This is a genomic window from Nocardioides sp. (assembly GCF_036374615.1).
Taxonomy (GTDB): domain Bacteria; phylum Actinomycetota; class Actinomycetes; order Propionibacteriales; family Nocardioidaceae; genus Nocardioides.
In genome coordinates this window covers 1-55134 of the sequence record NZ_DASUTK010000170.1, presented here as the reverse complement: position 1 = coordinate 55134, position 55134 = coordinate 1, and the positions used below count along the sequence as shown (strand labels likewise).

Annotated in this window: 57 protein-coding genes and 1 pseudogene (1 of these 58 only partly in view); 29 read left to right on the top strand and 29 right to left on the bottom strand. The window is 71.0% G+C overall.

Annotation, left to right across the window (positions count from 1 at the left end; all coding sequences use genetic code 11):
- Nucleotides 1–772: the 5' portion of a dihydrolipoamide acetyltransferase family protein gene (locus tag VFZ39_RS13350; protein ID WP_330866259.1), read on the bottom strand. The gene continues 440 nt to the left of window position 1, outside the view; the window shows 772 of its 1212 coding nt (coding positions 1–772); its start codon is at nt 770–772; the stop codon falls past the left edge of the window.
- A 2-nt stretch (nt 773–774) separates the two neighbouring features.
- Nucleotides 775–2955, bottom strand: coding sequence for an alpha-ketoacid dehydrogenase subunit alpha/beta (locus VFZ39_RS13345; protein ID WP_330866258.1), 2181 nt, complete (start codon nt 2953–2955; stop codon nt 775–777).
- Nucleotides 2956–3089: 134 nt separating this feature from the next.
- Between VFZ39_RS13345 and VFZ39_RS13340 the strand changes: the two genes are divergently transcribed.
- Genes VFZ39_RS13340 through VFZ39_RS13305 form a run of 8 tightly spaced genes read left to right on the top strand, consistent with a single transcriptional unit; the run spans nt 3090 to nt 9439 of the window.
- On the top strand, nt 3090–3611 hold the full coding sequence (locus VFZ39_RS13340; protein WP_330866257.1) for a VOC family protein: 522 nt from the start codon (nt 3090–3092) through the stop codon (nt 3609–3611).
- Complete coding sequence (locus VFZ39_RS13335) at nt 3608–4264, top strand: GntR family transcriptional regulator (protein WP_330866256.1); 657 nt, start codon at nt 3608–3610, stop codon at nt 4262–4264. The genes VFZ39_RS13340 and VFZ39_RS13335 overlap by 4 nt, the downstream gene beginning before the upstream one ends.
- Nucleotides 4261–4719 (top strand): (2Fe-2S)-binding protein, encoded by a 459-nt coding sequence (locus VFZ39_RS13330; RefSeq protein WP_330866255.1) that lies wholly within the window; start codon nt 4261–4263, stop codon nt 4717–4719. Before VFZ39_RS13335 ends, VFZ39_RS13330 begins: the two co-directional genes overlap by 4 nt.
- Complete coding sequence (locus VFZ39_RS13325) at nt 4716–6740, top strand: molybdopterin cofactor-binding domain-containing protein (protein WP_330866254.1); 2025 nt, start codon at nt 4716–4718, stop codon at nt 6738–6740. The genes VFZ39_RS13330 and VFZ39_RS13325 overlap by 4 nt, the downstream gene beginning before the upstream one ends.
- A gap of 24 nt (nt 6741–6764) precedes the next feature.
- Entirely contained in the window at nt 6765–7409 is a 645-nt protein-coding gene (locus tag VFZ39_RS13320; RefSeq protein WP_330866253.1) for a carboxymuconolactone decarboxylase, read from the top strand.
- 14 nt (nt 7410–7423) lie between these two features.
- Nucleotides 7424–8320 carry an NAD(P)-dependent oxidoreductase gene (locus VFZ39_RS13315; RefSeq protein WP_330866252.1) on the top strand — a complete coding sequence of 299 codons (897 nt, stop codon included), beginning with the start codon at nt 7424–7426 and terminating at the stop codon, nt 8318–8320.
- The gene (locus VFZ39_RS13310) at nt 8317–8748 is read left to right on the top strand and encodes a cupin domain-containing protein (RefSeq protein ID WP_330866251.1); all 432 of its coding nucleotides are present in this window, start codon (nt 8317–8319) and stop codon (nt 8746–8748) included. The genes VFZ39_RS13315 and VFZ39_RS13310 overlap by 4 nt, the downstream gene beginning before the upstream one ends.
- Nucleotides 8749–8755: 7 nt before the next feature.
- Nucleotides 8756–9439, top strand: a complete 684-nt coding sequence (locus tag VFZ39_RS13305) for a fumarylacetoacetate hydrolase family protein (protein ID WP_330866250.1) — start codon at nt 8756–8758, stop codon at nt 9437–9439.
- A gap of 53 nt (nt 9440–9492) precedes the next feature.
- On the opposite strand, the gene VFZ39_RS13300 is transcribed toward VFZ39_RS13305, so the two are convergent.
- Both VFZ39_RS13300 and VFZ39_RS13295 read right to left on the bottom strand, forming a co-directional pair.
- Nucleotides 9493–9957 (bottom strand): hypothetical protein, encoded by a 465-nt coding sequence (locus VFZ39_RS13300; protein ID WP_330866249.1) that lies wholly within the window; start codon nt 9955–9957, stop codon nt 9493–9495.
- 128 nt (nt 9958–10085) lie between these two features.
- Nucleotides 10086–10748 carry a Type 1 glutamine amidotransferase-like domain-containing protein gene (locus VFZ39_RS13295; RefSeq protein ID WP_330866248.1) on the bottom strand — a complete coding sequence of 221 codons (663 nt, stop codon included), beginning with the start codon at nt 10746–10748 and terminating at the stop codon, nt 10086–10088.
- Between the two features lie 268 nt (nt 10749–11016).
- Here VFZ39_RS13295 and VFZ39_RS13290 point away from each other — a divergent pair, with 268 nt between their 5' ends.
- Both VFZ39_RS13290 and VFZ39_RS13285 read left to right on the top strand, forming a co-directional pair.
- Nucleotides 11017–11436 carry a DUF3237 family protein gene (locus VFZ39_RS13290; RefSeq protein WP_330866247.1) on the top strand — a complete coding sequence of 140 codons (420 nt, stop codon included), beginning with the start codon at nt 11017–11019 and terminating at the stop codon, nt 11434–11436.
- Between the two features lie 52 nt (nt 11437–11488).
- Nucleotides 11489–11857 carry a YciI family protein gene (locus tag VFZ39_RS13285; protein ID WP_330866246.1) on the top strand — a complete coding sequence of 123 codons (369 nt, stop codon included), beginning with the start codon at nt 11489–11491 and terminating at the stop codon, nt 11855–11857.
- A 29-nt stretch (nt 11858–11886) separates the two neighbouring features.
- Here the strand turns inward: VFZ39_RS13285 and VFZ39_RS13280 are convergent, their stop codons facing one another.
- The 3 genes from VFZ39_RS13280 to VFZ39_RS13270 form a co-directional block, all read right to left on the bottom strand.
- A complete protein-coding gene (locus tag VFZ39_RS13280; RefSeq protein WP_330866245.1) occupies nt 11887–13068 on the bottom strand; it encodes a hypothetical protein in 1182 nt (393 codons plus the stop codon).
- Nucleotides 13069–13202: 134 nt separating this feature from the next.
- Nucleotides 13203–13682 carry a hypothetical protein gene (locus tag VFZ39_RS13275; RefSeq protein ID WP_330866244.1) on the bottom strand — a complete coding sequence of 160 codons (480 nt, stop codon included), beginning with the start codon at nt 13680–13682 and terminating at the stop codon, nt 13203–13205.
- 123 nt (nt 13683–13805) lie between these two features.
- Nucleotides 13806–15110, bottom strand: a complete 1305-nt coding sequence (locus VFZ39_RS13270; protein WP_330866243.1) for a DUF222 domain-containing protein — start codon at nt 15108–15110, stop codon at nt 13806–13808.
- Nucleotides 15111–15214: 104 nt separating this feature from the next.
- Between VFZ39_RS13270 and VFZ39_RS13265 the strand changes: the two genes are divergently transcribed.
- Nucleotides 15215–15373: a hypothetical protein gene (locus VFZ39_RS13265; protein ID WP_330866242.1), complete on the top strand. Its 159-nt coding sequence runs from the start codon at nt 15215–15217 to the stop codon at nt 15371–15373.
- Here VFZ39_RS13265 and VFZ39_RS13260 read toward each other — a convergent pair.
- Nucleotides 15360–15989, bottom strand: a complete 630-nt coding sequence (locus tag VFZ39_RS13260; RefSeq protein ID WP_330866241.1) for a glyoxalase — start codon at nt 15987–15989, stop codon at nt 15360–15362. The two genes, VFZ39_RS13265 and VFZ39_RS13260, sit on opposite strands and share 14 nt — an antisense overlap.
- 88 nt (nt 15990–16077) lie before the next feature.
- Here VFZ39_RS13260 and VFZ39_RS13255 point away from each other — a divergent pair, with 88 nt between their 5' ends.
- Complete coding sequence (locus tag VFZ39_RS13255; RefSeq protein ID WP_330866240.1) at nt 16078–16623, top strand: GNAT family protein; 546 nt, start codon at nt 16078–16080, stop codon at nt 16621–16623.
- 6 nt (nt 16624–16629) lie between these two features.
- On the opposite strand, the gene VFZ39_RS13250 is transcribed toward VFZ39_RS13255, so the two are convergent.
- Genes VFZ39_RS13250 through VFZ39_RS13235 form a run of 4 tightly spaced genes read right to left on the bottom strand, consistent with a single transcriptional unit; the run spans nt 16630 to nt 21451 of the window.
- Complete coding sequence (locus VFZ39_RS13250; protein WP_330866239.1) at nt 16630–18090, bottom strand: NAD-dependent succinate-semialdehyde dehydrogenase; 1461 nt, start codon at nt 18088–18090, stop codon at nt 16630–16632.
- A 16-nt stretch (nt 18091–18106) separates the two neighbouring features.
- Nucleotides 18107–19360 carry a Xaa-Pro peptidase family protein gene (locus tag VFZ39_RS13245; RefSeq protein ID WP_330866238.1) on the bottom strand — a complete coding sequence of 418 codons (1254 nt, stop codon included), beginning with the start codon at nt 19358–19360 and terminating at the stop codon, nt 18107–18109.
- Nucleotides 19357–20319: an NAD(P)-dependent oxidoreductase gene (locus VFZ39_RS13240; protein WP_330866237.1), complete on the bottom strand. Its 963-nt coding sequence runs from the start codon at nt 20317–20319 to the stop codon at nt 19357–19359. The genes VFZ39_RS13245 and VFZ39_RS13240 overlap by 4 nt, the downstream gene beginning before the upstream one ends.
- Before the next feature lies 1 nt (nt 20320).
- The gene (locus VFZ39_RS13235) at nt 20321–21451 is read right to left on the bottom strand and encodes an alpha/beta hydrolase family protein (RefSeq protein WP_330866236.1); all 1131 of its coding nucleotides are present in this window, start codon (nt 21449–21451) and stop codon (nt 20321–20323) included.
- Nucleotides 21452–21665: 214 nt separating this feature from the next.
- Here VFZ39_RS13235 and VFZ39_RS13230 point away from each other — a divergent pair, with 214 nt between their 5' ends.
- From VFZ39_RS13230 to VFZ39_RS13210, 5 genes are all read left to right on the top strand, one after another.
- A complete protein-coding gene (locus VFZ39_RS13230) occupies nt 21666–22574 on the top strand; it encodes a hypothetical protein (RefSeq protein ID WP_330866235.1) in 909 nt (302 codons plus the stop codon).
- Nucleotides 22571–23734, top strand: a complete 1164-nt coding sequence (locus VFZ39_RS13225; protein ID WP_330866234.1) for an MFS transporter — start codon at nt 22571–22573, stop codon at nt 23732–23734. Before VFZ39_RS13230 ends, VFZ39_RS13225 begins: the two co-directional genes overlap by 4 nt.
- Nucleotides 23735–23763: 29 nt before the next feature.
- Nucleotides 23764–24780: a LacI family DNA-binding transcriptional regulator gene (locus VFZ39_RS13220; RefSeq protein ID WP_330866233.1), complete on the top strand. Its 1017-nt coding sequence runs from the start codon at nt 23764–23766 to the stop codon at nt 24778–24780.
- Between the two features lie 370 nt (nt 24781–25150).
- Entirely contained in the window at nt 25151–26521 is a 1371-nt protein-coding gene (locus tag VFZ39_RS13215) for an ATP-binding protein (RefSeq protein WP_330866232.1), read from the top strand.
- Nucleotides 26511–27203 carry a response regulator transcription factor gene (locus VFZ39_RS13210; protein ID WP_330866231.1) on the top strand — a complete coding sequence of 231 codons (693 nt, stop codon included), beginning with the start codon at nt 26511–26513 and terminating at the stop codon, nt 27201–27203. Before VFZ39_RS13215 ends, VFZ39_RS13210 begins: the two co-directional genes overlap by 11 nt.
- Before the next feature lie 10 nt (nt 27204–27213).
- On the opposite strand, the gene VFZ39_RS13205 is transcribed toward VFZ39_RS13210, so the two are convergent.
- Nucleotides 27214–28272, bottom strand: a complete 1059-nt coding sequence (locus tag VFZ39_RS13205; RefSeq protein ID WP_330866230.1) for a 1-aminocyclopropane-1-carboxylate deaminase — start codon at nt 28270–28272, stop codon at nt 27214–27216.
- 3 nt (nt 28273–28275) lie between these two features.
- Nucleotides 28276–28935 (bottom strand): GntR family transcriptional regulator, encoded by a 660-nt coding sequence (locus VFZ39_RS13200; RefSeq protein WP_330866229.1) that lies wholly within the window; start codon nt 28933–28935, stop codon nt 28276–28278.
- Between the two features lie 78 nt (nt 28936–29013).
- Here VFZ39_RS13200 and VFZ39_RS13195 point away from each other — a divergent pair, with 78 nt between their 5' ends.
- Nucleotides 29014–29490: a GNAT family N-acetyltransferase gene (locus VFZ39_RS13195; protein ID WP_330866228.1), complete on the top strand. Its 477-nt coding sequence runs from the start codon at nt 29014–29016 to the stop codon at nt 29488–29490.
- Nucleotides 29491–29578: 88 nt separating this feature from the next.
- Nucleotides 29579–30052, top strand: a complete 474-nt coding sequence (locus tag VFZ39_RS13190; RefSeq protein ID WP_330866227.1) for a VOC family protein — start codon at nt 29579–29581, stop codon at nt 30050–30052.
- Between the two features lie 8 nt (nt 30053–30060).
- Here the strand turns inward: VFZ39_RS13190 and VFZ39_RS13185 are convergent, their stop codons facing one another.
- The 3 genes from VFZ39_RS13185 to VFZ39_RS13175 all read right to left on the bottom strand — a co-directional run bounded on the left by VFZ39_RS13185 (nt 30061) and on the right by VFZ39_RS13175 (nt 33196).
- The gene (locus tag VFZ39_RS13185; RefSeq protein WP_330866226.1) at nt 30061–31308 is read right to left on the bottom strand and encodes an acyl-CoA desaturase; all 1248 of its coding nucleotides are present in this window, start codon (nt 31306–31308) and stop codon (nt 30061–30063) included.
- Nucleotides 31309–31329: 21 nt separating this feature from the next.
- Nucleotides 31330–32421 carry a ferredoxin reductase gene (locus tag VFZ39_RS13180; protein WP_330866225.1) on the bottom strand — a complete coding sequence of 364 codons (1092 nt, stop codon included), beginning with the start codon at nt 32419–32421 and terminating at the stop codon, nt 31330–31332.
- 88 nt (nt 32422–32509) lie between these two features.
- Nucleotides 32510–33196: a DNA alkylation repair protein gene (locus VFZ39_RS13175; RefSeq protein WP_330866224.1), complete on the bottom strand. Its 687-nt coding sequence runs from the start codon at nt 33194–33196 to the stop codon at nt 32510–32512.
- Between the two features lie 101 nt (nt 33197–33297).
- Between VFZ39_RS13175 and VFZ39_RS13170 the strand changes: the two genes are divergently transcribed.
- A complete protein-coding gene (locus VFZ39_RS13170; RefSeq protein WP_330866223.1) occupies nt 33298–34440 on the top strand; it encodes a helix-turn-helix domain-containing protein in 1143 nt (380 codons plus the stop codon).
- A gap of 54 nt (nt 34441–34494) precedes the next feature.
- A complete protein-coding gene (locus tag VFZ39_RS13165) occupies nt 34495–35115 on the top strand; it encodes a hypothetical protein (protein ID WP_330866222.1) in 621 nt (206 codons plus the stop codon).
- A gap of 28 nt (nt 35116–35143) precedes the next feature.
- On the opposite strand, the gene VFZ39_RS13160 is transcribed toward VFZ39_RS13165, so the two are convergent.
- The 3 genes from VFZ39_RS13160 to paaN form a co-directional block, all read right to left on the bottom strand.
- Nucleotides 35144–35956: a DUF72 domain-containing protein gene (locus VFZ39_RS13160; protein ID WP_330866221.1), complete on the bottom strand. Its 813-nt coding sequence runs from the start codon at nt 35954–35956 to the stop codon at nt 35144–35146.
- A gap of 38 nt (nt 35957–35994) precedes the next feature.
- The gene (locus VFZ39_RS13155; RefSeq protein WP_330866220.1) at nt 35995–37479 is read right to left on the bottom strand and encodes an amidohydrolase; all 1485 of its coding nucleotides are present in this window, start codon (nt 37477–37479) and stop codon (nt 35995–35997) included.
- Nucleotides 37480–37759: 280 nt separating this feature from the next.
- Complete coding sequence (gene paaN / locus VFZ39_RS13150; RefSeq protein WP_330866219.1) at nt 37760–39427, bottom strand: phenylacetic acid degradation protein PaaN; 1668 nt, start codon at nt 39425–39427, stop codon at nt 37760–37762.
- Nucleotides 39428–39463: 36 nt separating this feature from the next.
- On the opposite strand from paaN, the gene VFZ39_RS13145 reads away from it, so the two are divergent.
- Nucleotides 39464–40150 (top strand): hypothetical protein, encoded by a 687-nt coding sequence (locus tag VFZ39_RS13145; RefSeq protein WP_330866218.1) that lies wholly within the window; start codon nt 39464–39466, stop codon nt 40148–40150.
- A gap of 12 nt (nt 40151–40162) precedes the next feature.
- On the opposite strand, the gene VFZ39_RS13140 is transcribed toward VFZ39_RS13145, so the two are convergent.
- Entirely contained in the window at nt 40163–41641 is a 1479-nt protein-coding gene (locus VFZ39_RS13140) for a serine/threonine-protein kinase (protein WP_330866217.1), read from the bottom strand.
- A 50-nt stretch (nt 41642–41691) separates the two neighbouring features.
- On the opposite strand from VFZ39_RS13140, the gene VFZ39_RS13135 reads away from it, so the two are divergent.
- A complete protein-coding gene (locus VFZ39_RS13135) occupies nt 41692–42249 on the top strand; it encodes an RNA polymerase sigma factor (RefSeq protein WP_330866216.1) in 558 nt (185 codons plus the stop codon).
- A gap of 2 nt (nt 42250–42251) precedes the next feature.
- Entirely contained in the window at nt 42252–43697 is a 1446-nt protein-coding gene (locus tag VFZ39_RS13130; RefSeq protein WP_330866215.1) for a M1 family metallopeptidase, read from the top strand.
- A 25-nt stretch (nt 43698–43722) separates the two neighbouring features.
- On the opposite strand, the gene VFZ39_RS13125 is transcribed toward VFZ39_RS13130, so the two are convergent.
- The 5 genes from VFZ39_RS13125 to VFZ39_RS13105 form a co-directional block, all read right to left on the bottom strand.
- Nucleotides 43723–45039: a serine/threonine-protein kinase gene (locus tag VFZ39_RS13125; protein ID WP_330866214.1), complete on the bottom strand. Its 1317-nt coding sequence runs from the start codon at nt 45037–45039 to the stop codon at nt 43723–43725.
- A gap of 290 nt (nt 45040–45329) precedes the next feature.
- Nucleotides 45330–46784: a dihydrolipoamide acetyltransferase family protein gene (locus tag VFZ39_RS13120; RefSeq protein WP_330866213.1), complete on the bottom strand. Its 1455-nt coding sequence runs from the start codon at nt 46782–46784 to the stop codon at nt 45330–45332.
- A 64-nt stretch (nt 46785–46848) separates the two neighbouring features.
- Nucleotides 46849–47832, bottom strand: a complete 984-nt coding sequence (locus tag VFZ39_RS13115; protein WP_330866212.1) for an alpha-ketoacid dehydrogenase subunit beta — start codon at nt 47830–47832, stop codon at nt 46849–46851.
- Nucleotides 47829–48983: a pyruvate dehydrogenase (acetyl-transferring) E1 component subunit alpha gene (gene pdhA / locus VFZ39_RS13110; RefSeq protein ID WP_414690292.1), complete on the bottom strand. Its 1155-nt coding sequence runs from the start codon at nt 48981–48983 to the stop codon at nt 47829–47831. The genes VFZ39_RS13115 and pdhA overlap by 4 nt, the downstream gene beginning before the upstream one ends.
- Before the next feature lie 170 nt (nt 48984–49153).
- Complete coding sequence (locus VFZ39_RS13105; protein ID WP_330866211.1) at nt 49154–49708, bottom strand: AMP-binding protein; 555 nt, start codon at nt 49706–49708, stop codon at nt 49154–49156.
- A 35-nt stretch (nt 49709–49743) separates the two neighbouring features.
- Here VFZ39_RS13105 and VFZ39_RS13100 point away from each other — a divergent pair, with 35 nt between their 5' ends.
- Together VFZ39_RS13100 and VFZ39_RS13095 are read left to right on the top strand one after the other, a co-directional pair.
- Nucleotides 49744–50094 carry a metalloregulator ArsR/SmtB family transcription factor gene (locus VFZ39_RS13100; protein ID WP_330866210.1) on the top strand — a complete coding sequence of 117 codons (351 nt, stop codon included), beginning with the start codon at nt 49744–49746 and terminating at the stop codon, nt 50092–50094.
- A gap of 3 nt (nt 50095–50097) precedes the next feature.
- The gene (locus tag VFZ39_RS13095) at nt 50098–51003 is read left to right on the top strand and encodes a cation diffusion facilitator family transporter (protein ID WP_414690291.1); all 906 of its coding nucleotides are present in this window, start codon (nt 50098–50100) and stop codon (nt 51001–51003) included.
- A 110-nt stretch (nt 51004–51113) separates the two neighbouring features.
- On the opposite strand, the gene hisC is transcribed toward VFZ39_RS13095, so the two are convergent.
- From hisC to VFZ39_RS13080, 3 genes are read right to left on the bottom strand one after another with little or no spacing between them, the layout of a single operon-like run.
- Nucleotides 51114–52190, bottom strand: coding sequence for a histidinol-phosphate transaminase (gene hisC / locus VFZ39_RS13090; protein WP_330866209.1), 1077 nt, complete (start codon nt 52188–52190; stop codon nt 51114–51116).
- 14 nt (nt 52191–52204) lie between these two features.
- Nucleotides 52205–52762, bottom strand: a complete 558-nt coding sequence (locus VFZ39_RS13085) for a VanZ family protein (protein WP_330866208.1) — start codon at nt 52760–52762, stop codon at nt 52205–52207.
- 51 nt (nt 52763–52813) lie between these two features.
- Nucleotides 52814–53719 carry a dimethylarginine dimethylaminohydrolase family protein gene (locus VFZ39_RS13080; RefSeq protein ID WP_330866207.1) on the bottom strand — a complete coding sequence of 302 codons (906 nt, stop codon included), beginning with the start codon at nt 53717–53719 and terminating at the stop codon, nt 52814–52816.
- 115 nt (nt 53720–53834) lie between these two features.
- On the opposite strand from VFZ39_RS13080, the gene VFZ39_RS13075 reads away from it, so the two are divergent.
- The 3 genes and pseudogenes from VFZ39_RS13075 to VFZ39_RS13065 all read left to right on the top strand — a co-directional run.
- Nucleotides 53835–54530 (top strand): GntR family transcriptional regulator, encoded by a 696-nt coding sequence (locus tag VFZ39_RS13075; protein WP_330866206.1) that lies wholly within the window; start codon nt 53835–53837, stop codon nt 54528–54530.
- A gap of 31 nt (nt 54531–54561) precedes the next feature.
- The gene (locus VFZ39_RS13070) at nt 54562–54936 is read left to right on the top strand and encodes a phage holin family protein (protein ID WP_330866205.1); all 375 of its coding nucleotides are present in this window, start codon (nt 54562–54564) and stop codon (nt 54934–54936) included.
- Between the two features lie 11 nt (nt 54937–54947).
- Nucleotides 54948–55134, top strand: a pseudogene (locus VFZ39_RS13065) (low molecular weight phosphotyrosine protein phosphatase); the annotation flags it as partial.

Here is a 55134-nt window from a genome sequence, read left to right as displayed (position 1 = left end):
CGGTCCAGGTGACGTTGAGCTCGGGCACCCGGCGATGAGCGGCGGCGACCGCCATCACGACCAGGTCGTTGACCGAGACCTTGACGCCGTCCTCGCCCAGCGCGTCGTTGAGCTCGGCCCGCAGCGCGACCAGTCGTTCGGCGCGAACGGTCGCCCGCAGGTAGAAGTGGGGTGCCTCGCGCTTGCTCGCCACGAGCCGCTCGGCGGTGAGCCGGCGGACACGGCTGTGCGGGACGTCCTCGTAGGACGGGTGGCCGTCATCGGGGGTCTCGAGGCTCGGCGCTGGGGCTCCTCGCACCTCGACCACCGACGACGTCGAGGCCGCGCTGGCGCGGGCGGCCAGAGCACTCTCGACGTCGCGGCGGAGCACGCGCTGCCGCGGGCCCGTGCCAGGGACCTCCTCGATCGGGATGTTGGCGTCACGGGCCATCCTGCGGGCGAGTGGGCTGGCGAACACCCGGCCGTTGCTCGCCGGCGCAGGCGTCGCGACGCCGAGGTCGCGCAGCAACGCGTCGAGGTCGTCCACGCGCTCGCCGGGGGCGCCCAGCACCGCGATCGGTGCTCCGACCTCCACGCGGGTGCCCGGGACCACGAGCGTCTTCAGGACCACGCCGGAGTCGTCGGCCTCGACGTCGACGAGCGCCTTGTCCGTCTCGATCGTGGCCAGGGCATCGGACGCGCTGAACTCCCCGGCCTCGGCCACCAGCCAGTCCGACAGCACCGCGTCGGTCGCGTTGGCGGAGACGCCGGGCATCCGCAGCAGCCGCGGCACGCTCAGTACCTCGCGATCTCGGTGAGCTCGGCGATGACCTCGTCCTTCTGGGCGATCGCGGCCCGCTCGAGCACCTTGCTGATGCTCGGAGATGCCTCCGATCCGGTGACGCGGCGGACCGGCGCGTCGAGCAGGTCGAAGTACCGCCGGTGGATCTCGTCGGCCAGCCAGCCGCCGTACGACGTGCCGACAGCACCCTGCTCCGCGATCAGCACCTGGTTGGTCTTGGTGAGGCTTGCCTCGATCGTGTCCCAGTCGATGCTGGCGCGGTCGAGCCAGCGCAGGTCGACCACCTCGGCGTCGACCTGCCCGAACTCCTCGACCGCCTCGAGCACGAACCGGACCATCCCGAGGTAGCTGAGGATCGTGACGTCGCTCCCCTCCCGGCGGACGGCCGCCTTGCCGACCGGCAGGCAGTAGTCGAGGTCGTCGGCCGGCCCCGGGCCGACCGCGTTGTAGAGGTCGACGTGCTCGAGGACCACGACGGGGTCGTGGCAGCGCAGGGCGGTGTTCATCAGGCCGACGTAGTCGTACGGCGTGGTGGGCGCGACGATCCGCCAGCCCGCGGAGGTCGCGAAGATGCCGGCCGGGTCCATCGAGTGCTGCGAGCCGTAGCCGGTCCCCATCGCGACCTTGCTGCGGAGCACCAGCGGGACGGCACCGTCGCCGCCGTACATGTGCCGCGCCTTGGCGACCTGGTTGAAGAGCTGGTCGGCCGCGACCCACATGAAGTCGGCGTACATGAACTCGACGACGGGGGTGAACCGGCCGTCGAGCGCGATGCCGCACGCGAGACCGGTGAACGCGTTCTCGCTGATGGGGGTGCCGAGCACCCGGTCGGGAAAGCGTTCGGCGAGGCCGCGCGTCGCGCCGTTGGTGCCGCCGTTCAGGCGGTGGACGTCCTCCCCCAGGACGACGACGCCGGGGTCGGTCTCCATCCGGCGGCCGAGCACGGCCGCGATCGACTCGACCAGCTTGGTCTCCTGCACGGGTACGGCGTGGCCGTCGGCCGCGACGATCGGTGCGTCGTCGAGCTCGCTCAGGTCACCGCGCACGCCGACGTCGACCCACGTGGGGTCCGGCCACTCGGCGGGACGGATCCGGCGCTGGCCGGGCTTGCCGTCCGGCACCGGCTCGAGAAGGCGTCCGCCGATCTCCTCCATCACGCGTCGCGCCCGGGCGAGCGCCTCGTCGGCCTCGCCGGACTCGAGCAGGCCGCGCCGCTCCAGGTGGCGCGCGGTGATGGTGATCGGGTCGCGCTCCCGCCAGGCCTTCTCCTCCTCCTTGTCGCGGTAGCCGAACGCACTGCCGGCGAAGCCGCCGTTCTGGTGGAAGTACCGGTAGGTGTCGACCTCGACGACACACGCGCCGCGGCCGTGGCGCATGTGGTCGACCGCTTCGGTCATCGCGAGGTGCACCGCGAGCGGGTCCTGCCCGTCGACCTTCCAGGAGGCGAGGTTGAAGCCGAGCCCGCGAGCGGAGAGCCGGGGCTCGGCGGTCGCCTCCTCGACCGAGGTCGAGACGGCGTACTGGTTGTTCTCGATGAAGAAGCAGACCGGCAGCGACCACGCGCCGGCGAGGTTCATGGTCTCGAGGGTGGAGCCGATGTTGACCGCTCCGTCGCCGAAGTAGGTGACGGAGACCGCGTCGGTGGCGGAGCGCTGGTGGGCGAACGCGAAGCCCGCGGCCTGCGGCACGCCGCCGCCGACGATGGCGTTGGTGCCCATCGCGCCGGCCTCCTTCCACTGCAGGTGCATCGAGCCCCCGCGGCCGTGGCTCCAGCCGCGGTCGAGGCCGCAGATCTCGGCGAGCGTCCGGAGCAGCACCTCCCGCACCTCGTCGCTGGGGTCGGCCAGCGGGTCCATGCCCTTCGGCTCGACGTGGTGGAGCGCCTTCGCGAGGAACTGGTGGTGTCCGCGGTGGGACCCGTTGACGGTGTCGTCGCTGGTGAGCGCGAGCACCGACCCGACGGCGCCGCCCTCCTGACCGATGCTCGAGTGCGCCGGCCCGTGGATCAGCCCGGCGCCGGCGAGCTCGAGCACGTACTGCTCGAAGGCGCGGATCCGGACCAGCTGGGCCAGGAAGGTGCGCAGCAGCGCAGGGTCCGCGGTGTCCCAGTCGTGGTCGTCGACGACCACCTCGACCCACGGCGAGGCGGGCTCGAGCGGGCGATGCTGGGGCATGGCTCCTCCTTCGAAGACCCTGTCACTCTGACACAGGATTGGATCCAAAATCTAGGTCCGGAGGGATGGACACCGCTCAGGTAGCCGTGCTTTCCTGACATCGAGAGACGTTTCGGATCCAGAAGGGGTGCCGGATGGGACTGCCCGGCCTGCAGCGGGTCGACCACATCGGGTTCACGGTGCCCGACCTCGACGAGGCCCACCGCTTCCTGGTGGACGTGCTCGGGTGCGAGTACCTCTACTCGCTCGGGCCCTTCGCCCACCCTGACGAGGACGACGACTGGATGGCGACCCACCTCCAGGTGCACCCGCGCGCGGTGATCGTCGAGAACCGGTTCTTCCGGTGCGGGGCCACGACCCTGTTCGAGGTCTTCCACTACACCTCTCCCGACCAGGAGAACGCCATCCCGCGCAACAGCGACATCGGCGGTCATCATGTCGCGTTGTACGTCGACGACCTGGACCTGGCGGTCGAGCACCTGCGCGCTGCCGGGATCGAGGTGTTCGACGGGCCGACGGCGAGCCGCGGCCCGGGAGAGGGCAACCGCTGGATCTACTTCCGCAGCCCGTGGGGCATGCAGTGGGAGCTGGTGTCCTACCCGGGCGGCAAGCGTTACGACCGGGAGCGGGCCGCCGCGAAGGGGGTGGCGCCGTGACCGAGTCGGCCGCCTCCGGCGTCAGCAGCAACCGCGTGGCGGCGTACCTGCGCGAGGCGATCCTCGGCGGCGAGCTGCGCCCGGGGATGCGGATCCGGCAGGAGGACATCGCCGATCGGCTCGGCGCCAGCCGGCTCCCCGTCCGCGAGGCGCTGCGGATGCTCGAGGCGGAAGGTCTCACCACCCACGAGCCGCACAAGGGAGCCACCGTGCCGCGGCTCTCGCCCCACGAGGTCGACGTCATCTACCGGATGCGCGAGCAGCTGGAGCCGTTGGCGCTCGTGGAGTCCCTGGAGCGGCTGTCGGAGTCCGACCACGAACGGCTCGAGCAGGTCCAGCGCCAGATCGAGGCGAACGAGGACCTCGAGAAGTTCCTCGACCTCGACCGCGAGTTCCACATGCTCACCTACTCGGGGTGCCACATCGACCCCCTGATGTCGAACGTGACCCGGCTGTGGAACTCCACCCAGCACTACCGGCGCAGCTTCGTCGCGCTCGGCGGTCGGAGCCGGATGTGGATCGTGAACGCCGAGCACCGCCTGATCCTCGACGCCGTGGTGCGCCGCGACGGAGACGACGCCGAGCGGTTCCTGGAGGGGCACATCCGACGTACTCGGATCGAGCTGAGCCACCACCCGGAGGTCTTCGAGTGACCGACTTCCGGGTCAACGGCTCCGCGGTGAGCATCGACGGCGAACCCGACACGCCGCTGCTGACCGCGTTGCGCGACGACCTGGGCCTGGTCGGCACCCGCTTCGGATGCGGTCAGGGACTGTGCGGCGCCTGCTTCGTGCTGGTCGACGGAGCCGCCGTGCCGTCGTGCCAGACGCCGTTGTCGCAGGTCGAGGGACAGTCGGTGACCACCGTGGAGGGGCTGGCCGCGGGCGGCGAGCCGCATCCTGTGCAGCGCGCGATCCTCGAGCGGCAGGCGGCCCAGTGCGGGTTCTGCATCTCGGGCGTCGTGGTCAGGGCCGCCGCCCTGCTCGCCGACGAGCCGGACGCCGACGCCGACCGGGTCGCCGAGTCGCTCGACCGGAACCTGTGCCGGTGTGGCTCGCACCGGAGGATCCTCGACGCGGTGCTCGCCGCACGGGAGCCCGCGTCGTGACCGAGATCGCCACCGACGTCGCGGCCAACCCCGAGCTGGGCCGGTGGATCGGCGTGGCCGGCGGGCGGGTGCAGGTCCGGATGGGCAAGGTCGAGCTCGGGCAGGGGATCTCCACCGCCCAGGCCCAGCTGGCGGCCGACGCGCTCGGCCTCCCGCTCGACCGGATCGTGATGGTCGCGCCCCACACCCGACTCGGACCCGACCAGGGCCTCACGTCCGGGAGCCGCTCGGTCTTCCAGAGCAGCCCGGCCCTCGCCCATGTGGGCGGAGTCGTCCGCGCGCTCGCCGGCCCGACGACGCCGGTTGCCGAGTACGTCGCGCGGATCGCAGATCTCGACCCCGCCCTCGACCTGACCCGGCACGAGCCGCTCCCGGCCGGACCTGCCACCGCCGTCGGCCGGAGCGAGCCGCGTCTCGACCTGCCGGACAAGGTGCTCGGGCGACCGCGATTCCTGGCGGACCTCCGGCCCGAGGGCCTCCTGCACGGTCGCGTGCTGCGCCCGCCGTCCGTGGGCGCCGCCCTCCGGGCCGTCCCGGACGGTTGGAAGGCGCCGGGCGTGACGCTGGTGCGTGACGGCTCGTTCCTCGGCGTCGTCGGCGAGCGCGAGGCCGACGTCGACCGCGGTCTGGAACAGCTGGCCCGCGACGTGGCCTGGTTCGAGCAGGACCTGCTCCCCGACGACGACGACCTCGCGCCCTGGTTGCGGTCGGGGACGCACGACGAGATACCGGTCCTCGACGAGACGGGTGCGCCGTCCGCCCCGGGTGACGGCGTGCTCGAGTCGTCGTACTCGCGCCCGTTCCTGGTGCACGCCTCGATCGCGCCGAGCGCAGGGCTCGCGCTCTGGGACGACGACGGCGTCCACGTCTGGTCGCACAGCCAGGGCATCCACTCGCTGCGCGACGCCATCACCGACGCCCTCGGGCGCCACCCCGCGACGGTCGAGGTCGAGCACGTCGAGAACGCCGGGTGCTACGGCCACAACGCCGCCGACGACGCGGCGTTCGACGCTGTGCTGCTGGCGCGCGCCGTCCCGGGGCGACCGGTGCTGCTGCGGTGGACCCGCGCCGACGAGCTCACGTGGGGGCCGCTCGCCTCGGCCATGACCGCGACCGTTCGAGCGTCGTTGTCGGACGGACGGATCTCCGGCTGGCACTACGAGGTCTGGAGCCAAGGGCACACCGCACGACCGGGGTACTCCGGCAGCCCCGGCCTGCTGGCCGGCGCCCAACTCGCTGAGGCGTCACCCCTGCCGCCCTCGACCGACCCACCGCTGCGCGGCGGGGGCGGCACCACACGCAATGCCGTTCCCGGGTACGACGTCGGCCCACGCTTCGTGGCCGGACACCGCAAGACCGACTCGCCGTTGCGCACCTCGGCGATGCGCGCCCTGGGCGCCTACCTCAACGTGTTCGCCATCGAGAGCTTCCTCGACGAGCTGGCCGAGGCGGCCGACGCAGACCCGGTGCGGTTCCGGCTCGACCACCTCTCCGACCCACGGGCCGCCCACGTCGTGTCCGAGGCCGCCCGCCTGGCCGAGTGGGAGGAGCCGCTGGCGGACGACACCGGACGCGGGCTGGGCTACGCACGCTACAAGGACCGCGGCGCCTACTGCGCCGTCGTGGCGGACGTCGAGGCAGGCAGCGACGTACGCGTCCGGCGGCTGGTCGTGGTGGCTGACCTCGGACTCGTGGTCAACCCCGACGGCGCGCGCAACCAGCTCGAGGGCGGGGCGATCCAGGCGACCAGCTGGACGATCCGGGAGCGGGTGAGATTCGACCGGCGTCGGCTGCTGAGCGGGGACTGGGAGCGCTACCCCGTGCTGCGGTTCTCCGAGGCGCCCGACGTCGTCGTCCACCTCGTCCCGAGCCACGCGCCGTCGGTCGGGGCCGGTGAGGCCGCGCAGGGACCCACCGCTGCCGCGATCGCCAACGCCGTGCACCGCGCACTCGGGGTGCGCGTGAGAGACCTCCCGCTCACGGCCGACGCCGTGGTCCGGGCCATCCAGGAATCCGACTGAGGAACCACCACCGAAGGAGTCACCATGAGCAAGCCGCGCATCTCGTACGTGCCGTACGAGGAGATGGACGAGCGGATGCAGGCCGAGATGGACCGCAGCGCCCGCGAGGGCACGCCGCGCCCGGAGACCAACGCGGTGCGGGCGCACGTCCCGGCGGCGTTCTGGGCGTTCGCCGAACCCTGGGAGAAGATGTTCCGCAACGGCGTGTGCGACCACGCGATCAAGGAGCTGTGCCGGGTCTACATCTCACGCACGGTGACCTGCGAGTTCTGCGGGAACCAACGCTCGGTCAAGGGCAGCAACGAGGGCCTGGTCGAGGGACAGTACGACGACCTGCTCAACTTCGAGACCTCCGACCGGTTCGACGAGCGGCAGAAGGCTGCGCTCGCCTACGCCCAGGCGATCGCCTGGAACGAGGACGACCGCGACGGCCTGTGGTCCCGGCTGTACGCCCACTTCAGCGAGGAGGAGCTGGTCGAGCTCGGCTGCGTCATCGCGCTGACGTTCGGGCAGCAGAGCTGGATCCGGCTGCTCGACGTCGACCACCACCAGTACATGGCCGGCACGTCGGCGTCGTTGGCACCGGGATTCGAGGACGCCGAGACGCTGGCCGCGTCGAAGGCGAAGCCGGACTACTGGGCCGCCGGGACGCCCGGCAGGGCCCGCTGATCGGACCCCGCGAGGTGTTCAGGGCGATCGACACCGTCGGCTTCGTCGGACTCGGAGCCATGGGCAGCGGCATCGCGCGCCGGATCATGGACGCCGGGCACCTGGTCGTCGGCTGGAACCGCACCAAGGCCAGGGCCGAGGACCTGATCGCGGCCGGAATGGGCTGGGCGGCGACTCCTCGGGAGGCAGCCGAGCAGTGCGACGTGGTCTTCACGATGCTCACGAACACCGCGGCGGTGCAGGAGGCGGCCGAGGGTGAGGACGGCCTGCTCGCCGGTCTCTCGGCCGGCAAGGTCTGGGCGGACCTCAGCACGATCGCTCCCGACGCCAGCGTCGCGCTCGCCGAGGAGGTCGCCACGACGGGTGCCCGGTACCTCGACACTCCCGTCTCGGGCAGCCCGGCGACGCTGGCCGCGGGTCAGATGTCGGTCATGGTCGGCGGCGACCGCGCGGCGTACAACCACGTCGAGCAGCTGCTTCACGCGATCGGCCCGAAGGTCACCTACATCGGGCCCAACGGCCACGCCATCCTCACGAAGGTCGCCATCAACCTCACCCTCGTGGTGTCGGTGACGGCCTTCGCCGAAGCGGTGACCCTGGCCGAGAAGGCCGGCGTCGATCGCGCCGCGGTCGTCGACGCCGCGCTCAAGAGCGTGGTCGCGTCGCCGGTGATCGGGTACCGCGCACCGCTGCTGGTCGACGACGACACCGTCTTCGCCGACGTCGAGCTGCAGCAGAAGGACCTGGTGCTGGCCCAGGAGCTCGGACGGCGGCTGGGCGCGATGCTCCCCACGTGCTCGGCGGCCAGCGAGATGCTGAGCGCCGCGCGCAGCAGCGACCTCGCCGGCCGCGACTTCCTGGTCAGCGTCGCCGATGTCTACCGCCGGGCCGCGGGGGTGACGTCGTCGTGACGGACCCGAAACCGCCGTACCGCACCTCCCTCGACGACGTGCCGCTCGAGCAGAACCTGCGAGAGGACGAGGGCTGGGTGGACATGCAGGTGCAGTATCTCATCAACGCCGAGCGGGGCGGCTCCGACCGCCTGACCGTCGGCCGCACCGTGCTGCCGCCCGGCGCGCGCCACGACCGACACCTCCACACCGATGCAGACGAGTTCCTGGTGGTCATGTCCGGGCGCGGGGAGATCCACACCAACTCCGGGCGAGAGCCGTCGCAGGCCGGCGACGTGATCTTCACGCCGCGAGGGAACTGGCACGGCTTCGTCAACACCGGCGACGACGACGTGCTGCTGATCTGGGGCTGGAGCGGGGCCGGTTCGCTGGCCGCGGCCGGTTACGCGCTGCCGGGACCCGCCGACTCGTTCGACGACCCGACGTGACCTTGTCGTGAGCGATCTCGATCCACGGATCGCGCGCGGAACGGCGCGGATGCTCGAGCTGCGGGCACATGTCCTCACGTCGGGTGCCCGCCACCTCGGCTGGAAGGTCGGCTTCGGCTCGCCCTCGTCCCTGGCTGCGCTCGATCTCGCCCGACCGCTCGTGGGGTTCCTGACGCACGACCGGGTGCTCTCTCCTGGGGACGTCGTCGATGTCTCCGGTTGGACACGACCGGTGCTCGAGGCCGAGGTCGCAGCGCACCTGGGCGTTCCCGTCGAGTCGGGCGCCTCGGCCGCGACGGCGCTGGCCGCCGTCAGCGAGTGGTCGGTCGCGCTCGAGCTCGCGGACGTCGACCTGCCTCCGGACGACGTCGAGGCGATCGTGGCCGGCAACATCTTCCACCGGCACGTGCTGTTCGGCCCGGTGGCACCCGCGCGGCCCGGGACCCTCTCGTTCTCGGTGGCTCGCGACGGATCCGCAGTGGCGTCGACGTCGACGCCGGAGGAGCTCACCGGCGAGCTCGGCTTCGTGCTCGCGTCGGTGGCCGACACCCTGGCTCATGGCGGCGCACGGCTGTCGGCCGGGGACGTCGTGATCACCGGCTCGGTCGTCCCGCCGATCGACATCTCCGGAGGTGGGTCGTGGGTCGTGACGGCGTCCGGACTGGGCGAGGTCGGCGTGACGATCAGCTGACCCCGGCCGGCCCGGCGCGTGTCCATCGCGACCACGCGCCGGGCGTACCGGTTTCAGGGATTGACGATCACGAGCCAGCTGACCTTGTAGATCGCGTCCCCTGCCGCGTCGGACAACGTGGTGGTCGCTGAAGCGGCCGCGCAGTTGATCCTCGCGGAGTCGAGGACGTCGTTGCTGCCCGGCCCGTCGTTCTCCACCAGGCGCACCCGCTCCCGGTCGACGAAGACGTCGTCGCCGTCGCCGAGGGTGTTGCGCTTCTGGCCCTCGAAGTAGGTGCGCTGCGTGGTACGGCTGTCGCCCAGCCGCAGGAACACCTCGTCCTGACCCTGTCCGTCCTCCTGGAGGTCCAGGGCCTTGACCGAGACGATCTTGATCGTGCACGACTGCACAGCCCGTGCGTTCTCCGCGGGCTGCGCGGCCTGCGCGGGCCCGGCCGCCAGGCCCAGCGCGGGCACCAGTGCAGCAGCGGCGAGCCCGGCTCCGATGGCTGGGCGGGTGATCTTGGTCGTGTTCTTCATGATGAGTCTCCTGTGCTTTCGCGGCGTTCGCCGCTCGGTGGTCGGTCGCGGATCTGCGAGCCGGGGCCACCGTGCGCGGTCGACATCATCACCACGTCAGAACGGCGTCCGCCGTAGCGGCGCTGCGGCTATGGCTGGAACGCCATCCACTGGCCCTCGGAGATCACCTCGACCGAGCCGTTGACGACCTTGATGGCCGTCTGCTCGTCGATGGCGTACGCCGGGAGGCCGATATCCGCGGCCCACCGCTCTGCGTCAGCGAGGGAGTTCCCGGGGAAGGCGTCCAGGTGCGGGAAGATCGAGAACTCGACGACTCCGAGCGTGCGGTCGTCCGGCGCGGACGCCCACTCGACGAAGTCCGTTCCGATCCGGGGCGTCATCACCATGCTTCCGGCGCTGACTCCCACCCAGACCGTGTCGGGCAGCGAAGGCAGCAGCTCGGCCAGCCCTGACTCCCGCATCCAGTGGCACAGGTACGTCGCGTCGCCGCCGTCGACCAGGAGGACGTCGGCCTCCCGGACCCAGGGCACCCAGCGCTCCGCACCGATGGTCGGCAGTGCGGTGAGCTCGAGGACACCGAGCGAGGCCCAGCCCAAGCCCGACAGGTGCCGAAATGTGGGCTCAGCGGCGACGAAGCCCCGCACGGATGTCGGACCGCACATCGGGTGACCCCACTGTGCGGTCGGGACGCAGAGAGCGTGGCACTCGGCGATCGGCTTGCCGAGAAGCTGCAGGAGCGCCGCGTGGATGCTCGGGTTCGTGACGCCGCCCGAGGTGAGCAAGAGCTTCAAGGCGTCTCCATGATCGTGCGCAGGGTGGTTGTTCCAGGCAGACCCGGGACCGCGCTGGTTCTCATCGCCGTCCGGCCAGCTCAGCGGGCTGGGCGAGGCGCGCATCGATCATGTGCGACCCCCGTGGACATGCCCGTGGTCGGGCGCGTGCTGCACTGGAGCCCATGCTCCGACATTAGGCCGGATCCACGCCAGCGTCAGTCGCGCCGTCGGGCGCGGTAGCGGGCGCGACATTGCCGTCGGTCACTTCCGGTGACAGCCTGACGAGATGAAGCTGAGCCCCCTGTGCTCGCTGGACCTGCGCTACGAGGGTGACTTCCACCTGGTACGCCCGTATGGCGACGACTCCGGTACGGGGTGGGGTCGCGGAGGCGGGACGGTCACGGGTGAGAGAGTCTCGGGGAGCTACGAATGGTCCAACCATCCCTCCCGCCGAGGCGACGGCATGATGCTGCCGAAGGTCCGCGGCGTCGTCACCACGGCTGACAGTGCAGAACTGATGCTCGAGCTCGCCGGCCGCACCCGCTTCGACGACGACGGCATCGGGCATCAGATGTTGTTCGTGCTGTTCGAGACCGAGCACCCGACCTACGCGTGGCTCAACGATGTGGTCAGCATCGGCCAAGGCCGGATCGGCGAGGGGCTGACCGCTCACATCGACGTCTTCATCTGTGAGCCCGGCGGATGACGTCGAGGTGCTCCACCGATGATTTCCCGCTTCCAGGAAGGTCGTACCCGGCATGAGCCAATACCTACTGTCCGTTCCGCACGACTCCGACGAGGAGCCGACCATGGAGACCATGGACCCGGCCGAGCTCGAGGCGGCCATGGCTGCCACGGGTGCCATCATCGAGGAGCTGACGTCGACCGGCGCCTTCGTGTTCGCGGGCGGGTTGATGCCGCCCTCGAGCGCGATCACCGTCGACAACACCGGCGACTCGTTGAGAACCGTCAACGGCCCCTTCGTCGAGGCTCCCGAGTACCTCGGAGGCTTCTGGGTGATCGACGTCGCTGACGAGGAGGCCGCCCTTGGCTGGGCCGCCCGCGCGTCGAAGGCGCTCGGTGGCCGGATCGAGGTCCGCGCCTTCCAGGAGCCGCCGGGCGAGTGAGCTCGCGTCGGGTCGACCTCGGTCCCGAATCAGCGGCGCAGCCATAGGGAGATGTGTCGGGGCTGCACGCTCCCGGTGACAACGGAGCGGAGCTCGGATCCGATCTCGTCGATGTCGACCACATGGCTCAGCTGGTTCGAGAACGCATTCAGCGTCTGTGTGGCGTCGTACTTGCGGCGGTAGAACCGTCGATCGACGACGGCCTGGATGCGCGCGCGAGCCGGTCGGAACAGGGCAGCCACCGCGAGGGTGGACCCCGCGACGGCGAGGTCGTTGTCGCCGGTGAGCGGGCTCAGCAGCACCCGCAGGACCAGGATCGACCCGACGTAGACCACGAGGAGTGCGGCAGTCAACGCGCCGTAGACGAGCGTGCGGTTGATGACGACGTCGATGTCGTAGAGCCGGTACCGCAGGATGGCGATCCCGGTGGCGATCGGGATGCCGAGCGCCGAGGCGACCACGAAAACTATCCAGCCGACGTCGTTCACGATCTGGCCGGTCCCCTCCGGCAGCAGCAACTCGCCGACACCGGACAGCGCGAGACCCGTGAACGGCAGCAGAGCCGCGTAGGTGAACCACTTCAGCTGCTGGCGCTCCACTCCCCGCGACCGGCGGAACCGCAGCACCAGCGAGGCGATGGAGAGGATCAGGGCCGCCGTGACGGCGTAGGGGACGATGCCGGTCATCACCTCCCAGAGGCGTTGGGCCGTCCCGCGCACTGCCAGCGGGTTGTCGATGGGGGCGTTCACAGCGAGGTGCCCGGGAGCGAGGGCCAGCGGGAGGATCCCGACGACCGTCGTCACGAGAGCGAACCACCAGACGGCTCGCCAGCGCGGCGAGAGCAACCGCCCGGTCGGGAAGCACAGGGGCAGGAAGATCGCCACGATCGCCCACCCCACGTAGACCAGCCAGCTGGTGAGCCATGCGACCGCGACGTACCCCGGGTTCGACATCGTGATGACGTAGGTGTCGCCAACAATCGAGACCGAGAGGGCCAGCGCGGCGACGAGCAGCAGCCACCCCACCGCGTTGCCTGGCTGCCGCGCGGCGGCCAGCGCGCCGACGGTCGCGTAGCCCACGAGCGCGAGGACCAACGGGTAGTCGCCATGGTGGGGCAGGTCGCCACCGAAACCGATGGTCACGATCGTGAGGACGAGCCAGCACGACCACAGACTCCAGGCCAGGACGGAGGAGGCAGGCGATCGGGACATGACGGCGCCACCTCCCTTCTGCGGCCTCCACAGTAGGACCACCTGCGTTCGTGAACCGTTACGAACGAGCGGCCACGAAAGATCCGCGCACCGATCGACCGGGTCTTCGCGGGGAAGACGGACGGCGCGGGCGGTCAGGGCTTGAAGTCGAACTTGATGACCGCGGTGCCCAAGGCCGGCCCCAAGCCCGCGAGATCAGCCGCTGTTGGAACGTGACCCGGGGCAGTCTTGATCCCCAGCCGTTGCGCCGAACCCCCTGTGTCCAAGGACTTGCGAACCGCCTCACCCATCTGTCCAGGAGTCATTGAAACCAGTGTCCCGCGGGTGGCGTGCCTCCTGCCGCGGTGAATCACCGTGACGGGGGCGCCGCCGGTGAAGTTGTGACGCCAAGGCGCGTCCGTGAACGCCATCGGGACTCCGGCGACCAGATGAAAGTTCACCGGAACCTTGATCGTGCGACCACTGCGCCGACCAGTGAACTGCAGCAGCATGACGCCTTTGATGCGACGACCCAACGGGGACGACAGCAGGGGACGCATCACGATGTTCATGCCCTTGAGGACCGCAGGGGGAGGCGGTGGAGCAAGCCAGACGTTGCCCTTCATCACCGCCATGTAGACACGTTCCGTCCGCGTCGTCGTCTCATTGAAGGTACTGCCTGTCGCTGTGCCGCGCCAGCGTGTGATCCGGTCCCGGCCGATCCGTACGAGTCGGCGTGCGCTCGTGACTGCCGAGTGTCAGGCAGCGGTCCGGAGTCGCCGGGTGCCTGTGTGGTCGACCAGGTAGTACACGCCGTAGGGATCGCGCCAGATGTAGATGCCCGGGTAGGGCTGCCGGACCTGCCAGCTGCCGTGCGTCTTGACCCTGTGGTGGAAGAAGGTCATCGGACCGTAGTTCCCGATCCGTGACTGACCGGCACCGGGTGGTGAGTGCTGGTAGGGCACCGTGTGATCGATCTGCTTGTCGCGACTGGTGTTGGGAGCGAACGGGAAGACATCGGCCGGGCACATGACGTGCACGGCCCACCGATGGACATCAGGGATCTCGTAGCTGTCGACCGGTGCCTGACCGGCGAGGTCGAGCACCGGCTGGACGGTGACCGTGGCGGCTCGCGCGAGGTGGCGAGCGACGAAGGCATCGGTCACAGGGCCGACGCCTTCGACCCGGGCGACTCCCTCAGACGGCGCCTCGGCAGTGCCGAGGTACATGTGCACCAGGATCGTGACGGCCGGCAGGAGCTTCGACCAGTCCACGTCCTGGCTGCTGTCCTGCCGATGGTTGGCCAGCAGCTCCACGGCGGCGACCGGGTTGGACAGGATCACGATCGCCTTGACCCGACGGTGGTCGTTGTCGTCTGTGTCGCCCTGGGCGGCGAGGACGTCGGCGATGTGTTGCACGGTGGCGTCGAACCGCGCGATCACGGCGAACGGAGCGCGGATGAAGAAGCCGCGCATCCCGTTCTCGGTCGACCGCGTCGGCTTGGCGAACTGCCGCTTGGCCGCCTCGTCCTCACGCCGCATCGCCGACCACCGGTCGGCGGCCACGATCGCGCCCGCGACCAGCTCCTCGAACCGTGACCATGGGATCCGACCGTCCGCGGACTCCACCACCCGCTCATCGACCTGGCCGGCCTGCTCGATGGCGAGGTCCCGGGTACGGCGAGCCACGTAGCGCGCGTACGACGCCTCCACCTCCAGCGCCTCCACCCGCGCCCATAACAGCGGCAGCCGGATCACCAGGTCGAATGCGTCGGCCATGAGCGAATGCGCACTCCACGAGGACACGCCGAGACGGGCACCCAGCTCCGCCGAAGCGAACTCCGCCACCGCCTCGGTGCCAACGCCCCCGAACCGCCTGGCCCGTTCCCGGCCCGGCAGCTGTGCCAGCTGCGGGTCGAGCGTGTCGGGATTGTTGATCACGGCGTGCTGTACGGCTGCTCTGAGGATCTGCAGCTCGCACCGACGCTGCGCCGTGGCCAGGTCATCGACGTGGTCGAGCAGCTCGCTGCCCGACATCTCCTCGATCGACCTGGCCGCTTCCATGCCTCAACCCAACCACCACGGTCTGACACTCACGGCCCCGGAAACGCCTTGATCAACAAGGGGAAAGTCACGGTTCGCCAACAGTGCTCGACCTAGGATCAACCATGGCCCAAGCACGTCCGGTCACGCGCGAACCGGTCCTGGTGCGCACGGCCTACGCATCGGCTGTCACGGCCTTGGTGGCGGAGACCGACGACAGTGTCGTCGTGCTCCGTGCCCTCACGGGCCGCGGCGACCTGCCCGAGGGCTTCACCGCTCTGTAGCCGGGTCCGTCACCTTCGCCCACGCGAACCCGTCCGGGTCCGTGAACGGCTCGACGTCACTGCCGATGACCAGCCGGTGCGATCCGGAGCCCTCGGGCGAGACGCCGGCCACCTTGGCCAGGCCGCGCCGCTTGTACAGCGCCAGCTTGACCGGGGTGGAGGCGCCGTCGAACTCGACGTACTTGCTGCCGAAGCCCTTCGCCACGGTGAGGCCGTGGTCGACGTAGAACTTCTTGCTCGCACTGACGTCCTCGACGCCGAGCAGGAGCACGACCTCGTCGACCTGCCGACTGGGTGGTCCGCTGTCCTTCTTCGACGAGCTCGCGATCTGCCAGATGGTCCCGTCGGGAGCCTGGACCACGCCGCCGTAGCCCCACAGCGACTTGGAGGCCGGCTTGAGCTCGGTGGCACCCGCCTCGACGGCGGCGTCGAACAGGGCGTTGACGTTCGCCGGCTGGGAGACGATCAGCGACAGCGTGAAACCGCGGAAGCCGGAGGTGGCGGCCTCCGAGGATTGCAGCCGGACGGGGATGTCGGGTCCGAACGCGGTCTCGTAGAACGTGTGCGCGGCGTCGGTGTCTGCCACCTCGAGGGTGACGTGGTCGATGTAGGTCATGCCCCGCACGGTAAGTGCAGCACCGCGACGCGTGCTTCTCGAATCCTGACCGATCAGCGGCCGGCCGAGACGGCCCTATGCTCGGTGCGTGTTGTCGGGTCAGACCGTCACCCTGCGCCCGGTCCGCGAGGCCGACCTGGACGCGCTGTACGACGCGCACACCGACATCCGCAATCGTGGCCGCTTCTTCCCGCTCGGCGTCATGTCGGAGACCGCGTTCCGTCGCGAGCACGCCGAGCACGGCTTCTGGCAGAAGACCGAGGGGATGCTCATCATCGAGTCCCCGGAGGGGGAGATCGCCGGGCACATCGAGTTCTTCCGTCCGGTCTCCTACTGGGACGCCTTCGAGCTGTCCTACCAGCTGTACGACGACACGTACGCCGGCCGCGGCCTCGTCACCGAGTCCGTCCAGCTGATGGTCGATTATCTCTTCGGCGCGAAGAGGGAGCACCGGATCCACCTGGTGATCGTGCCGGAGAACACCGCCTCGCGACGCATCGCCGAGAAGTGCGGGTTCGTGCTCGAGGGCACGGTGCGGGGCGCGTTCTTCAACGACGGCCGCAACCAGGACGTCGTGCTCTACTCGCTGCTGCGCACAGACCCGCGGCCGTGGCACGCAGCCGACGGCCAGTAGCGAGCCTCACCAGGACACGGCGACGTACTTGCTCTCCAGGTAGTCGAGCATGCCCTCGTGCCCGCCCTCGCGGCCGATGCCGGACTGCTTGGTCCCGCCGAACGGCGCTGCGGGGTCGGAGACCAGGCCGCGGTTGAGCCCGACCATGCCGGAGTCGAGCCGCTCGCTGACGCGCAGGCCGCGGGCCAGGTCGCCGGTGTAGACGTAGGAGACCAGTCCGTACTCGGTGTCGTTGGCCATCCTGATGGCGTCATCCTCGTCGGTGAACGTGATGACCGGGGCGACCGGGCCGAAGATCTCCTCGCCCAGGATCTCCGCCTGCGCCGGTACGTCGAGCAGCACGGTCGGCTCGTAGTAGAACCCGTCCCGGTCCGGACGACGGCCGCCGGTGACGATCCGCGCGCCCGCGCCGACGGCACCCTGCACGAGCTGGTCGACCTTGACCGCGGCATCCTCGTTGACCAGCGGGCCCACCTGCGTGTCGTCGTCCGTGCCCGGGCCGACCCGCATCGCCGCCATCCGCTCTGCGAGCCGACGGCCGAACTCGTCGGCCACGTCGGCGTGGACGTAGAAGCGGTTCGCGGCCGTGCACGCCTCGCCGGCGTTGCGCATCTTGGCGACCATCGCGCCCTCGATCGCGGCGTCGAGGTCGGCGTCGTCGAACACCAGGAAGGGCGCGTTGCCGCCGAGCTCCATGGAGCAGTTGACGACCTGGTCAGCCGCCTCGCGCAGCAGCACTCGGCCCACCTCGGTGGAGCCGGTGAACGAGAGCTTGCGGACCCGCGGGTCGTGCAGCATCGCGGAGACCACGGCACCGGAGCGCCGCGACGGCAGCACGCTGACCACACCGTCGGGCACGCCGGCGTCGGCCAGGATCCGCGCCATCAGCAGCGCCGTCAGCGGGGTGTCGGAGGCCGGCTTCAGGATTACCGGGCAGCCGGCGGCCAGGGCCGGCCCGATCTTGCGGGTCGCCATCGCCGCCGGGAAGTTCCACGGCGTCACGAGGACCGCGATGCCGACCGGCTGCTGCAGGACCACGATCCGGTTCGTCCCGGACGGCGCCGTCATGACCGTCCCGGCGGCTCGGACCGCCTCCTCGGCGTACCAGCGGAAGAACTCGGCGGCGTACGCCGTCTCGCCGCGGGCGTCCGGCAGCGCTTTGCCGTTCTCCAGCGAGATCAGGTGGGCGATCTCGTCGGCGCGAGCCGTCATCAGCTCGAACGCGCGACGCAGGATCTCGGCCCGCTCGCGCGGTGCCGTGGCCGCCCAGGAGGGGGCCGCCGCCTCGGCCGCGTCGACACACGCCCTGGCGTCGTCGACGGTCCCGTCGGCGACCGACGTGAGCACCTGGCCTGTTGCGGGATCGAGCACGTCGAACCGACCTCCGTCCGAGGCCGGGCGTGGCGTTCCGCCGACCCAGAGGTCGAGCGGCAGGTCGGACAAGGAGGAGAGCGCGAAGTCACCCACGGCGGGTCCTTTCTGGTCAGTACGGGTTGGTGACGAACAGCTCCTGCGCCGGGAACAGGGTCATCACCTTCGGCCCGTCCTCGGTGATGACGATCTCCTCCTCGATCCGAGCGGCGGAGACGCCGTCACTGGCGGGGCAGTAGGTCTCGAGCGCGAAGACCATGCCGACCTGGAGCTCGATCGGTTCCTTCATGGAGTTGAGCCGGGAGATGATCGGCCGCTCGTGGAGGCCGAGGCCGAGGCCGTGCGCGAACTGCAGGCCGAAGGCCTCCATCTCGCTGCCGAAGCCGAACTCCTCGGCCTTCGGCAGCAACGCGGCGACCTCGTCGGTGCCTACACCCGCCTTGATGCCCTCGATCCCGCGGTCCATCCACTCGCGGGCGCGGGTGTAGGCGTCGCGCTGGGCAGAGGTGGCAGAGCCGACGGTGAACGTCCGGTAGTAGCAGGTCCGGTAGCCGTTGAACGAGTGGATGATGTCGAAGAATGCCTGGTCCCCCGGGCGGATCAGACGATCCGTGAAGTTGTGCGGGTGCGGGTTGCAGCGCTCCCCGGAGATCGCGTTGATCGCCTCGACCTGGTCCGAGCCCATCTCGTAGAGCCGTTGGTTGGCGAGCGCCACGATCTGGTTCTCACGCACGCCGGGCTTCAACGCCTCGACGATGTCCTGGTAGACCCCGTCGACCATCGCCGCGGCCTGGTTGAGCAGCATGATCTCGTCGGAGCTCTTGATGCAGCGGGCGTCCAGCATCAGCTGTTGGGCGTCGACGACGCGCAGTCCCTGCCGCTCCATCTCGAAGAGGAACGGCGGCTCGACGATGTCCATGCCGACCGGCAGGTCGGCGACGCCGGCCTCGGTGAGGAGCGACTTGATCTCTGCGACCGCGTCGGCCATCAGCCCCACGCTCGGTGCGACCGCACCGCGGAAGCCGAGGAACCCGGCCCGGTAGTTCTCCTCCGGTACCCATTGCGAGTAGATCTGGTGGTGCTTGACGGCGGAGCCGAAGTCCCAGAGCACCGGGTCCTTGTCCCTCGCGAGCAGCGTGTAGCGGATCATCTTGTCGCCGAGGGCGCCGCCGATCCAGGTCTGCGTGACGTAGCGGATGTTGTAGAAGTCGAAGAGCAGGAACGCGCCGCACTCGCTCGACTCGAGTGCCGCGTGCGCGCGACTCAACCGGTAGCGTCGCAGCCGTTCGAAGTCCACGCGCTCCTCGTAGTCAACCCCCATGTGTCCGGGGGCCGAGAGCCGCCCCGAGGGGCCCGTCGTGCTCATGCCTGGTCCGCCGCCGACAGCCCGTCGTCCACGGGGACGTTCGCGGGCTTGAGGTTGATCCCCGAGCTCTTCGCCTGGAGGTCCAGCAGGATCGCGAAGTCCTCGTCGACCCGCCCGCTGCTCACCGCCGCCTGGACCGCGGCTGCCGTGGCCGCCGCGACCGGCATCGGGACGTCGAGCTCGTGGGCGGCTGCGAAACCGAGGTCGAAGTCCTTGCGCAAGAGGATCGGCGTGAACGTCGGTGTGAAGTCCAGGTTCACGAACGCCGGCGACTTGTACCGGGTGAAGACCGAGCCCATGACCGACTTGTTCAGGAACTCGAGGAACGGCGCCCGTTGCATGCCGCCCTTCTCGGCGAGGACGGTGATCTCCGCGAGGCACTGGGTGACCACTCCCAGCATCAGGTTGTGGCAGATCTTCGCCAGTCGGGCCGTTTCGCCCTCACCGACGTACGTCGCCCCCTTGCCCAGGTGCTCCAGCAGCGCTGAGACCCGGTCGTAGGTCTCCTCCGGGCCGGAGACCACGAGCGTCAGCGCACCGGCGGCGACGACCTTGCCGTTGCCGCTCACCGGCGAGGCGAGGAAGTCCACGCCGCGCTCGGAGCACGCGGCGCGCATCGCGGCCGAGGACTCGGGTGAGACGGTCGAGCAGTCCACGACCACCGAGGGCGCCTGCTCCGGGTCGGCGAGCAGCCCACCCTCACCGACGAGCACCTCCTCGAGGTCCGACGGCGTCGACACCATGGTGAACACCACGTCGTGGTCGCGCAGGTCGGCGATCGTGTCGGCTACCGCGCAGCCGCGCTCGACCAGCGCTTCGGCCTTCGACCTGGTCCGGTTCCAGACCGTCACGTCCTCGCCCGCCGCTGCGAGCCGGGTGGCCATCGCAGCCCCCATCCGGCCGGCGCCGATCCATCCGACCCGCAAGGTGCCGGGGGTGTGCACGTCGGTGGTCTTCATCTCAGCCTGCCTTCTGCATGGTGGAGTGCGTCGCGGGGTGGGCGAACACGGGTTCGGGGCCGTCGGCCAGTCGAGCCGCCAGCCAATCGGCGGTCAGCGGGCGGTGCTGCGGGGCGACGTCGGCACAACCGTGGTTGCCCTCCTCGAGCATCAGCAGCTCGACCGGTCCGGCGACCGCGTCCCGCAGCAGCTCGGCCTGTTGCCAGGGGATCAGCCGATCCCGGCGACCGAAGACGATCAGCAGCGGAGCCACCAAGTCCCCCGCCGTCTCGGACATGTCGAGCGAGAGGGCGATCCGCCGCGCCTCCTCGTCGTCCGCTGCTCCGGAGCGCACCCGGAACGTGTCGCGTGTCAGCTTCGGCAGTCCCGGCCAGCAGTCTCCGAAGTTGAACGGTCCGGCGAGGGCGACGCATGCTGTGGCGCGTTCTCCCAGGGCGGCCGCGACCCGTGGCGCGTAGTAGCCGCCGAGGCTGACCCCCCACACGCCGAGCCGCGACCGGTCGAGCTCCTCGAGCTGGCCGAGCACGGTCCAGACTGCCTCGGCGACCGGGGACCAGTCGCCGCGGATCCGCAGGTCGTACTCCGCCTCTCCCTGACCGGGACCGTCGAGGGTGAACGTCGCGAGGCCACGGTCCAAGAAGGTCTGCTCGGTCGAGCCCAGCTCCTCCTTCGTGGAGTCCAGGCCGGGGAGCAGCAGGACGACCGGGTGACGACCGTCCCCGTGCAGGTGAGCCTGCGGCACCCGCAGTACGGCGACCAGCCGACTGCCCTCGAACGGGATCTCGACCCGCCGACCCGGTGGGTCGAGGTGAGGCAGCGCATCGGAGAGGCAGGCGACTGCCCGGCTGTGCGCGGCCCGCATCTGTGCGGGGTCGACGACGAACACGAACTTCGCGAAGTGGTGGTAGACCGCGGCCTGGGCCAGGTGCGTGCCCGCCGACCGGTAGCGCTCCTGCTCGAGCGCCGCTCGCCCCAGCTCCTCGTGGACCGTGCCGGCCCCCGTCCACGCGGTGCACCAGTCGTCCCAGCGCTCGATCGCAGAGGTGATCCGCGTGAAGTCGGCGACGGTCACCCCGTTGGTCGTGAACCGCGGGCCCCAGTGCGCGATCGCGGACGCCACGAGCTCGTCCATGGCTCACCTCCGGTCACGTTCAGGCGCTGCTGCCGCGTTCTGCAAACGAGTGCAGCGTGACGCCGCCGGACCCCGATTGTCAAGCCGCGTGTGACAGATCCTCCCCCGCCTGCCACGGGCAGTCTCGCGCGAAGGCAGCGTTGCTGCAATCGAGTGCACATTCCGGTACCGTGCTGGTCGCCGGTGCGGTGCCGGCGGGACCCAGGAGGCGGCGATGGCGGCGACCCGGTCGGTGGCGCTGGGCTCGTTCACGCCGTCGGTCGTGCTCGAGGTCGCCCGGGCCTCGGGGGCCCTGCGCGACGCCCGGCTCGAGGTGGCCGAGCGCCTCGTACCCTCCTCTCCCGCGCAGTTCCGCTCGCTCATCGACGGCGAGCTGCACCTCGCGCTCACCAGCCCGGACAACGTGCTCGCCTACCGGTTCGACCCGCAGAACCCGCTGGGCCGCCTCGTCGACGTGCGGATCCTCGCGGCCGTCGACCGTGGTCTCGGTCTCGGGGTCTGGGCCCGTCCGGGGGCCACGTTCGATGATGTGCGCGGCGCGGCGGTCGGTGTCGACGTACCAGGGTCCGGCTTCGCCCTTGCCCTGTTCACACTGCTCGAGCGGCACGGCATCGGCCGCGACGAGTACGACGTGGTGCAGCTGGGGTCGACCCCCAAGCGCCTGCAGGCCCTGCTGGACGGGGATTGCGCCGCCACCATGCTCGGCGCCGGCAACGAGCTGCTCGCCGATGCCGCCGGGTGCGTGCCGCTGGCGCGCGTCAGGGACGAGCTCACGCCCTACCTCGGCACCGTCCTGGCCGTGGTGCGCGACGAGCACCTCGAGGTGGGGCGCGACCTGGCCGCGGCGCTGACGGCGACCGGCCGAAGGATCGTCACCGGCGAGCTGGCCACCGAGGCGGTCGCAGCAGCCCGCAGCCGGCTCGACCTCGGCCCGGAGCTGGCGGAGCGGTACGTCGCCGGGCTGGCCGACGAGCGGGAGGGACTCGTGCCCGACGGCGTGGTGGACCCCGACGCCCTCCGCACACTGGTCGACCTGCGGCGCCACTGGGTGCCCCGGGTCGTCGACGGACGCGACGTCCTGGAGGACGGCTGGCGCGACCCCGGCCTCGTGGTCACGCGGTGAGCAGCCGCCCGGAGCCGCTCCGACTGCTCCAGGTCACGACGCTGGTCAGCACGCTCGACCGGTTCGCCATGCCGCCGATGCTGCTGGCGATCGCCGCCGACCTCGGCGCACCACTGTCGTCGGTCGTCGCGGCCGCCGGTGCCTACTTCCTCGTCTACGGGCTGGGGCAGCCCTTGTGGGGCTTCGCCTCCGACCGTTTCGGACGAGTCCGTGTGCTGCGGGTCAGTCTGCTGGTCGCGGGCGTCCTGAGCCTGGTGTCGGCGGCGAGCCCGACGGTCCTGGCGCTCGCGGTCACCCGCGGGCTTGCCGGTGGATTCTTCGGTGCGGCCTACCCCTCGGCCCTGATCTACCTCGGCGACACGGTGGCCCCAGCTCGCCGGCAACAGGCGATCACCGGGCTGATGGTCGGCACCGCGCTCGGCACCGCCGCGGCCTCCGCCGGCGCCGGACTGCTCGCCGACGTCGCGTCCTGGCGAATGGCTTTCCTCTTCACCGGTACGGCCTCGCTGGTGCTGGTGTTCGCTCTCGCGCGACTGCCCGAACCGATCACCGAGGGCCGACCGGCGACGCCGCGATCGTCCCTAGTCGCGGTACGGCGTTCGCCGATCACGCTCCTGGTGCTGCTCTTCGCGTTCGTCGAGGGTGTCGTGCTGCTGGGTGCGCTCACGCTCCTACCTCCTGCGGTCGAGAGTGCCGGCGCCTCGGCATCGGTGGCGGGTGCCGTGACCGGGGTCTACGGACTCTCGGTGCTGGTCAGCTCCATGACCGTCGGACGGCTGTCGCTCGCGTGGCACCCGGCACGCCTGATCCTGCTCGGCGCCGGCAGTGCGGCTGCGGGCACCTGCCTGCTCGCGCTCTCCCAGCGCCCGGCCGTGGCTGTGCTGGTCGCACTCCTGGTCGGACTGGCCTGGACGGCGATGCACTCCTCGCTCCAGACCTGGGCCACCGAGGTGTTGCCGGGGTCGCGTGCGGTCGTCGTGTCGCTGTTCGCGGGCGCGCTCTTCGTGGGGAGTGCCCTCGGTGCGGTGGCGGTCGCGGGGCTCGCGGACGCGGGCCGGTTCGGGGTCGTGTACGCCGGCTACGCGGCGCTGGCGGTCCCGCTCGGGCTCGCGGCGTGGGGCGCACGGCGGCGCTGGCACCGTCCCGGGGAGGAACCGTGACCGGCGGCCGGAGCCCTAGGATGCCTGCTGTGCAGACGCCCACGCTCCGGGACGTGGCTGACGCCGCGGGCGTCCATCCCGCCACCGCCTCCCGCGCGCTGAACCCGGCGACCCGTGGGCTGGTGAACGCCGAGACCGCCCGTCGGGTGATCAAGGTGGCAGAGGGTCTCGGCTACCGCCCGAACCCGATCGCCCGCGGCCTCAAGACCGCCAAGTCGAGCACGGTGGGACTGGTCATCCCGGACCTGACGAACCCGCTCTTCCCACCGATCGTGCGCGGCATCGAGGACGTGCTCGAGCCGGCCGGCTACAGCGGACTGATCGTCAACACCGACAACGACCTGCAGCGCGAGCAGGCTCAGATCGAGCTGTTGCGATCACGCCAGGTCGAGGGACTGATCGTCGCCACCGCGATGATCGAGCACCCGCTGATGGAGCGGCTGCATCGCGAGGGCGTCCCGATGGTGATGGTGAACCGTCGTCCCGAAGGACTCGACGTTCCGTCCATCACGCCCGACGACGCCTCGGGCATCGAGATGGCGGTCGCCCACCTGGCCGCCCTCGGCCACCGCCGGATCGCCCATCTCGCGGGCCCGAGCACCACGTCCACCGGTCTCGCCCGGCTGCGGGCGTTCCGCAACGCCGTCCGCGACCGTGACCTGGACGCCGATCCGGCCCTGGTCGTCACCTGCGAGCGATGGAGCGAGGCCGCTGGCGCGGCCGCGCTGCGGGGTCTCCTCGACTCCGGTACCGAGCTGACGGCCGTGGTCGCGGGGAATGACCTGATCGCCCTCGGCTGCTACGACGTGTTCGCCGAGCGCGCCATCGAGTGCCCGCGTGAAGTCAGCGTGGTCGGCTTCAATGACATGCCGTTCCTCGACAAGCTCGCACCGCCGCTGACGACGCTCGCCATCCCGCACCAGCAGATCGGTGCCGAGGCGGCCCGGCTGCTTCTGGACGCCATCGCGGAGCCGGATCGTCCCGCTCGCTCGGTGATGCTGCCGCTGTCGCTGATCGTGCGTGGGTCGACCGCAGCACTGGCTTGAGGGGCTCGGCGTCACGCGCCACACCCGTCGTACCTCATCTGGATGATGCCCGTCCTCCCCCCTGACGGCCACGATGTGATCGGGACGGTTCACTCCCGAACGGCCCCCTCCTGGTCCCCGCAACCGGGAGGGGGTCCCGTCCCGTGTCATTGCCGCGCCCGCGCGACGGGCTTAGTATGGGTGCGGGTCCGTCCCCCCGTCTGCGTCGTCGGCGCCGGCCCGGACCTGATGGGCTGACTCGGGCCAGCCGCATCGACGCAGTGCGAGGGTGCGCGGGAGGGGGCTCGTCTTGCCGGTGGGCCGATGGTTGTCGAGACGCCAGGCAACGCTGGTCGTTGCTGGCCTGGTCGCGTCGTGGACTTTCGTGCCAATGGTCACGGTGTACTGGACCGTGCCCGCGGCACGCGTCCTCCCCGTCACGGCCGGCGTCGCCGAAGCCATCAGCTACCCCGCGCTGCTGATGGCCGCGCTCCTCCTCTACGTCCACACCCGGGTCTCTGCCGATGCCGGCTCCGCGGGCGTGACCACGGCGATGGTCTTCCTGACCAGCCAGGGCATCGCGTACGCCGTGCTGCGGCTCGCACTCCCGGACGGGACGCAGCAGCGGCCGGGCTGGTTGATGCTGCTCGACCTCGTCGTCGCGCTGCTGTTGGTGGGACTGCTCGCGGTCCCTGACCGCCGGCGACTGCCGGGCGACCCGTTGGTGGTCGGCCTGGGGCTCGGCGTCGCGATCTCGGCTGTCCGTCTGCTGCTGGTCACCATGTTCGACCCGCTTCCACTCCTCCAGAACCAGATCCCGTGGCTCAACGTCGTCGTCCTGGCGCTCTACGTCGTGGCGGCGGTGCTGCTCGTGCGCGGCGGGAGCCTGCCACGGCGGGCGTCACGGCGGCTCGGCGTGGTCCTGGTGCTGCTCGGGGTCGGCCATACGCTCGCCTCCCCGCTCCTTGCGGGCGGCGAGCGCAGCGTGGTCGCCGTCGGGGCCGACCTCGCCGGCACCATCCTGTTCTGCGTCACCGCATGGGCGCTGCTGCAGCGGACGCTGCGGCAGTCCGTTCGGTCCGAGCAGCTCGAGGAGCTGCTCGAGCTGGCCGAGGCAGAGGCCCGCCAGGACCGCACGGTGCTGCACCAGGTCGCGAGCGCCGCGGCCGGGATCAGCTCGGCGTCCCAGCTGCTCGCATCCGGCGCCCTCGGCGACCCGAACGACCGCGATCGCATGGTGCAGATGCTCGCGGCCGAGTCCGCGCGGCTCCAGCGGCTGTCCGGACGAGCACCGAGCGAGCGGCCTCGCGAGATCGACGTCGACCACACGCTCGCGCCACTGGTCGCGGCCCAGGTTGCGCGTGGCCGCACCCTCGTGTGGCAGCCGAGCGGTCGGCGCGCCGTCGGTTCGCCCGACGAGGTGGCGGAGATCGTCGACATCCTGCTCGAGAACTGCGCAGACCACTCCGGGACGTCCACCGCCCGGCTCGAGGTGGCGGACCGGCCGGACGGAGCCGTAGACATCACCGTGTCCGACCACGGTCGTGGGATAGAGCGCGACGTGCTCGCCCGCGGCTTCGCGTGGGGTTCCCGCGGTGATGAGTCCACCGGTCAGGGGATCGGGCTTCACCACGCGCACGAGCTGGCGGCCCGCCTCGGCGGCTCGTTGGCCGTGACGGGGTACCCCGGCCGCGGCACGTCGGTCACGCTGACCCTTCCCGGAACCGCAGCGGTCCTGAGTCGTGAGTCCCGTGGCGCCTGACTCGACGGTCCTGGTCGTCGACGACCACGCCCTGTTCTCGGACGCCGTGGCACTGGCCCTCGCCACGGGGGGCCGCACGGTCCACCGCGTCCGCCTCGAGACCGCGGGGCGCAGCCCGTCGCGGTTGCTCGCGTCGGCGCTCCGGATCCAGCCGGACATCGCGCTGCTCGACCTCGACCTCGGCCGGTACGGCGACGGGCGCGACCTGATCCGGCCGCTCTCCCGGTCCGGGGTGGACGTCGTGGTGGTCACCGGTCACATTGACGAGGCGGACTGGGGTGGCTGCCTGCGCAACGGTGCCCGGGCCGTCGTCCCCAAGCACCGGCCGCTCGCTGAGCTGATCAGCGTCGTCCACCGGCTCGAGGCGGGGGAGCCGGTGCTCGACCCCGGTGAGTACCACCGACTCACCTCCCTGTGGCAGGCCCGGCTCGCCGAGGACGACGACCACCGGCGCCGGCTGGCTCGGCTGACCCCCCGCGAACGTGAGGTGCTGGGTGAGCTGATGGCCGGCCGCACCATCCGCGAGATCGCGGATAGCGACGTGGTGTCGGAGGCCACGGTGCGGACCCAGGTGCGCACGATCCTGCACAAGCTCGGGGTCTCCACCCAGATCGCCGCGGTCGGGATGGCGCACCGGGTCTCGTGGAACGCGCCGGAGCCGGATCGCCCGGTGCGAACCTGACGCCGCCCGGTCAGGACTCCACGCCGATCAGCCGTCCCGCTGTTCGGGTCCCGGTGAACAGCGCGGAGTAGGCGTTGAGGGCGGGCTGACCTCCGAGGTGGGCGTAGAGCACGGTCGAGTCCTTCCCGATCTCCCCGCTGGTGACGAGGTCGATCAGGCCGGCCATCGACTTCCCTTCGTAGACCGGGTCGATGATCACGCCCTCGAGCTGCCCGGTGAGCCGGATCGCCTCCAGCGTGGAGTCGACCGGGATGCCGTACCGGTCACCGGCCCAGCCCTCGAGCACGGTGATCTCGTCGTCATCGAGCTCGCGGTCGAGACCGATCAGCTCGGCCGTGCTTCGGGCGATCCGCGCCACCTGGTCGCGGGTCTGCTCCACCGTGGCGGAGGCATCGATGCCGATCACGCGACGGGGCTGCCCGCCGGCCCGTTCGAGGTCCGCGAACCCGGCGATCATGCCCGCGTGCGTGGACCCGGTGACGGTGCAGACCACGATCGTGTCGAAGAAGACCCCGAGCTCCTCCTCCTGCTGAGCGACCTCGTGGGCCCAGCTCGCGAAGCCCAACCCGCCGAGCCGGTGGTCGCTGGCGCCGGCCGGGATGGCGTACGGCGTACCGCCCCGCTCCTCGACGTCGGCGATGGCCTGTCGCCACGAGTCGCGGAAGCCGATGTCGAAGCCGGACTCGTCGAGACGGACCTCGGCGCCCATGATCCGGCTCAACAGGATGTTGCCGACCCGGTCGTTGACGCTGTCGGGCCAATCGACCCACTGCTCCTGGACCAGCACGGCCTTCATGCCGATCCGGGCGGCGACCGCCGCGACCTGCCGGGTGTGGTTGGACTGGTAGCCGCCGATGCTGACCAGCGTGTCGGCGCCGGACTCGATCGCTTCAGGGACGAAGTACTCGAGCTTGCGGGTCTTGTTGCCGCCGTACGCGAGGCCGGCGTTGCAGTCCTCACGCTTCGCCCACACCTGCGCGCCACCGAGATGCTGCGTCAGGCGCTCGAGCGGGTGGACCGGGCTCGGCCCGAACATCAGTGGGTAGCGGGGGAAGTCGGCCAGTGCCATGGATCAGCCCTCCTGGGCGTCGGGTGTGGGAAGTGAGTGCCAGGTGTCGAACGCGAGCGCAGCGGCGGCTTCCACGTCACCCGCCCCGCACAGCCGGATCAGCTCCGCGTGCCGCGTGACCGAGCCGCGGCCGGTGAGGCTGGAGAAGCGCAGCCGTTCCGCACGGCGTACGACGGGCGTGTACTGGTCCAGCACCGCCTGCACCGCCCGGTTGCCGGCCACCTCGACCGGTACCTGGTGGAGCGTGTCGTCCGCGTCCAACGCCGCTTCGGCATCGCCGGCCCGGATCGCGGCCGCGAACAGCTTGTTGGCGGTCCGCATCGTCGCGAGATCCTCCCGGGTGAGCTGACCGACCGCCTCGCGGACCGCCACCTCGTGCATGGCCGCGACCACGTCGCGCGCATCGCGGACGGCCCTGACCTCGAGCGGGCTCACGACCGTGGACGACCCGGGCCGGCTCACGACCAGCCCGACGTCGGCGAGCCGCAGCAACGCTTCGCGGACCGGCGTCCGGCTCACGCCCAGCCAGGCCGCGAGCTCCTGGTCACGCAGCGTCTCACCCGGCGCGAGCGTCCCGTCGACGATCAGCTCCCGCAGCCGGGCGAAGACCTCGTCACGCAGCAGCGACCGTGGAACCGCAGGTGCTGACGGCGGAATGGGCATGCGATATATTGCATCCAGCACTACCTTGGTGTCAACCCCTTCCCGACATCCGAGCGGGTCGCGCACAATGACCTCGCCATGGACGAGCCGGACGCGATCCTCCACGAGCGCTACTCCCTGCGACCGGCGACTGCGGCCGATGCGCCGGCGGTCGCCACTCTCGTCGACTCCGCCTACTCCCCCTACGTGCCGCGGATCGGAGGCCTGCCGGGTCCGATGACCCTGGACTACCACCAGGTCATCGCGCACGAGCCGACCACCGTTGCCGTGACCGAGGCCGACATCGTCGGGCTGCTCGTCCTCGGCGTCGACGAGGAGGGCTTCTGTGTGCGCAATGTCGCGGTCCACCCTGACCACCAGGGACACGGCATCGGGCGCCGGTTGCTCGAGGTCGCCGAGGACGAGGCCCGGAGGGCGGGGTTCGCCTCGACGTACCTGTTCACGCACGAGCTCATGACCCAGAACCTCGCCCTGTACACCCGGCTCGGGTACGTCGAGTACGCCCGGCGGGACCGGCATGGCGCCGCCCTCGTGTTCCTCCGCAAGGTCCTGTGACCGGGTGCGCACCGATGAGTTCACGGTGCTGGCTGGGTCCTTCCTGACGAGCGACCCGTCCCGAGGGTCGCGGACACGAGGAGTTGCCATGCCAACCGTGCGCACGCATCTGTGGTTCGGGAACGACAAGGCCGTCGAAGCGGCGACGTTCTACGCCGAACACATCCCGAACTCCGCCGTCGGAAGAGTGATCACCGCCCGCACCGATCCCGACACTTCGGTGGCCGAGGTGGTGGAGTTCACCGTCGCCGGACACGAGGTGGTCGGGCTCAACGCAGGCCCCGACCTCCACCTCGATGACTCGTTCTCCTTCTATCTCCGCGTCGACGGGCAGGAGGAGGTCGACCACTACTGGGAGATCCTCACCGCCGACGGGGGCGAGCCGGGGCCGTGTGGCTGGTGCAGGGACAAGTTCGGCGTCTCGTGGCAGGTGATCCCTCGCGAGCTCGAGGAGCTGTCCGGTGACTACACCACCGCGGCCAACTATCGCGTCTGCCAGGCGATGTTGACGATGGGCAAGATCGACGTCGCCGCACTCCAGGCGGCGTACGACGACGTCTGATCACACCCTCAGGCGGCGAGCACCTCGTCCGACCGGGCCCGGCGGGCGCGGGCGGCACGGGTCAGGCTCACCTGGATCGCCCGACGCTCGCGCGGAGTCCCGGTGACCATCTTGTAGAGCTTGACCAGCTGCTCGGGCAGGTTCTCCCGCGTGGTGCTGTCGAGCCAGTCGTTGGGCAGGCTCAGCCGCACTACCCGGTGCCATGCGGAGTACACCTGAGGCACCAGCGGCCGGGCGCAGTAGTTGAGGCCGTACTTCTCGAACAACGCCTGCACCTTCGGCGCGATCTCGCCGTACCGGTTCGACGGCAGGTCGGGGAACAGGTGGTGCTCGACCTGGTGGGACAGGTTGCCGGTCATGATGTGCATCAGCTTGGACCCGGAGATGTTGGCGCTGCCGAGCATCTGCCGGACGTACCAGTCTCCCTTGGTCTCACCGTCGATCGAGCGCTTCTCGAACGTCTCGACACCCTCGGGGAAGTGGCCGCACATGATCACCGAGTGCGCCCAGAGGTTGCGCACCACATTGGCGGTGGCGTTGGCCAGCAGCGTGGACACGAACGAACCGGTCGGGATCGAGAGCAGGGGGTGGACGACGTAGTCCTTGGTCGCCTGCTTGCGGATCTTGCCCAGCACCTTCTTCAGGTTGGCGCGGAAGACGGGGTTCTTGGTGTCCTTCTTGCGCAGCACCACACCCAGCTCGAGGTCGTAGGCGGCGATGCCGTACTCGAAGACGCAGGCGTTGATGAAGTTCCACACCGGCTGGATCAGGTAGCGCGGCACCCACGGCTGGTCCTCGTCGACCCGCATGATGCCGTAGCCGAGGTCGTTGTCCTTGCCGATCACGTTCGTGTAGGTGTGGTGCAGCTCGTTGTGGCTGCGCTTCCACTGCTCGGCCGGGGTCGCGTGGTCCCAGTCCCAGGTCGTGGAGTGGATCTTCGGGTCACGCATCCAGTCCCACTGGCCGTGGAGGATGTTGTGGCCGATCTCCATGTTGTCGAGGATCTTGGACAGGCTGAGGCCGGCGGTTCCCAGCACCCAGGCCGGCGGGAACGCGCTGAAGAGCAGCACGGCGCGGCTGCCCAGCTCGACGCTCCGCTGGGTCTTGATGACCCGGCGGATGTACGCCGCGTCCTTCGCGCCGCGACTGTCGACGACCTCCTGGCGGATGGCGTCGAGCTCGACGCCGATCTGCTCGATGTCCTCGCGGCTGAGGTGGGCGATCGGGTTGTCGGCCTTCTTCTGGATGACGGTCATGGTTCTCCTCGGGGAGTCGGGTCAGGAATGGTCGAGCTGGCACGCGCCGGCGGCAGCGTGGATGCAGGTCTGGATCTTGATGGCGCCGCTCTCCCCCGGTACGGCGGTGGTGATCTCGCCGTTGCGGAGGTCGCGGACGCTGCCCTCGGTCATCGGCAGCACGCAGCCGTAGCAGATGCCCATCCGGCACCCGCTCGGCATGAGGACGCCGGCGTCCTCGGCCGCGTCGAGGATGGGGGTCGAGCCGTCGGCGGTGACACTCCGGCCGTCGGCGAACGAGACGGTGCCCCCCTCGCCGGGCTCGACCCGGGCGGTCCGGAACTGCTCGGTGAGCAGCTCCAGGCCCTTGCCGTCGAGGAACCCCTGGAGCGCGTCGAGCAGGCCGGCCGGACCGCAGGCGAGCGTGCGCCGCTCGACCAGGTCGGGAACCAGCGCTGGGAGCTCGTCGATGTCGAGGACACCGTGCACGTCGTCGTACCGGGACACGAGCCGGATCGCACCGGCGCGGTCGAGCGCCTCCAGGTCGCGGATGAAGATCGAGTCGGGCCGGCTAGGGGCGACGTGGACGACGACGACGTCGTGCCGCGCGCTCCGGGTCGGCCGGAGAACGCCCTCGTCGGTGGAGGGGAACAGGTTGCGCAACATGCCGATCACCGGCGTGATCCCGGAACCGGCGGTGACGAAGAGGAACCGGCCACCGGAGGGCGGCAGCACGAAGTCACCGGCCGCCTGCTCGAGGTGGACCAGCGTGCCGGGGTGGGTGCGGTGCACCAGGTGATGGCTCACCAGCCCGTCGGGGACCGCCTTCACCGTGATCGAGATCCGGCCGTCGGCCAGCGGGCCGTGCGTGAGCGAGTACGCACGCCACTGACGGACTCCGTCGACGTCGATCCCGATCCGCACGTACTGTCCCGGCACGTGGCCCGCCCAGTCCGCGCCGGGGCGGATCACCAGCGTCGCCGCGTCCTTGGTCTCTGCTCGTACCTGCTCGATCCGGCCGCGGAGCTCGGCTCCCCGGCGCAGCGGGGCGAACAGGTCGAAGAAGTCTGCGGGCACCAGCGGCGTGGTGGCCGCCTCCGCGAGCCGGCGCACGCGAGTCCGCAACAATGTCATGTCCCCAGTGTGTCTGAGCTTGAGGATGAATACATGGTCGTCAGACGTGAATCGAGCCGCTGATTTTGTTCGTGCATGACAGAACCTTTCACCGGAGGTGCTTGAGTGCCTCCCGTTGCGAGAGAGGTGAGAGCAGCTCCTCGCGGGCGGACACGAACTCCCGTACCCAACCGGGCGCGGTGCGTGCGTGCTGGCGCAGCGCCCAGCCGATCGCCTTGCGCAGCCAGAAGGACCCGTCGGTCAGGTTCTGGTCGATCGCGAACGTCAGCAGCCCGAGGTCCGTCTCCTCGCCGTGGCGGAGCTGGCTGAGCACAGCGGTGCGACGCAGCCAGAGGTCGTTGTCGACCGCCCACCGCCGCAGGACGGGAGTGACCTGCACGCGGTGCGAGGCCAGCACGCCGCCGACCAGATGGCTTGCGATCTCGTCGACCACGTCCCACCAGGCGCCGGTGACGATCAGGTGCCGGTAGAGGTCGAGCGCTGCCGGGTCCTGCCAGGACCGGGCTGCCCGGTGTCGGGCGATCGCGATCGCGGCGTACCACTCCTCGCGGTGGGTCACCTCGTCCCACAGGGTGCGCACGTCGTGCTCCCACTCCTCGCGCGAGCCTGGGGCGTAGGCCCCGAGGTGCGCTCGGAGCAGCAGCCTCAGCTCGGGTGCGGTGAGTCCGTAGTACGGGAGCGCTGACTTCATGTAGCGCTGCTGGCCGGCAGCCCGATCGGCATCACCCGCCGCGGCGAGCTCTCGCCGCAGGGCGGGCAGGTCGAGGCCGGGCACCGGACGAGGCTACCGCCGAAGATTGGGCAGTACCATCAAGGTGGCGCCTCGAGGAGGCGCGTCCGAACGCTGAATTTATCCACCGGTGACAAGGAATGTCGATGCCGACCTCCTCCCTGGACAGGGACCTCATCGAGCTGCTGCGCGGCACCCTCCCGGACGTGGCCGAGCACACGGTGGCCGCGGTCCGCAACGAGGTCCCGGCGTACGGCGAGGGCCTCGGCGACCAGCTCGCTGCGACGATCGAGCAGGCCGTCCAGATGGCGCTCGGCGGCTTCCTGCGCGTCGCCGGCCGCACCGGTGACCCCGGGACGCCGCTCTCCCCCACGTTGGAGGGCGCCTACGCCCTCGGCCGTGGCGAGGCGAGGGCCGGGAGGTCGGCCGACGCCCTGCTGGCGGCGTACCGGGTCGGAGCGAGGGTCGCGTGGCGCGAGCTGTCCGCCTCGGCCGTCGCAGCGGGGGTGCCGGCCGTCACCATCGCGTCGTTCGCCGAGCTGGTCTTCGCCTACATCGACGAGCTGTCGGCAGCGTCGGTGGCCGGCCATACCGACGAGCTGCAGACCACCGGACGGGTCCGCGAGCGCTACCTCGACCTGCTGGCCGGCGCGCTGCTGCGCGGCGACGCGCCCGACGCGCTCACCGCGGCGGCCGAGCGGGCGGACTGGAGCCCACCGCGGACGCTGACCGCGGTGCTGCTGCCCGAGGCACAGGTGCGGCCGGTGCTCGGCCTGGTGTCGGGGCGGGCGTTGACCGCCAGCGAGCACAGCCTCCCCGAGGGACTGGCCGTGGTGCTGGTCCCCGACATGGGAGGTCGGTCCCGGGCGCGCCTGCTGAAGCTGCTCGCGGACCGGCACGCCGTGGTCGGGCCGGCACGTCAGTGGCGCGAGGCTCGCGGGTCGTACGCCCGGGCGGTGCGGGGGCTCGCGCTGCGGGGGACTCCAGCGCCGGTCGACACCGAGCGTCACCTCGCGTCGCTCGTGGTCAGCGCCGACCCCGAGGCGCTGGCAGACCTGCGCGCCGACGCGCTCGCTCCACTCAAGAAGCTGCGCCCGGCCACCGCCGAGAAGCTGGAGGCGACGCTGCGGTCGTGGCTGCTCCACCAGGGCCGGCGTGAGGACGTCGCGGCCGAGCTGTTCATCCACCCGCAGACCGTGCGCTACCGGATGGGACAGCTGCGCGACCTGTACGGCGACCGGCTCGACGACCCGGACACGGTGCTCGCGCTCACGCTCGCCCTGGCGTGACGCAGCCTTCCGCCGAGGCCCTCCTCAAACGCCCGAGGCTGGCAGAATGTCCGCGTGGAGGGCTCTGAGCTGGTCGGCGGCGTCCTCGTCGCCGGGCTCGGGATCTTCCTGGTGGGCGCGGCCGCGTGGCGGTTGGACTACCAGCGCCCGCTGCAAGAGTCGCTGCCAGTCATCCACAAGGACCGCCGACGCTGGGCCTGGATCCACGTCTGGATGGTCGCCGCCATGCTCGTGACCCCTGCAGGGTTGGCAGGTCTGACGGTGATCCTGGAGGATCCCACGGCCACCTCTCTCGCAGCCATGGCGGCAGCGGTGTACGTGGCCGGCGGCGTCTGCTGGATAGCGTCGCTGGCCTTCCGCCTCACGGTGGTTCCGTGGGCGGCAGAGCAGACCGTCGCCGTCGGGGGCGTACCTGACGGATTCGCCGCTCACGATCGCTGGGCCGGAGCGCTGTACTGCGTCCACATGCTCGCTGCGTACGTCGCGTCCGCCGTGCTCGGGATCGCCGTACTCGTCTCGGGTGCCTTGCCGACGTGGCTCGGCTGGACCGGCGTCGGGTGGGGAGTCGCCTTCGCCACAGGTCTGGTGGCGACCAGGTTTGCGGGGCCGTTCAACCCGCCCTTCTGGGCTCATCTCTACACGGGAGTCGTCGGCGTGGTCCTCCTCCTCCGCTGACACTGCTCGACCTCACAGTGAGGTTGCCTCAGAGCCGGTCGAGCAGGGCGACGGCGTCATGGGGTGCGCGACCGCGGGCGTCGTTGTCGAAGTAGACGAAGCAGTCCTGACCGGCCCCTGCCCACTGCCGCAGACGTCGCGCCCAGCGGTCGAGGCTCGCCGGCGCGTAGCCACTGGCGTAGAGCTCGGTGTGACCGTGCAGCCGGACGTACCGCAGGTCGGTCGTGTCCTCGTCGAAGCAGGGCCAGTCGCCCGGGCTGTCGGAGGCGACCAGGGCGACGTCGTGCTCACGCAGCAGCGCGAGGGCCTCGGGTGACCCGAAGGACGGGTGGCGCGGTTCGAGCACGTGCCGGATCGCGCCGTTCGTGTTCGCCGTCGTCACCGCCCGGTCGGCGGCCAGCTTGTCGTCGTGGCGGGCAGCGAGCGCCGCCGCCGCCTGGTGGTCCCGCGGAAGGAGGTCCAGGAAGGATGCCAGCACCGCTTCGTCGAAGGGCAGGTTCGCCGGCAGCTGCCACAGCACGGGGCCGAGCCGGTCGCCGAGCAGCAGCACGCCTGACGCGAAGAAGTTGGCGAGCGGCACGTCGACGTCGCGCAACCGCTTCATGTGCGTCACGAAGCGCCCACCCTTGACAGCCACCGGGAACCGGTCGGGCGTCTGGTCGACGATCGTCTGGTACGTCGAGGGCCGCTGCAACGAGTAGAACGAGCCGTTCAGCTCGACCGACGACATCCGCTCCGCGACGTAGGACAACCACCGACGTCGCGGCAGGTCGGCGGGATAGAAGTCCCCGCGCCAGCCGTCATAGCTCCACCCGGAGACGCCCACCCGGATGCTCCCCATGTGCCGGCGTACCCCGGGCCGCGGGTCGGCATGTCCCTTCACAGGTCGCCGTGGACCAGTCGGCCGCCGACCCAGGTGGCGGCGACAGCCGGGGCGGGGAGCCGACCGGCCCAGCTGCCGAGCGGGTCGTCGTCGAGCAGCACCAGGTCCGCGGGGTGACCGGTGCCGACCGTGCCGCGGCCGTCGGTCGAGGCGGACAGCGCCTCTCGCAGCGTGATCGCCTGCTCGACGTACCACGGCTCGCGGCCGTCGACCGTGCGGTGGACCGCGGCCGCGACCGCCAGCCACGGGTCGAGCGCCGCCACGGGGGCGTCGGAACCGAGCGCCAGGGTGACGCCGTCGTCGAGCATCCAGCGGAACGCGAAGCAACGCTCGCCCCGCCCGGGCCACAGCCGGTCGGTGGCGTCGCGGTCGTCGACGAGGTGGGCCGGCTGCACGCTGGCGGTCACCCCGAGCTCGGCCATCCGGCGGACGTCGTCACGCCGGACCAGCTGTGCGTGCTCGATACTTCCGCGGGCACCGGTGTCAGCGATCGCGTCGAGCGCCTCACTCACCGCCCGGTCGCCGATCGCGTGGACGGCGACGTCGAGCCCGTGATCGGCGGCTCGGCGCAGCAGGTGCCGCAGCTCCTCGGGAGTCTGGTTGGGCTGACCCTGCGGGAAGCCGAGGGGGGCAGGGCCCGCGTAGGGGTCGCAGCACCAGGCGGTGCGGGTGTTCAACGAGCCGTCGCTGATGATCTTGAGCGGGCCCATCCGTGCCCGGTCGTCGCAGCCGGGCAACGGGTCCCCTGTGCGGAGGCCTCGCTCGATCACGGCATCGAGGCCGTCGGCGTACGTCGCGGCGCGGACCCGGAGCAGGCCGGCGCCCGCGCCCCACCGGTCGATCCAGGCGTCGGGACCGCCCGAGAACTCGAGGTCGGTGACGCCGACGACCCCCAGCGCGGCCGCCTGCTCCTGGGTGCGCAGGATCGCATCGGGTCCGGTCCCGGCGTCGCCGGGCAACGTGGCCAGCCGCGCGTACGCCGCGAACCATTCCCGCTCGGACACCACTCCCTCCCGGCTCGGCAGCGCGAAGGTCATCAACGCGACCGAGTTGAGCCATCCGTGGTGACCATCGCCCGCGATCAGCACGATCGGCTGATCGGTGTCGATCGCGTCGAGCATCGAGACCAACGGCTCCTCCGGCCAGTCCGTCGGCCGGTGCCCCCAGCCGATCACCGGCAGGTCCGGCCAGGCTGCCAGCCGCTCCCTGACCGCGGTCACCGCCTGCTCCGCAGACCGAGCCCGGGCGAGGTCGAGCCGCGCCGCGGTCAGGCTCCACTGGGTGAGGTGGACGTGCTGGTCCCACAGGCCAGGCATCAGCCAGCGGCCGTCGGCGGCCACCTCCGGGAGTCCCTCCGCCGGCAACCGCGGAGCCACCTCCGCCACGATGCCCTCGACGATCCGCACGTCGACCGGCCGGTCCGCCGTACCACCGCCGTCGAGGTCGACCAGGCGGGCGTCCCGGAGCAGGAAGTCCGACATGGCGACACCGTATGAGCCCCTCGAGGAGAGCGCAGCGGTGGGGGCGAGCCGCACGACCGCCGACCCGTCAGTTGTGCAGGTTCCAGCAGCGCCGAGCCGTCACTTGTGCAGGTTCCCACAGCGCCGAGCCGTCAGTTGTGCAGGTTCCCACAGCGCCGAGCCGTCAGTTGTGCAGGTTCGGATCCGCCCACGACCCGCAGAAGTGACGGCTCACGCCGTTTCAAACCTGCAGAAGTGACGGCTCACGGCGTTTCAAGCCTGCAGAAGTGACGGGTCGCGGTTAGACATGACGCCGCGACTGCACCACCCGGAACCGGGGGGACACGTAGGCGCCGTCGGTGAAGGACGCGTTGGCGGCCGGGTTCGCGCCGGTGCCGTGGAAGTCGGAGTAGGCCGCCGACTGGTTCACGAAGACCCCGCCGAGCAGGTTCTCGGACAGCGCTACACCGGCGTCGAGCGCGGCCTCGCGCATCGCGGCCACCACGTCGGTGGAGGTCGAGTAGACCGAGGCCGTCATCGCACCGTGCCGCTGCACAGTGTCGCGGAACAGGTCGATCGACTCCTCGGACCCGGAGGTCTGGATCAGGTAGGCCACCGGCCCGAAGCACTCGGCCTCGTAGACGTCACGGTCGGCGGCCGTGAGGCCGATCAGGGTGGGGGTGCGCACGGTCGCGTCGGGGTACGCCGGGTGGGCGACCGGCCGCGAGGCGACGAGCACGTCGCCGTGCGACCCGGCGGCGTCGAGCCGCTCGAGGACGCCCTGGTTGACGACCCCGCCGAGCAGCTCGACCGCTCGGGCGTCGTCGCCGAGCAGCCTCTCCAGGGACGCACCGATCCCCTCGGCGACCTCCGCCGGCGACTTCACGCCGCCCTCGGTCGGGACCCCCGCACCCGGCAGGTAGACGTTCTGCGGGGCCGTGCACATCTGGCCGGTGTACAGGGCAAACGAGAAGGCCAGGTTCTGGCACATCGCCTTGAAGTCGTCGGTCGAGTCGATGACGACGGTGTTGACGCCGGCCTTCTCGGCGAAGACGACCGCCTGTCGTGCGTTCTCCTCCAGCCAGTCACCGAACGCGTTGCCGCCGGTGAAGTCGATCAGCCGCACCTCCGGCCGGACGGCGAGCACCGCGGCGAGCCGGTCCGCGGGGTCCTCGGCCGCGAGCGTCACGAGGTTCGGGTCGAAGCCGGCCTCGGCGAGAACCTCCTGGCACGCCTGCACCGTGATCGCGAGCGGCAGCACCGCTGCAGGGTGCGGCTTCACGACGACCGGGTTGCCCGTGACGAGCGAGGCGAAGAGGCCGGGCCAAGAGTTCCAGGTCGGGAAGGTGTTGCAGCCGATCACGAGCGCCACCCCGCGTGGGACGACGGTGAACGTCTTCTCCATCGTCAGTGGCACCTTGCCCGGCTTCTCCCAGCGGGCCGTGCGCGGCGTGCGCGTCATCTCGGTCCAGGCGTAGGCGATCGCCTCCAGCGCCCGGTCGAGAGCGTGGGCGCCACCGGCCTGGAACGCCATCACGAACGCCTGGCCGCTGGTGTGCTGCACCGCGTTGGCGAGCTCGAACACCCGGCCGTGCAACCGGTCCAGGATCTCCAGGCACACACCCGTCCGACCTTCCGGCCCGGCGTCACGCCACGCCTTCATCCCGGCCCGGGCCGCGGACATCAGCGCGTCGACGCCGTCGGGCCGCACCTGCGGGTAACGGACGCCGAGATCGATGCCGAACGGTGAGCGTTCGGTCGCCACGGTGCCGTCGGAACCGGGCGTCTCCAGCGGGAAGCTGCGGTCCAGCAAGGCCTCGTACGCCGCCTTGCCCTCGGCCGCTGCCTGCTCGCCGTACACGCGCGGAGAAGGGGACTCGTCGAAGGCCGAGAAGAACTCGCGGGAAGCGCAGGCGGCCACCGCGGCATCGAGCCGGTCGCGGTGCCGGGACAGCAGATCGGTGCTCATGGGGTCAGCCAATCACAGCGACTACCGTGTCCTCCCGTGGGTGCACGTGGTCTCGGGTTGCTGCTGTTGCTCGCCCTGCTGGGCGGCACGGCCGGCTGGGCGTGGGCCGAGGTGAGCGGCGAGCCCACGGCCTCCCAGGCGGTCCCCGAGCAACCGGCCGCGCAGGATCCCGCGGTCCCGTACACGCCGCCGGAGGTCACCAGCCCGGACTCCGACCTGCCGCCGCTCTCGCAGCAGCTGACCGCCCACGACGAGAAGCTCGGCGTGCCCGGCCAGGGTGGTGTGGTCGTGCCGGTCCCCAACGGGTGGGAGCGAACCGACCTGCGAGAGGGCGAGGCACGGTGGACGCCGCCGGGCGACCCGCCCGGGAGCTACTCGGTGAGGGCGCAGGTGGTCGACATGCAGCGTTCCCTGGCCCAGGCCGTCGCCGAGCGTGCGGCCTCCCTCCCCGGCGACCCGCGGATCTCCGACCTCAGGATCCTCGACCAGGGGGTCGACACGCTGCGCGCGGAGTTCATCCTCAACGGCTACCGCCGTTTCCAGGTCACTCGCTGGGTCAGCTTCGACGGCAACGGCATCGACGTGGAGATCTCCGCCACCGGACGTCTGATCGACGAGCTCGGCCTCGACGCGCTCGTGGCGAAGCTGGCGACCGAGGTGTTCCGGCAGCAGCCGCACGACAGGCGACCCGGCAGCCTGGCCACTCCTCCGGTTTCAGGCTGAGCCGGCTGCGCGTCAGAACCCGAACACGTCGACCCGGTCGAGCACGTTGGTGGCGGTGGGTCGGTCGGCCGCGCGGACCTGGATCCAGATGTAGAGGTTGTCCGCGACCTTCCGCACCCGCTCCACGACCACCCCAGGACACTCCGTGGCGACCCGCGTGAGCGTCGGGTCACCGTCCTCGCGGTCCGGGTAGGGCTCCAGGACGTTCTGGCACGCAGGGTGGCCCGGCAGCTCCTCGGGCAGGTCCTCTCCTGCGACGACACCCACGAAGACACCCTCGCCGCGACCCTCGCCGCTGCTCCAGCCCGCCTCGGTGCCCGCGGAGAGCGAGGGTTGCGACTGCTCCTGGTCGGGCGGGGTCCACTGGCCGGTGCGGATGGCCGACGTCCAGGACGACGGCACCCGCACCGAGAGCTGGCCGGTCGCATCCGAGACCTCGACCATCCCATCGGTCTGCCGGTTCACGAGGTAGCCGGCGACCGCGCCGCCCGCGAGCACCAGCACGGCCGCGGCGGCGGCCAGCATCCGCCGCTGACGGCTGCGGCGAGGAGGCCTCGGGTCCGGCAACGGGTCGCCGGACGGCAGCGCCGTCGGCCGCGGACCCGGCTGGGTCAGGTTCGGGTCGAGCGGCAGCCACGGCTCCGGCATCGAGCCGTCGCCTCCGGGACCGAGCGAGTCGTCGAGCGCATCGACGTAGGTCCTGATGTCGGGCCAGCGCCCCTCGCGGTCGGGGTCGAGCGCACGGCGTACGACGGCGTCGGCCGCGTCCGGGAACTCGCGGCCGGGGCTCGACAACGCCGGCGGTGGGCCGGGTGCCGCGGCCGCCGCCAGCGAGGCGTGCTGGAACGGCGGCTTGCCGGTCAGCATCAGGTGGGTCAGGGCGGCCAGCGCGTACTGGTCGGCGCGGGCGTCGAGCGGCTCGCCCTGTGCCTGCTCGGGCGCCACGAACGACGGCGTGCCGGCGATCATCGTCAGCCGTGAGGAGACGTCGAGCGCCTTGCCGAGGCCGAGGTCGGCGAGCATCGCGCGCACCGGGGACCCTCCGTCGGGGCGGGAGTCCACGGTCCGGAAGAGCACGTTGGCAGGCTTGACGTCGCGGTGCAGCACGCCTCGCTCGTGCAGGGCGGTCAGCCCGAGCCCGATCTGCCGGACGACCTCCAGAGCCTGGGCGGGCGTCAGTCCCTCGATCTCCAGCCGGTCGGCAAGCGTGCCCTGGTCGTCGTACGACATCACGAGGTAGGGGCGACCGTCGTCGAGCTCGCCGGCGTCGTAGACGGTCACCACGTGCGGCGACTCGACCTTGCGGAGGAACCGCCCCTCCTCCAGGAACCGCTGCCGGACGTGGTGCTCCTCGGTCCAGTTCTCGGCCAGCACCTTCACCGCGACCGGCGAGTCCAGCTGTTCGTCGTAGGCGAGCCACACGGTGGCGAAGCCACCGGAGCCGATCCGCCGCCGCACGACGTACCGACCGATCCGAGAGGGTATGGACACGTAGGCATTATCGTCATGGGCGTCAGTCGGACGGGGGAAGGATGCATCGCATGGGCTGGGACGCCACCACCCCGGACGAGATCGACGACCTCGCCCGCCGAGCGCAGACCGGCGACCGGGACGCGCTCGAGGCGCTGCTGGGCGCGGTGAGACCGCGTGCCCTCAACGTCTGCCGGGGTGTGCTGCCGTACTCCTCGGACGCCGAGGACGCCTGCCAGGAAGCCCTGATCAACATCGCCAACAAGCTGGGTTCATGGCACGGACGCGGCCGGTTCACCACCTGGATGCACGCCGTGGCGGTGAACTCCTCGCGCTCGACCTACCGACGGCTGAAGAACCAGGCGATCGCGAGCGACGCCGCGCCGACGGAGAAGCCGGACCCGCGCACCACCAGCGTGATCGCCGGAACCCGGCTCGACCTGCTGGAGGCGATGGAGACGTTGGAGCGCGACCACCCCCAGTTCGTCGAGCCGCTGCTGCTGCGCGACGTCTACGGCTTGCCGTACGACGAGATCGCGCGACTGGTCGACGCACCGCTCGGCACGGTGAAGGCGCAGATCCACCACGGCCGCAAGCTCGTGCGGCCGCTGCTCCGCGCGAGCGACTGACCGTGGCCACGGTCCTGCCGATGCAGCGCGCGGTCGCGGGGCCGCTGGTCGTCGCGACGCTCGCGTTCCTGACCGGATGCGAGGCCGCGGCCGACCGGCCGGGCGGCACCGCGCCGGCACCCCAGGGCTCGATGAAGGCCGCCCTCAGCGATCCGGTCGAGGACGCCCTCTACCCCGACGTCGGCGACCCGGGTGTCGACGCGCTCCACTACGGCCTCGACCTGACATGGGACCCCGACGCCCGGCTGCTCACCGGGCGGGAACGGCTCACCTTCCGCTCCACCGAGGACGACGACGAGTTCCAGCTCGACCTCGAGCCGTCGTTGTCGGTCTCCGAGGTGCGGGTCGACGGCGAGGTCGCCGAGCACGAGCAGGACGGCAAGGACCTGGTCGTCACGGTGGACGTCGAGCGGGACGCGCGGTACGAGGTGCAGGTCGACTACTCCGGTTCGCCGGTGCCCGTCCCCGCGCCGACCACCCGGCAGGACCTCGCCGAGGTCGGCTGGACCACGATGGCCGACGGCGAGACCTGGACGATGCAGGAGCCCTTCGGCGCCTACACGTGGTACGCCGTCAACGACCACCCCTCCGACAAGGCGCTCTACGACTTCACGCTTCGGGTTCCCGGTCCGATGGTCGGCGTCGCCAACGGCGAGCTGACGTCGCGCACGAACCGGGGCGAGCAGGAGGTCACGCGGTGGCACCTCGCCGAGCCGGCGTCGTCGTACCTCGTCACGGTGGCGTTCGGGATCTTCCGCACCCAGGAGGCCACCGCGGCGAGCGGCGTCCCGATCACGGTGTGGGTGCCGCCGGAGGAGATCGGGGGGCTCGAGAAGCTGACCGACGACGCGGTGCGCGCGGTGGACTGGGTGGAGGAGCGGCTGGGCCCGTACCCGTTCGACACGCTCGGGTTCCTGTTCGTCGACGCCACCAGCGGCATGGAGACCCAGACCATGATCACGCTCGGCATCCACCCCTACGCGATGTCGGCACCGGTGCTGGTGCACGAGGTGGTGCACCACTGGTGGGGCGACCAGGTGACGCCGCGCGACTGGCGCGACCTGTGGATGAGCGAGGGCATGGCGATGTACCTCCAGGCGGTCTACGAGTCCGAGAACGGCGGCCAAGCCCTCGCAGCTCGGATCTCCGAGTGGTCCGCCGGTGGCTCAGCGATGCGCGCCGAGGTCGGCCCGCCGCGCGACTACGACCCGGACGCGTTCGCCGAGCGCAACGTGTACTTCCTGCCCGGCGTGATGTGGCACGACGTCAGGCAGCGGCTCGGCGACGCCGAGTTCTTCCGGCTGGCACGCTGGTGGCCGGCCTCCCACGACAACGACAACGCCGGCTACGACGACATCACGGCCTGGTGGTCGAGGCACTCAGGCGTCGACCTCGGCCCAGTGTTCCGTCGGCACCTGCTGGGAGAGAAGCAGCCGCGGACACCCTGACAACGTGGCATCGAGTGCGCCGGCCTCAGCTCGTGGCGCACGTCAGGGTCGCGGAGGCCGCTGCCGAACGCGTGTCGGCCGACATCCGCTCGGCGGGGACGTCGACGAACTGCAGCTGCTCGTCGAACAGCCCGTCTTGCACCATCTGCTCGAGGCCGGCCTCCTCGATCCACTGCTCGGCCGTGCACGTTGCCTGCTCCTCGGTGAGGAGCCCCTGGCCACGCAGCGCCTCGGTCAGACTGCGCGCCGCGGTACGGGCGTCCGCTGCGCTGAGCGGACCGCTCGGCCCAACCGGGGCCGGACCGGTGTCGCTGGCGTCAGGGAGGGAGGGCGTCGGCGACCCGGTCGGGCGATCGACCGCGCGGGCGGGCGGGTCCTCGTCGAGGGTGACGCCCAGGACGACGGCACCCACGACCAGCACCGCGGCGGCGACGGCGACCGCGATCGGGAGCGGGGACCGGCGTACGCGCGGCGTGGTCGGCAGCGGGGTCGGCGAGAGCGTGCGAGCACGCAGGAGGTCGTCTCGCAGCGCCGCCGCGGACCTGTACCGGTCGGCCGGGTCCTTGGCCATCGCGGTGCGCAGGATCCGGTTCACCTCGGTCGCGAGCGGCGAGCCCCCCGGCAGCTGCGGGACCGGCTGCTCGGTGTGGGCGCTGATGACGTCGTCGGGGGTCCCGCCCCGGTACGGCGCGTGGCCGCTCAGGGTCGCCCACAGCAGACAGCCCAGCGAGTAGATGTCGGTGGCGACGCCGGCCTCACCCCCGGTGTGCAGCTCCGGCGCCATGTACGACGGGGTGCCGACCGTGCCGGTCCGCGGGTCCTCGATGTCGTCGGCCCGGAGCTGCCGGGCGATCCCGAAGTCGGCGAGGTAGGCCGCCATGCTGCTGTCGCGGCGGCGCAGCAGGATGTTGGCCGGCTTGAGGTCGCGGTGGACCATCCCCGCGGCGTGGGCGTCGGCCAGTCCCGAGGCGACCTGCGTCATCAGGTCGAGCGCGACCGGCGGAGGGGGCGCACCGAACCGTCGGAGCATCGCTCCGAGGTCTCCGTCGGGGACCAGCTGGGTCGCGAGGTAGAGCCGGCCGTCGACCTCGCCGTGCGCGTAGACGTGCACGACGTGCGGGGAGTCGAGTGCCGCCTGGGCCCGAGCCTCGTGGACGAACCGCGCCCGGAAGTCGGGATCCGCCGCGAGATCGGGCGAGATGATCTTGAGGGCGACCGTCCGGTCGAGCGCGTCGTCAGCAGCCTCGTAGACGACCCCCATGCCGCCTCTGCCGATCTCACGCAGGACGCGGTAGGGCCCGATCACGGCGCCCTCCGAGGGGCGCTCGTCCGCAGCGCTCACGGCCGGAGTCCTACCCCCGGCGCCGGGGTTTCACACCCCCGGCAGCGGCCATCCCCGGGCCGGCAGGGGGTCCGGCATCGGGGCCTGGCGCTCAGGAGGGCCCCCCGGCCCGGCCACCAGGGCCTCGCAGGTGCTTGCTGCCAGCCACTCTGCTCGTCCCCGGATCCCCCTATGAGGCCGTGCCGACGATTCCTCCCGCACGTGAAAGTAGTCGCGGCGCTGCGGCCCCCACCAGACACAGCCGGGCACCGGCGCATAGCCCGTTCGGACTATGCGCACTCGGGGAACGGTCAGAAGAGCAGCGCGGACGCGGGGTCCTCGATGATCCCGGCTACGTCGGCCAGGAAGCGCGAGCCCTTCTCGCCGTCGATGTGCCGGTGGTCGAAGGACAGCGCGAGGGTCGTGATCTGCCGGGGCACGATCCGCTCCTCGCCGTTCTCGGTCACCACCCAGGGCTGCTTGCGGACCGTACCGAAGCACAAGATCGCAGACTCGCCGGGGTTGATGATCGGCGTACCCGCGTCGACGCCGAAGACGCCGACGTTGGTGATCGTGAACGTGCCGCCACTCATCTCCGCGGGCTGCGTCTTGCCCTCGCGCGCGGTTGCCGTGAGGGAGTTGAGGGCGGTGGCCAGCTCGAGCAGCGAGTGGTCCTGCGCCTCCTTGACGTTCGGGACGACCAGGCCGCGCGGTGTCGCCGCCGCGATCCCCAGGTTGACGTAGGACTTGTAGACGACCTCCTGGGCGGCCTCGTCCCAGTAGGAGTTGATCTCCGGGGTCCGCCTCATCGCGAGGATCACCGCCCGGGAGAGGACGAGCAGCGGGCTGACCTTCACGTCGCGGAACTCGCGGCGGGCCTTGAGCCGCTCCACGAACTCCATGGTCCGGGTCGCGTCGACGGTGATCCACTCGGTGACGTGGGGACTGGTGAACGCGGACTCGCTCATGGCCTGCGCCATCATCTTGCGGACACCCTTGATCGGCTCGCGGGTCTCCCGCGCCTCACCGCCGGTGGTTGAGGTGCGAGCGGAGCGAGCCTCGAAACCCCCGGCGCTGCCGGGCGCAGCGGCCTCGACGTCACCGCGAGTGATCACCCCGTCGCGGCCCGAGCCGGTGAGCGTGGCCAGGTCGACCCCGAGGTCCTTGGCGAGCTTGCGGACCGGTGGCTTGGCCAGCGCCCGGGCCTCCGCCGGGTCGAGCGGCGCGTCGTGCGGCCGGGCGGGCGCGGCCGGAACGGCCGGCTCGTCGGCCTCGTGGACCGGGGCGGACTGAGCACCACCGGGGGCGAAGGCTCCCTGCACCTGCAGCTGCGTGCTGGCGCCAGCCTCGGTCGTCGGCGACGCCGATCCCTTGCGGGCACGTCGGACCGGGCCGCGGTCTGCCTTGTTGCGGCCGACCAGGCTCTCCCCCTCGCCGCCGCCGCTGGCGGCCGGGTTGGACAGGTCGATCTCGAGATCGGCCTCGGCGGGCGCCGGAGCCGCGACGGGAGCCGCCGGCTGCTCGGGGGCCGCGCCGTCGCCGATCGCGATGATCGGCGTACCGACCGCCACCGTCTCGCCCTCGGGCACCATCAGCTTCTGGACGGTGCCCGCGAACGGCGAGGGCAGCTCGACGATCGACTTCGCGGTCTCGATCTCGCAGATGATCTCGTTGATCTTGACTGTGTCTCCCTCCTTGACCTTCCAGGAGACGATCTCCGCTTCGGTGAGGCCTTCACCGACGTCGGGCAGCAAGAACTCAGCCATGGTTTCCTCTCAGGGTCGCCGGGGGTTTCGAGGCTCGCTTCGCTCGCACCTCAACCACCGGCGCTCAGTAGTCGAGGGTGCGGTCGACGGCGTCGAGGACGCGATCGAGGTCGGGAAGGTAGTCCTCCTCGATCCGTGACGCGGGGTAGGGCGTGTCGAACCCGCCGACCCGCAGCACCGGCGCCTCCAGCGAATAGAAGCACTTCTCGGTGATCCGGGCGGCGACCTCGGCGCCCATGCCGAGGTTCACGTGCGCCTCGTGCGTGATCACCGCGCGGCCGGTGCGACGTACCGACTCGAACACCGGGCCCATGTCGAGCGGTGAGAGCGTGCGGAGGTCGATCACCTCGAGGCTCCTCCCCTCGCCTGCAGCCGCCTCGGCGGCGGAGAGCGCAGTCTTCACCGTCGGGCCGTAGGCCAGCACCGTGACGTCCGTGCCCTGCCGCACGACCCGGCTCTCGAACAGCGGATCGGGCGTGGCAGTCTCGTCGAGCTCGGCCTTGTCGGCGTGGTACTGCCGCTTCGGCTCGAGGAAGATCACCGGGTCGTCGCAGGCGATCGCCTGCTGGATCATCCAGTAGCCGTCGATCGGGTTGGAGCAGGCGACCACCTTGAGGCCGGGCGTGTGCGCGAACTGCGCCTCCGGGCTCTCGGAGTGGTGCTCGACGGCACCGATGCCGCCGCCGAACGGGATCCGGATGACCATCGGCATCTTGTAGTGGCCCTTGGAGCGGTACTGCATCTTCGCGACCTGGCAGACGATCTGGTCGTACGCCGGGTAGACGAACCCGTCGAACTGGATCTCGACCACGGGTCGGTAGCCGCGCATGGCCATGCCCACCGCGGTGCCGACGATGCCGGACTCGGCCAGCGGGCTGTCGATCACCCGGTCCTCACCGAAGTCCTTCTGCAGGCCGTCGGTGATCCGGAAGACGCCGCCGAGCTTGCCGACGTCCTCACCCATGATCAGGACCTTGGGGTCGTCCTCCATCGCCTTGCGCAGTCCCATGTTGAGACCCTTGGCGAGCGTCACCTTCTGCGTCGTCATGAGTGAGCCCCCTCGAACGACTCGAGGTAGGCCGCGAAGCCCTCGCGCTGGGCGCGAATCTCCTCGGTCTCCTCGGAGTAGACGTGGTCGAACATGTCGAGCGGCTGCGGGTCCGGCAGCGCCTTGCAGCCCTCGCGCAGGTGGTGGCCGAGGTCGTCGGCCTCGTTCTTGACCTCGTCGATGAACACGTCGTCCACCAGCCCGTTGCGGCGCAAGTACACCTCGAGCCGGGCGATCGGGTCCTTGAGCTTCCAGTTCTCGACGTCGTCGTTGAGCCGGTAGCGCGTCGGGTCGTCGGTCGTCGTGTGCGCTCCCATCCGGTACGTGTAGGCCTCGACGAACGTCGGGCCCTGGCCGTCGCGGGCCCGCTGCAGCGCGGCCTGCGTCACGGCGTACGTCGCGAGCACGTCGTTGCCGTCCACCCGGACGCCCGGGAACCCGAAGCCCAGCGCGCGCTGGTAGAGCGGGATCCGGGACTGGCGCTCGATCGGCTCGGAGATCGCCCACTGGTTGTTCTGGCAGAAGAACACGACCGGGGCGTTGTAGGAGGCGGCGAAGATGAACGCCTCGTTGACGTCGCCCTGGCTCGAGGCGCCGTCGCCGAAGTGGGCGATCACGGCGGTGTCGCGCTCGGGGTCGCCGGTGCCGACGGCTCCGTCGCGCTGGACGCCCATCGCGTAGCCGGTGGCGTGGAGCGCCTGGGCGCCGATCACGATCGTGTAGAGGCCGAAGTTGAACTCGGCGGGGTCCCACGAGCCGTGGTCGATGCCGCGGAAGAGGCCGAGGAGCTTCAGCGGGTCGATGCCCTTGCAGTAGGCGACGCCGTGCTCGCGGTAGGTGGGGAAGACGAAGTCCTGCGGCTTGAGGGCGCGGCCGGCGCCGATCTGTGCGGCTTCCTGGCCGAGCAGCTGGGCCCAGATGCCGAGCTCGCCGTGGCGCTGCAGGGCGGTGGCCTCGGTGTCGATCCGCCGGGTGAGCACCATGTCGCGGTAGAAGCCGCGCAGCTCGTCGGCGGTGAAGTCCCGGTCGAACTCCGGATGGTGCACGCGCTCGCCCTCGGGCGTCAGCAGCTGCACGAGCTCGGGGCCGCCGTCGCTCTGGGACGGTCCGAAGACCTCTGCCAGGTCGGGGCCGAATCCAGGGTTGGTCAACCTGCACTCCTTTTCAGTCACCGGCGCTCACGGGGTCTCCGCGGTGGCCGCACTGGGTCGTCGTGGCGTCCGCTTGTGACGGGGACCACAACGTGGTGCGGTCAAACGTACCGGCGCGCCCCGATGGCTCGCCAATCGAACGGTCCAACCGGTGCCGGCCGACGCCCGATTCAGCCGAGGTCCAGCGTTGCCCCGGCCACGAGCGGCTGCACCCACGCTGCGGTCGGCTCGTCGTACGGCGTGACGGTCGCGCCCTCCAGACAGGGGGCCGGGTCGGTGCGACCGGCCCGCATCACGACGTCCCAGTCGTAGTCGCGACCCTCGACCAGCGGCCACGGCGTGTCGGCACGCTGTTTCACCAGAACCACGTCCGGCACCCGATCGGCCGTCTCCAGCCGCTCGGCGACGTAGGTCTCGGAGCTCGCCGTGACCAGCACCTTCACCGGTTCGTCCGGCACGAGCGTCGCTGGGTCGACGAGCGCGTGGGTCGCGCCGATCCGGGCGCAGGCCAGCACGGTCACGACCGCCTCCGGAACCGCGGGCAGCGCGACCAGCACCCGGTCCCCCGCCGTCACGCCGCAGTGGCGCAGCACGCCTCCGAACGCCGCCACCTCCTCGAGCAGCCGCGCATAGGTCCAGGTCTGGCCGGCTCCGGTGAGCGCGACCCGATCGGCCGCTCCGCCGATCACGTGCGTGTCGAGGGCCTCGAAACACGTGGGAACCATGGGCGCCAGCCTGCCAGGCGGCGTATCATCGGCATATGGCGATGACAGCGGCGACCGCCGACGAGTCGGCGGCGACCAGCCCGGTCGGGACCGCGGCGCTCTTCCACGCGCTCTCGGAACCCTCGCGTCTTGCCATCCTCGAGCACCTCTTCCTGGGCGAGCACCGCGTCGTGGACCTGGTGACGCACCTCGGGCTCGCCCAGTCGACGGTCTCCCAGCACCTCGCCTGTCTGCGCGACTGCGGCCTGGTCACGAGCCGGGCGCAGGGTCGCTCGTCGCACTACTCGCTGACCGATCCGGACCGGGTCGAGGCGCTCCTCGCCGAGGCCGCGCGGCTGCTCGCCGCGACCGGCGGCGCGGCCGCGGCCCACGACGGGAGGCACTGAATCGTGGGCGCCGACCACGGTCACGGCCACGCCGGCGGGCGACACCGCTGGCGGCTGGCGCTCGCCTTCGGGCTGGTCGGGTCGTTCTTCGTCGTCGAGCTGGTCGTCGGCCTCCTGGCCGGGTCGCTCGCGCTGCTGTCGGACGCCGGCCACATGGCGGCCGACGTGGTCGCGCTGGGCGCGGCCCTCGCCGCGACCCGGATCGCCACCCGTGCGGACACCACCGGTCGCCGGACGTTCGGCTCCTACCGTGCCGAGGTCTTCGCCTCCGGTCTGACGGTACTGCTGATGCTCGGCGCGGCGGTGTACGTCGGCGTCGAGGCGCTGCGTCGGATCGGTCTCGGACGGATCGGCGAGCCGGCTTCGGTGGCGAGCGGGCCGCTGCTCGTGGTCGGCGGGCTCGGCCTGCTGGTCAACCTGGTCGCGCTCGCGCTGCTGCGCGGCGGCGCGGGTGAGAGCCTCAACGTGAAGGGCGCCTACCTCGAGGTGGTCGCCGACACGGTCGGCTCCGTGGGCGTGATCGTCGCCGGGCTGCTGGTGGCGGCCACCGGCGACAGCTGGTGGGACACCGCGGTGGCCGCGGGCATCGCCGGTTTCGTCGCGGTCCGAGCCGTCTGGCTCGGCCGCGAGGTTCTCACCGTGCTCGGCCAGCACGCCCCCGCCGGCATGGAACCGGCCGACGTCGAGTCCGCGCTGTGCGCCGTACCCGGCGTGCAGACGATCCACGACCTCCACCTGTGGACGCTCACGTCCGGGATGCACGTCGCCACCGCCCACCTGGTCGCCACCGGCGACACTGACCAGGTGCTGCGAGACGCGGCGGCCGCGCTGCGCGAGGACTTCGGCGTCGAGCACGCCACGCTGCAGGTGGAGTCGGACGCGCGGAGCTGTCGCGAGCTGTCCTGGTAGGCGTGCGGCTCACCCGCGGCCGTGCGGAGTGAGCCACACAGCGGGGTCGGGTCCCTTCGGCACGACGCCGGCCGGGTGGATGTCGTCGTGGACGACGTAGTAGACGCAGGTCAGGAGGTGAAGCGGCGCGCGAGCTCGACGATCCGGTCGTTCGCCTCAGGCTCGCCGATCGTCACCCGAGCACCTTCGCCGGCGAACGGTCGCACCACGATGCCCAGCTCGTCACCGGCGGACGCCAGCTCGGTGGTTCGTTCACCGGCTCCGAACCAGACGAAGTTGCCCTGCGGCTCCGGCACGGCCATGCCCACGTCGCGCAGTCCGGAGACGACCCGGTCGCGCTCGGCGACCAGCGCGTCGACCCGCTCCAGCAACGCGTCCTCGGAGGCGAGCGAGGCCACGGCCGCGGCCTGCGCGACGCTCGAGACGCCGAACGGCAGTGACACCGCACGCAGGGCACCTGCGATCTCGGCAGGTCCGACGGCGTACCCGACCCGGAAGCCGGCGAGCCCGTACGCCTTGGAGAAGGTGCGGGTGACCAGCACGTTCTCGTGCGACCGGTACGTCGCGAGTCCGTCGACCGGGTCGGGCATCCGCACGAACTCGACGTACGCCTCGTCGACGACGACGAGGACGTGGGGTGGCACCTTCGCCAGGAAGGCGTCGAGCTCGGCCTGCGTGACCGCCGGACCGGTGGGGTTGTTCGGCGTGCAGACCAGGACCACCTTGGTGCGGTCGGTGATCGCCTCCGCCATGGCGTCGAGGTCGTGCCGGCCGTCGGCGGTCACCGGGATCCGGACCGAGGTGGCGGCCGCGGCGGTGACGGCGATGGGGTAGGCCTCGAAGGACCGCCAGGCGTATACGACCTCATCACCGGGATCGCAGAACGCCTGCACCAGCTGGTAGATCAGCGCGACCGAGCCGGTCGCCAGGGCCAGCTGCTCTGCGGGGACCTGGAGCTTGTCCGAGAGCGCGCCGTACAGGTCGGCGTTGCCCATGTCGGGGTACCGGTTCATCCGAGCGGCCGCCTCGGTCGCTGCCGCGAGCACGCCGGGCAGCGGCGGGTAGGGGTTCTCGTTGGAGGACAGCTTGTACACCGTCATCCCCTCCCGCGGCACCGAGGGCTTCCCGGCGACGTACGACGGGATGGAGGCGACGTTCGGACGCGGCTGCGGGCGCTGGTCGGGCATGACGGTCAGGCTAGTCAGGCGGTGCGGGCACGCCACGGCCGGAGGGCTGCAGCCAGCACCACCCCGGCCGCGAAGCCGATCACCGCGCCGACGACGTTGTCGACGAAGTCGGTGATGTCGCACGCCCGGTCGATCCGGGCCAGCTCGAGCTGCACGAGCTCGATCGCGAGGGAGTACGCCGCCAGGCCGAGCAGCCCGAGGGGCGCCATCACCCACCCGATCCGCCAACGAGCGGTCGCGAGCACGAGCAGCGCGCCGGCGGGCACGAACAGCGCGGTGTTCAGGAGCCGCTGGCCGCCCGAGAAGATCCAGAACCCCTCCGGCGCGGGGCCGCCGTAGTCGAGCGAGCAGGTGTCGGACCGGGTCTCGGCGGGCACCGCGAGGTCGATGCCGTAGAGGGGCACCAGCGTCACCAGCGCGATCACGACCAGCCACCAGGCGAATCCGCACCACGCCAGCGCGCCGAGCCAGCCGAGCCGTCGCCGGAGCACCGCTGCGAGCACGGCGAACCCGATGCCGGTCGCCAACGCGCCCGCGACCATGCTCTGCGTGCCGCCGAACCACTCGTCCACGGCCGCGACAGTAGTGGCCGACCCATGGTCCCGGCCCCCGTTCCCGCCGAGTCAGGGAAGGATGACCTCGCCGCCGGGGACGTGGGTGAGGTCCCGACCGAGCCGGACGTCGACCGGGTTGGTGAGGCAACGGATCGATCCGCCGCCCTTGTGGAACTCCGACAGGTCGAGCACGACCACGTCGAGGCCGGCGGACTCGAGCTCCGCGCGCACCCGGTCGGGGCAGGCCGGCATCACGACCGTGCCAGCGCCGGTGGCTGACGGTACGACGATCGAGTTGGCCGCGAACGTCGTCAAGGCCTCCTCCTCGGTCAGCACGATCGGGTCGGGCACGTGGTCGAGGAGCGCGGCCGCCGACGCAGCGTCGAACGCGTCCGGGCAGATCAGAGCCCGGGTGTCGTCGAGAGGACAGAACGCGAGGTCGAGGTGGTACATGCCCGGGTGGGTGATCCGGAACCCCCGGACCCGCGTGTTCAGCTCGGTGGCGAGGTGCTTGAGGCCGAGCTCCTCGGTGCGCGGGTCGTAGCCGACGACCAGGTCACCGCGGAAGGCGAAGCCGTCGCCGGCCTCGAAGTGCGCGCCGACACCGTCCCGCCCGACGTACGACGTGCTCCAGCCCTGCGCCTGGAAGAACGCGCGCGCCGAGTCGGTCTCCATCCGGCGCTCGGGATGGCGCATGTGCGACAGGACGACGTGCCGTGCCCCGTCGGGCCGCTCGACCGCGAGCCCGAGGTTCATCGCGTAGACCATGTCCGGCGCGTCGGGCCGCTGGTCGACGACGTGGACGGTGCCGCCGAGCCGCTCGATGGTGCCGACCAGCGACTCCCATTGCGCGCGGGCGAGGGAGGCGTCCGGCTGCACGGCGGGGTCCATGAACGGGTTGATCTGGTAGTCGACCCGGAAGTGGTCGGGTCGGACGACGACGTACGTCCTGCCCCACGCGAGCTGCTCGGTCACTGGCTTGCCTCCCTCGAAATCACCATGATGTCTGATTGTCAGACAATCTGACATAGCCAGTCTAGCGCGCGGGGGTCGAGACCACGCAACCCGGTAGGTGAGGATGGGACGCACGATGAACGCCTCCCCCGCAGACCCGTTCGCCTCCCTCCACCTGGAGCACTCCTCGACCGTGGACCGGGTCGCCGAGGAGCTGCGGCGCGCGATCTTCGAGGGTGAGCTCGAGTCGGGCACCCCGCTGCGCGAGGTGGCGTTGGCCGGATCGCTCCAGGTCAGCCGGCCGACCGTCCGAGAGGCGCTCGGGGCGCTGGTCGCCGAGGGCCTCCTCACACGCGAGCCGAACCGAGGAGTCTCGGTCACCACTCCCGACCCGGAGTCGATCCACGACGTCTGTCGGGCGCGCTTCGTGCTCGAGATCGCGGGCGTCCGCAGCTGGAACGACGCACCCGAGCCGTCGCGTCAGGCGGTCCGCGACGCGTTGGCGGAGTTCGCCGCGGCGGCGGGCACGTCCGGTGGGGGTGCGTCGTACCAGACCCTCAACGAGCGGCACCTCGCCTTCCACCTCTCCCTGGTCGGCCTGGCGGGATCACCCCGGCTGCAGGCGATGGCGGAGACGTTGTACGCCGAGCTGCGGCTCGCGCTCGCACAGGTGGACCGGGCCCGCCAGAACGCCCCCGACCAGGCGGGCTCCCACACGCTGCTCGTCCGGCTGCTGGAGAGCGGCGACGTCGAGGCGACGGTCGCGGAGCTCGAGCGGCACCTCGCCGGCGCCGAGGTAGCGATCCTCGAGCGGCTCGCTCTTCCTGGATGAGCGACCCCCGACTCGTCACTAGGGTGGGCGCATGAGACTGCTCATCTGGCTGGTCACCAACACCCTCGCGGTCGCCGTCGCGGCCTGGATCGTGCCCGGCATCGACTTCACCGACCCCGGTGGGCTGGAGGAGAACTGGCCCACCTGGCTCGCGGTCGGGGTGATCCTCGGGATCGTGTCCAGCCTCGTGAAGCCGGTCGTGACGATCCTCTCGATCCCCTTCATCATCTTGACGCTCGGCCTCTTCCTCTGGGTCATCAACGCTCTGATGCTGCTGCTGACCAGCTGGCTGGCCGAGCAGTTCGACCTCGGCTTCGTGGTGGACGACTTCTTCTGGTCCGCGCTGCTCGGCGCCCTGGTCATCACGATCGTGAACTGGGCGGTCGCCACCGTGGTCCACGACTGAGGGCCGGACCGGTGACGCTGCCGCCGCCCCGCACCCCGGGCCGCTACCGGATCGCCATCGTCTGCCTGGGCAACATCTGCCGCTCGCCGATGGCTCACGTCGTGCTGGAGGCGAGGCTGGCCGAGGCGGGCCTGGACGACGTCGTCGAGGTGACCAGCTCCGGCACCGGGGGCTGGCACGAGGGCGAGCCGATGGACG

What these genes read in the sequence shown, in the direction of transcription:
- VFZ39_RS13265 (WP_330866242.1), top strand. Translation starts at nt 15,215, where the DNA reads ATGGCCCAAGCACGTCCGGTCACGCGCGAACCGGTCCTGGTGCGCACG.
- VFZ39_RS13300 (WP_330866249.1), bottom strand. Translation starts at nt 9,957, where the DNA reads ATGAAGAACACGACCAAGATCACCCGCCCAGCCATCGGAGCCGGGCTC.
- VFZ39_RS13190 (WP_330866227.1), top strand. Translation starts at nt 29,579, where the DNA reads ATGCCAACCGTGCGCACGCATCTGTGGTTCGGGAACGACAAGGCCGTC.
- VFZ39_RS13155 (WP_330866220.1), bottom strand. Translation starts at nt 37,479, where the DNA reads ATGTCGGACTTCCTGCTCCGGGACGCCCGCCTGGTCGACCTCGACGGC.
- VFZ39_RS13105 (WP_330866211.1), bottom strand. Translation starts at nt 49,708, where the DNA reads ATGGTTCCCACGTGTTTCGAGGCCCTCGACACGCACGTGATCGGCGGA.
- VFZ39_RS13270 (WP_330866243.1), bottom strand. Translation starts at nt 15,110, where the DNA reads ATGGAAGCGGCCAGGTCGATCGAGGAGATGTCGGGCAGCGAGCTGCTC.
- VFZ39_RS13180 (WP_330866225.1), bottom strand. Translation starts at nt 32,421, where the DNA reads ATGACATTGTTGCGGACTCGCGTGCGCCGGCTCGCGGAGGCGGCCACC.
- VFZ39_RS13170 (WP_330866223.1), top strand. Translation starts at nt 33,298, where the DNA reads ATGCCGACCTCCTCCCTGGACAGGGACCTCATCGAGCTGCTGCGCGGC.
- VFZ39_RS13340 (WP_330866257.1), top strand. Translation starts at nt 3,090, where the DNA reads ATGGGACTGCCCGGCCTGCAGCGGGTCGACCACATCGGGTTCACGGTG.
- VFZ39_RS13205 (WP_330866230.1), bottom strand. Translation starts at nt 28,272, where the DNA reads ATGGCACTGGCCGACTTCCCCCGCTACCCACTGATGTTCGGGCCGAGC.
- VFZ39_RS13345 (WP_330866258.1), bottom strand. Translation starts at nt 2,955, where the DNA reads ATGCCCCAGCATCGCCCGCTCGAGCCCGCCTCGCCGTGGGTCGAGGTG.
- hisC (WP_330866209.1), bottom strand. Translation starts at nt 52,190, where the DNA reads ATGCCCGACCAGCGCCCGCAGCCGCGTCCGAACGTCGCCTCCATCCCG.
- VFZ39_RS13245 (WP_330866238.1), bottom strand. Translation starts at nt 19,360, where the DNA reads ATGAGCACGACGGGCCCCTCGGGGCGGCTCTCGGCCCCCGGACACATG.
- VFZ39_RS13215 (WP_330866232.1), top strand. Translation starts at nt 25,151, where the DNA reads ATGGTCACGGTGTACTGGACCGTGCCCGCGGCACGCGTCCTCCCCGTC.
- VFZ39_RS13285 (WP_330866246.1), top strand. Translation starts at nt 11,489, where the DNA reads ATGAGCCAATACCTACTGTCCGTTCCGCACGACTCCGACGAGGAGCCG.
- VFZ39_RS13275 (WP_330866244.1), bottom strand. Translation starts at nt 13,682, where the DNA reads ATGGCGGTGATGAAGGGCAACGTCTGGCTTGCTCCACCGCCTCCCCCT.
- VFZ39_RS13320 (WP_330866253.1), top strand. Translation starts at nt 6,765, where the DNA reads ATGAGCAAGCCGCGCATCTCGTACGTGCCGTACGAGGAGATGGACGAG.
- VFZ39_RS13260 (WP_330866241.1), bottom strand. Translation starts at nt 15,989, where the DNA reads ATGACCTACATCGACCACGTCACCCTCGAGGTGGCAGACACCGACGCC.
- VFZ39_RS13075 (WP_330866206.1), top strand. Translation starts at nt 53,835, where the DNA reads ATGAACGCCTCCCCCGCAGACCCGTTCGCCTCCCTCCACCTGGAGCAC.
- VFZ39_RS13185 (WP_330866226.1), bottom strand. Translation starts at nt 31,308, where the DNA reads ATGACCGTCATCCAGAAGAAGGCCGACAACCCGATCGCCCACCTCAGC.
- VFZ39_RS13240 (WP_330866237.1), bottom strand. Translation starts at nt 20,319, where the DNA reads ATGAAGACCACCGACGTGCACACCCCCGGCACCTTGCGGGTCGGATGG.
- VFZ39_RS13100 (WP_330866210.1), top strand. Translation starts at nt 49,744, where the DNA reads ATGGCGATGACAGCGGCGACCGCCGACGAGTCGGCGGCGACCAGCCCG.
- VFZ39_RS13230 (WP_330866235.1), top strand. Translation starts at nt 21,666, where the DNA reads ATGGCGGCGACCCGGTCGGTGGCGCTGGGCTCGTTCACGCCGTCGGTC.
- VFZ39_RS13135 (WP_330866216.1), top strand. Translation starts at nt 41,692, where the DNA reads ATGGGCTGGGACGCCACCACCCCGGACGAGATCGACGACCTCGCCCGC.
- VFZ39_RS13200 (WP_330866229.1), bottom strand. Translation starts at nt 28,935, where the DNA reads ATGCCCATTCCGCCGTCAGCACCTGCGGTTCCACGGTCGCTGCTGCGT.
- VFZ39_RS13115 (WP_330866212.1), bottom strand. Translation starts at nt 47,832, where the DNA reads ATGACGACGCAGAAGGTGACGCTCGCCAAGGGTCTCAACATGGGACTG.
- VFZ39_RS13290 (WP_330866247.1), top strand. Translation starts at nt 11,017, where the DNA reads ATGAAGCTGAGCCCCCTGTGCTCGCTGGACCTGCGCTACGAGGGTGAC.
- VFZ39_RS13280 (WP_330866245.1), bottom strand. Translation starts at nt 13,068, where the DNA reads ATGTCCCGATCGCCTGCCTCCTCCGTCCTGGCCTGGAGTCTGTGGTCG.
- paaN (WP_330866219.1), bottom strand. Translation starts at nt 39,427, where the DNA reads ATGAGCACCGATCTGCTGTCCCGGCACCGCGACCGGCTCGATGCCGCG.
- VFZ39_RS13120 (WP_330866213.1), bottom strand. Translation starts at nt 46,784, where the DNA reads ATGGCTGAGTTCTTGCTGCCCGACGTCGGTGAAGGCCTCACCGAAGCG.
- VFZ39_RS13195 (WP_330866228.1), top strand. Translation starts at nt 29,014, where the DNA reads ATGGACGAGCCGGACGCGATCCTCCACGAGCGCTACTCCCTGCGACCG.
- VFZ39_RS13160 (WP_330866221.1), bottom strand. Translation starts at nt 35,956, where the DNA reads ATGGGGAGCATCCGGGTGGGCGTCTCCGGGTGGAGCTATGACGGCTGG.
- VFZ39_RS13070 (WP_330866205.1), top strand. Translation starts at nt 54,562, where the DNA reads ATGAGACTGCTCATCTGGCTGGTCACCAACACCCTCGCGGTCGCCGTC.
- VFZ39_RS13235 (WP_330866236.1), bottom strand. Translation starts at nt 21,451, where the DNA reads ATGGACGAGCTCGTGGCGTCCGCGATCGCGCACTGGGGCCCGCGGTTC.